At 73.8% G+C, this 57,314-nt stretch carries 55 protein-coding genes (1 of these 55 running past the window's edge); 16 read left to right on the top strand and 39 right to left on the bottom strand.

Annotated elements, in window-relative coordinates; genetic code table 11:
* The 8 genes from trpB to AB0881_RS22830 all read right to left on the bottom strand — a co-directional run.
* Positions 1–689 carry the 5' portion of a tryptophan synthase subunit beta gene (gene trpB / locus AB0881_RS22865; RefSeq protein WP_366619620.1) on the bottom strand. It extends 592 nt beyond the left edge of the window, so only the first 689 of its 1,281 coding nucleotides appear in the window; the start codon lies at positions 687–689; its stop codon lies off the left edge, out of view.
* Positions 690–876: 187 nt separating this feature from the next.
* Positions 877–1,698 carry an indole-3-glycerol phosphate synthase TrpC gene (trpC, locus tag AB0881_RS22860; protein ID WP_366619618.1) on the bottom strand — a complete coding sequence of 274 codons (822 nt, stop codon included), beginning with the start codon at positions 1,696–1,698 and terminating at the stop codon, positions 877–879.
* Positions 1,699–1,788: 90 nt separating this feature from the next.
* Positions 1,789–2,220, bottom strand: coding sequence for a DUF2752 domain-containing protein (locus AB0881_RS22855; RefSeq protein WP_366619616.1), 432 nt, complete (start codon positions 2,218–2,220; stop codon positions 1,789–1,791).
* 30 nt (positions 2,221–2,250) lie between these two features.
* Entirely contained in the window at positions 2,251–2,907 is a 657-nt protein-coding gene (locus AB0881_RS22850; RefSeq protein WP_366619614.1) for a response regulator transcription factor, read from the bottom strand.
* Positions 2,904–3,566, bottom strand: a complete 663-nt coding sequence (locus AB0881_RS22845; protein WP_366619612.1) for a Trp biosynthesis-associated membrane protein — start codon at positions 3,564–3,566, stop codon at positions 2,904–2,906. The genes AB0881_RS22850 and AB0881_RS22845 overlap by 4 nt, the downstream gene beginning before the upstream one ends.
* The gene (hisI, locus tag AB0881_RS22840; RefSeq protein WP_366619610.1) at positions 3,563–3,952 is read right to left on the bottom strand and encodes a phosphoribosyl-AMP cyclohydrolase; all 390 of its coding nucleotides are present in this window, start codon (positions 3,950–3,952) and stop codon (positions 3,563–3,565) included. Before hisI ends, AB0881_RS22845 begins: the two co-directional genes overlap by 4 nt.
* A 108-nt stretch (positions 3,953–4,060) precedes the next feature.
* Entirely contained in the window at positions 4,061–4,267 is a 207-nt protein-coding gene (locus AB0881_RS22835; protein WP_026405868.1) for a cold-shock protein, read from the bottom strand.
* A 255-nt stretch (positions 4,268–4,522) separates the two neighbouring features.
* Positions 4,523–5,266, bottom strand: coding sequence for a TIGR03085 family metal-binding protein (locus tag AB0881_RS22830; RefSeq protein ID WP_366619607.1), 744 nt, complete (start codon positions 5,264–5,266; stop codon positions 4,523–4,525).
* 198 nt (positions 5,267–5,464) lie between these two features.
* Between AB0881_RS22830 and AB0881_RS22825 the strand changes: the two genes are divergently transcribed.
* The 8 genes from AB0881_RS22825 (at position 5,465) to AB0881_RS22790 (ending at position 15,300) form a co-directional block, all read left to right on the top strand.
* Positions 5,465–7,384: an ABC transporter ATP-binding protein gene (locus tag AB0881_RS22825; protein ID WP_366619605.1), complete on the top strand. Its 1,920-nt coding sequence runs from the start codon at positions 5,465–5,467 to the stop codon at positions 7,382–7,384.
* Entirely contained in the window at positions 7,381–9,162 is a 1,782-nt protein-coding gene (locus AB0881_RS22820; RefSeq protein WP_366619603.1) for an ABC transporter ATP-binding protein, read from the top strand. The genes AB0881_RS22825 and AB0881_RS22820 overlap by 4 nt, the downstream gene beginning before the upstream one ends.
* Positions 9,163–9,232: 70 nt before the next feature.
* The gene (locus tag AB0881_RS22815; RefSeq protein WP_366619602.1) at positions 9,233–10,504 is read left to right on the top strand and encodes a hypothetical protein; all 1,272 of its coding nucleotides are present in this window, start codon (positions 9,233–9,235) and stop codon (positions 10,502–10,504) included.
* Positions 10,505–10,601: 97 nt separating this feature from the next.
* A complete protein-coding gene (locus tag AB0881_RS22810) occupies positions 10,602–11,054 on the top strand; it encodes a hypothetical protein (protein WP_366619600.1) in 453 nt (150 codons plus the stop codon).
* Positions 11,055–11,146: 92 nt separating this feature from the next.
* A complete protein-coding gene (locus AB0881_RS22805) occupies positions 11,147–11,491 on the top strand; it encodes a hypothetical protein (RefSeq protein ID WP_366619598.1) in 345 nt (114 codons plus the stop codon).
* 99 nt (positions 11,492–11,590) lie between these two features.
* Positions 11,591–13,327 (top strand): CocE/NonD family hydrolase, encoded by a 1,737-nt coding sequence (locus AB0881_RS22800; RefSeq protein WP_366619596.1) that lies wholly within the window; start codon positions 11,591–11,593, stop codon positions 13,325–13,327.
* Between the two features lie 250 nt (positions 13,328–13,577).
* Positions 13,578–14,843, top strand: coding sequence for a YeeE/YedE family protein (locus tag AB0881_RS22795; RefSeq protein WP_366619594.1), 1,266 nt, complete (start codon positions 13,578–13,580; stop codon positions 14,841–14,843).
* Positions 14,844–14,904: 61 nt separating this feature from the next.
* The gene (locus tag AB0881_RS22790) at positions 14,905–15,300 is read left to right on the top strand and encodes a PPOX class F420-dependent oxidoreductase (RefSeq protein ID WP_366619592.1); all 396 of its coding nucleotides are present in this window, start codon (positions 14,905–14,907) and stop codon (positions 15,298–15,300) included.
* A gap of 3 nt (positions 15,301–15,303) precedes the next feature.
* Here the strand turns inward: AB0881_RS22790 and hisF are convergent, their stop codons facing one another.
* From hisF to AB0881_RS22745, 9 genes are all read right to left on the bottom strand, one after another.
* Positions 15,304–16,065, bottom strand: a complete 762-nt coding sequence (gene hisF, locus AB0881_RS22785; RefSeq protein WP_366619590.1) for an imidazole glycerol phosphate synthase subunit HisF — start codon at positions 16,063–16,065, stop codon at positions 15,304–15,306.
* Complete coding sequence (locus AB0881_RS22780; protein WP_366619588.1) at positions 16,062–16,448, bottom strand: RidA family protein; 387 nt, start codon at positions 16,446–16,448, stop codon at positions 16,062–16,064. Before AB0881_RS22780 ends, hisF begins: the two co-directional genes overlap by 4 nt.
* Positions 16,445–17,170: a bifunctional 1-(5-phosphoribosyl)-5-((5-phosphoribosylamino)methylideneamino)imidazole-4-carboxamide isomerase/phosphoribosylanthranilate isomerase PriA gene (gene priA / locus AB0881_RS22775; RefSeq protein WP_366619679.1), complete on the bottom strand. Its 726-nt coding sequence runs from the start codon at positions 17,168–17,170 to the stop codon at positions 16,445–16,447. Before priA ends, AB0881_RS22780 begins: the two co-directional genes overlap by 4 nt.
* 28 nt (positions 17,171–17,198) lie before the next feature.
* Positions 17,199–17,849, bottom strand: coding sequence for an imidazole glycerol phosphate synthase subunit HisH (gene hisH / locus AB0881_RS22770; RefSeq protein WP_366619586.1), 651 nt, complete (start codon positions 17,847–17,849; stop codon positions 17,199–17,201).
* Positions 17,846–18,016 (bottom strand): hypothetical protein, encoded by a 171-nt coding sequence (locus tag AB0881_RS22765; RefSeq protein ID WP_366619584.1) that lies wholly within the window; start codon positions 18,014–18,016, stop codon positions 17,846–17,848. The genes hisH and AB0881_RS22765 overlap by 4 nt, the downstream gene beginning before the upstream one ends.
* A gap of 2 nt (positions 18,017–18,018) precedes the next feature.
* Positions 18,019–18,612 carry an imidazoleglycerol-phosphate dehydratase HisB gene (gene hisB / locus AB0881_RS22760; protein ID WP_366619583.1) on the bottom strand — a complete coding sequence of 198 codons (594 nt, stop codon included), beginning with the start codon at positions 18,610–18,612 and terminating at the stop codon, positions 18,019–18,021.
* A complete protein-coding gene (locus AB0881_RS22755; protein WP_366619581.1) occupies positions 18,609–19,706 on the bottom strand; it encodes a histidinol-phosphate transaminase in 1,098 nt (365 codons plus the stop codon). The genes hisB and AB0881_RS22755 overlap by 4 nt, the downstream gene beginning before the upstream one ends.
* On the bottom strand, positions 19,703–21,034 hold the full coding sequence (gene hisD, locus AB0881_RS22750; RefSeq protein ID WP_366619579.1) for a histidinol dehydrogenase: 1,332 nt from the start codon (positions 21,032–21,034) through the stop codon (positions 19,703–19,705). The genes AB0881_RS22755 and hisD overlap by 4 nt, the downstream gene beginning before the upstream one ends.
* 86 nt (positions 21,035–21,120) lie before the next feature.
* A complete protein-coding gene (locus AB0881_RS22745) occupies positions 21,121–21,936 on the bottom strand; it encodes a PhzF family phenazine biosynthesis protein (protein WP_366619577.1) in 816 nt (271 codons plus the stop codon).
* Between the two features lie 184 nt (positions 21,937–22,120).
* On the opposite strand from AB0881_RS22745, the gene AB0881_RS22740 reads away from it, so the two are divergent.
* The gene (locus tag AB0881_RS22740) at positions 22,121–22,783 is read left to right on the top strand and encodes an LON peptidase substrate-binding domain-containing protein (protein WP_366619575.1); all 663 of its coding nucleotides are present in this window, start codon (positions 22,121–22,123) and stop codon (positions 22,781–22,783) included.
* A 55-nt stretch (positions 22,784–22,838) separates the two neighbouring features.
* Positions 22,839–23,342: a Cys-tRNA(Pro) deacylase gene (gene ybaK / locus AB0881_RS22735; protein WP_366619573.1), complete on the top strand. Its 504-nt coding sequence runs from the start codon at positions 22,839–22,841 to the stop codon at positions 23,340–23,342.
* Here the strand turns inward: ybaK and AB0881_RS22730 are convergent.
* Positions 23,226–23,828, bottom strand: a complete 603-nt coding sequence (locus tag AB0881_RS22730) for a hypothetical protein (protein ID WP_366619571.1) — start codon at positions 23,826–23,828, stop codon at positions 23,226–23,228. The genes ybaK and AB0881_RS22730 overlap by 117 nt on opposite strands.
* Before the next feature lie 129 nt (positions 23,829–23,957).
* On the opposite strand from AB0881_RS22730, the gene AB0881_RS22725 reads away from it, so the two are divergent.
* Complete coding sequence (locus AB0881_RS22725) at positions 23,958–24,656, top strand: DUF6882 domain-containing protein (protein ID WP_366619569.1); 699 nt, start codon at positions 23,958–23,960, stop codon at positions 24,654–24,656.
* A gap of 45 nt (positions 24,657–24,701) precedes the next feature.
* Here the strand turns inward: AB0881_RS22725 and dnaE are convergent, their stop codons facing one another.
* Positions 24,702–28,232, bottom strand: coding sequence for a DNA polymerase III subunit alpha (gene dnaE / locus AB0881_RS22720; RefSeq protein ID WP_366619567.1), 3,531 nt, complete (start codon positions 28,230–28,232; stop codon positions 24,702–24,704).
* 255 nt (positions 28,233–28,487) lie between these two features.
* Positions 28,488–29,306, bottom strand: coding sequence for an AraC family transcriptional regulator (locus AB0881_RS22715; RefSeq protein ID WP_366619565.1), 819 nt, complete (start codon positions 29,304–29,306; stop codon positions 28,488–28,490).
* 311 nt (positions 29,307–29,617) lie between these two features.
* On the opposite strand from AB0881_RS22715, the gene AB0881_RS22710 reads away from it, so the two are divergent.
* From AB0881_RS22710 to AB0881_RS22700, 3 genes are all read left to right on the top strand, one after another.
* Positions 29,618–29,971 carry a chorismate mutase gene (locus AB0881_RS22710; protein ID WP_366619563.1) on the top strand — a complete coding sequence of 118 codons (354 nt, stop codon included), beginning with the start codon at positions 29,618–29,620 and terminating at the stop codon, positions 29,969–29,971.
* Between the two features lie 94 nt (positions 29,972–30,065).
* The gene (locus AB0881_RS22705) at positions 30,066–30,815 is read left to right on the top strand and encodes an AzlC family ABC transporter permease (protein WP_366619677.1); all 750 of its coding nucleotides are present in this window, start codon (positions 30,066–30,068) and stop codon (positions 30,813–30,815) included.
* Positions 30,812–31,123 (top strand): AzlD domain-containing protein, encoded by a 312-nt coding sequence (locus AB0881_RS22700; protein WP_366619561.1) that lies wholly within the window; start codon positions 30,812–30,814, stop codon positions 31,121–31,123. Before AB0881_RS22705 ends, AB0881_RS22700 begins: the two co-directional genes overlap by 4 nt.
* A gap of 16 nt (positions 31,124–31,139) precedes the next feature.
* Here AB0881_RS22700 and AB0881_RS22695 read toward each other — a convergent pair whose 3' ends face one another.
* From AB0881_RS22695 to AB0881_RS22685, 3 genes are all read right to left on the bottom strand, one after another.
* Positions 31,140–32,069 carry an RluA family pseudouridine synthase gene (locus tag AB0881_RS22695; protein ID WP_366619559.1) on the bottom strand — a complete coding sequence of 310 codons (930 nt, stop codon included), beginning with the start codon at positions 32,067–32,069 and terminating at the stop codon, positions 31,140–31,142.
* Positions 32,069–32,653, bottom strand: a complete 585-nt coding sequence (lspA, locus tag AB0881_RS22690) for a signal peptidase II (protein ID WP_366619675.1) — start codon at positions 32,651–32,653, stop codon at positions 32,069–32,071. Before lspA ends, AB0881_RS22695 begins: the two co-directional genes overlap by 1 nt.
* A gap of 80 nt (positions 32,654–32,733) precedes the next feature.
* The gene (locus AB0881_RS22685) at positions 32,734–33,114 is read right to left on the bottom strand and encodes a TraR/DksA C4-type zinc finger protein (RefSeq protein WP_366619673.1); all 381 of its coding nucleotides are present in this window, start codon (positions 33,112–33,114) and stop codon (positions 32,734–32,736) included.
* 882 nt (positions 33,115–33,996) lie between these two features.
* Between AB0881_RS22685 and ileS the strand changes: the two genes are divergently transcribed.
* Together ileS and AB0881_RS22675 are read left to right on the top strand one after the other, a co-directional pair.
* Positions 33,997–37,200 (top strand): isoleucine--tRNA ligase, encoded by a 3,204-nt coding sequence (gene ileS / locus AB0881_RS22680; RefSeq protein ID WP_366619557.1) that lies wholly within the window; start codon positions 33,997–33,999, stop codon positions 37,198–37,200.
* A gap of 114 nt (positions 37,201–37,314) precedes the next feature.
* Complete coding sequence (locus AB0881_RS22675; protein WP_366619555.1) at positions 37,315–38,190, top strand: DUF1707 domain-containing protein; 876 nt, start codon at positions 37,315–37,317, stop codon at positions 38,188–38,190.
* A 35-nt stretch (positions 38,191–38,225) separates the two neighbouring features.
* On the opposite strand, the gene AB0881_RS22670 is transcribed toward AB0881_RS22675, so the two are convergent.
* The 16 genes from AB0881_RS22670 to AB0881_RS22595 all read right to left on the bottom strand — a co-directional run.
* Positions 38,226–39,491, bottom strand: a complete 1,266-nt coding sequence (locus AB0881_RS22670; RefSeq protein ID WP_366619554.1) for a hypothetical protein — start codon at positions 39,489–39,491, stop codon at positions 38,226–38,228.
* Between the two features lie 145 nt (positions 39,492–39,636).
* Complete coding sequence (locus AB0881_RS22665; protein WP_366619552.1) at positions 39,637–40,566, bottom strand: DivIVA domain-containing protein; 930 nt, start codon at positions 40,564–40,566, stop codon at positions 39,637–39,639.
* Between the two features lie 49 nt (positions 40,567–40,615).
* The gene (locus tag AB0881_RS22660) at positions 40,616–40,900 is read right to left on the bottom strand and encodes a YggT family protein (protein ID WP_366619550.1); all 285 of its coding nucleotides are present in this window, start codon (positions 40,898–40,900) and stop codon (positions 40,616–40,618) included.
* Positions 40,901–40,923: 23 nt separating this feature from the next.
* Positions 40,924–41,466 (bottom strand): cell division protein SepF, encoded by a 543-nt coding sequence (gene sepF, locus AB0881_RS22655; protein ID WP_366619548.1) that lies wholly within the window; start codon positions 41,464–41,466, stop codon positions 40,924–40,926.
* A gap of 105 nt (positions 41,467–41,571) precedes the next feature.
* Positions 41,572–42,276, bottom strand: coding sequence for a YggS family pyridoxal phosphate-dependent enzyme (locus AB0881_RS22650; protein WP_366619546.1), 705 nt, complete (start codon positions 42,274–42,276; stop codon positions 41,572–41,574).
* Entirely contained in the window at positions 42,273–43,028 is a 756-nt protein-coding gene (gene pgeF / locus AB0881_RS22645) for a peptidoglycan editing factor PgeF (protein WP_366619671.1), read from the bottom strand. Before pgeF ends, AB0881_RS22650 begins: the two co-directional genes overlap by 4 nt.
* 46 nt (positions 43,029–43,074) lie before the next feature.
* A complete protein-coding gene (gene ftsZ / locus AB0881_RS22640; RefSeq protein WP_366619544.1) occupies positions 43,075–44,556 on the bottom strand; it encodes a cell division protein FtsZ in 1,482 nt (493 codons plus the stop codon).
* A 439-nt stretch (positions 44,557–44,995) separates the two neighbouring features.
* Entirely contained in the window at positions 44,996–45,649 is a 654-nt protein-coding gene (locus tag AB0881_RS22635; protein WP_366619543.1) for an FtsQ-type POTRA domain-containing protein, read from the bottom strand.
* A gap of 266 nt (positions 45,650–45,915) precedes the next feature.
* Positions 45,916–47,346: a UDP-N-acetylmuramate--L-alanine ligase gene (gene murC, locus AB0881_RS22630; RefSeq protein WP_366619541.1), complete on the bottom strand. Its 1,431-nt coding sequence runs from the start codon at positions 47,344–47,346 to the stop codon at positions 45,916–45,918.
* A gap of 57 nt (positions 47,347–47,403) precedes the next feature.
* Positions 47,404–48,495: an undecaprenyldiphospho-muramoylpentapeptide beta-N-acetylglucosaminyltransferase gene (gene murG, locus AB0881_RS22625; protein WP_366619539.1), complete on the bottom strand. Its 1,092-nt coding sequence runs from the start codon at positions 48,493–48,495 to the stop codon at positions 47,404–47,406.
* A gap of 118 nt (positions 48,496–48,613) precedes the next feature.
* Positions 48,614–49,873 (bottom strand): putative lipid II flippase FtsW, encoded by a 1,260-nt coding sequence (gene ftsW, locus AB0881_RS22620; protein WP_366619537.1) that lies wholly within the window; start codon positions 49,871–49,873, stop codon positions 48,614–48,616.
* Positions 49,874–49,877: 4 nt separating this feature from the next.
* Complete coding sequence (murD, locus tag AB0881_RS22615; protein ID WP_366619535.1) at positions 49,878–51,305, bottom strand: UDP-N-acetylmuramoyl-L-alanine--D-glutamate ligase; 1,428 nt, start codon at positions 51,303–51,305, stop codon at positions 49,878–49,880.
* Positions 51,302–52,363 carry a phospho-N-acetylmuramoyl-pentapeptide-transferase gene (gene mraY, locus AB0881_RS22610; RefSeq protein ID WP_366619533.1) on the bottom strand — a complete coding sequence of 354 codons (1,062 nt, stop codon included), beginning with the start codon at positions 52,361–52,363 and terminating at the stop codon, positions 51,302–51,304. The genes murD and mraY overlap by 4 nt, the downstream gene beginning before the upstream one ends.
* The gene (gene murF, locus AB0881_RS22605; RefSeq protein ID WP_366619531.1) at positions 52,360–53,802 is read right to left on the bottom strand and encodes a UDP-N-acetylmuramoyl-tripeptide--D-alanyl-D-alanine ligase; all 1,443 of its coding nucleotides are present in this window, start codon (positions 53,800–53,802) and stop codon (positions 52,360–52,362) included. The genes mraY and murF overlap by 4 nt, the downstream gene beginning before the upstream one ends.
* A complete protein-coding gene (locus AB0881_RS22600; RefSeq protein WP_366619529.1) occupies positions 53,799–55,346 on the bottom strand; it encodes a UDP-N-acetylmuramoyl-L-alanyl-D-glutamate--2,6-diaminopimelate ligase in 1,548 nt (515 codons plus the stop codon). Before AB0881_RS22600 ends, murF begins: the two co-directional genes overlap by 4 nt.
* A gap of 90 nt (positions 55,347–55,436) precedes the next feature.
* Positions 55,437–57,314, bottom strand: a 1,878-nt coding sequence (locus AB0881_RS22595) for a penicillin-binding protein 2 (protein WP_366619527.1), incomplete at its 5' end; no start/stop codon positions are given.

Here is a 57,314-nt window from a genome sequence, read left to right as displayed (position 1 = left end):
TGGGCGCGGGCCTCCACGCCGATGATCCGCTGCAGCTCCCGGACGATCATCGGGAACGGGTGCGGGCCCATCGTGGAGCCGACGCAGTAGTGGGTGTCCTCGACGGTGGCGACCCAGTCGCGGAACGCCTCGTTGCAGGCGTCCTTGAGGGTGCGGCTGCCGTTCCTGACCGGGACGACCTCGGCGCCGAGCATCCGCATCCGGGCGACGTTGAGGGCCTGCCGCTCGGTGTCGACCTCGCCCATGAAGACGGTGCACTCCAGGCCGAGCAGCGCGGCGGCGGTGGCCGTGGCCACGCCGTGCTGGCCGGCCCCGGTCTCGGCGATCATGCGCTTCTTGCCCATCCGGCGGGTGAGCAGCGCCTGGCCCAGCACGTTGTTGATCTTGTGCGAGCCGGTGTGGTTGAGGTCCTCGCGCTTGAGGAGGATCCGCGCGCCGCCGGCGTGCTCGGCGAACCGCTTCGCCTCGGTGAGCAGGCTGGGCCGCCCGGCGTAGTCCTTCAGGAGCCCGTCCAGCTCGGCGACGAACGCGGGGTCCTCGCGGGCCTCGCCGAACGCGCGCTCCAGCTCGTCCAGCGCGGCCATCAGGGCCTCGGGGGCGAACCGCCCGCCGAAGAGGCCGAAGTGGCCGGTCGCGTCGGGCACGGCGGCCGGGGCCCCGGGGGTGCCGGGACCGGTGTCGGTGGTCATCAGAGAATGTCCTGTCGCAGGTATGGGGGCCGATCCGGTTCAGCGTTCACATCTCAGTGAGATGCCGGATGGACCCGCCATCGTTCGCGCAGTGACACCGCCGGTCCCCGGGAGGGGGCCGCCCCCTCCAATGACTCGTTCCGCATGCCCGTACCCTACTCGGTCCCGCCGCCCGGCCAGGCGCCGGTCAGCCGCTCTGCCGCAGCGCCGGGTGGGCGCCGGCGGCGACCAGGTCGGCGACGGCGGCGCGCGGGTCGCGGCCGGTGACCAGGCTCTCGCCGACCAGCACGGCGTCGGCGCCGCGCGAGGCGTAGGCGAGCAGGTCGTGCGGGCCGCGCACGCCGGACTCGGCGATCCGGACGATGTTCTTGGGGACGAGCGGCGCGAGCCGGGCGAACACGTCGCGGTCGACCTTGAGGGTCTTCAGGTCGCGGGCGTTGATCCCGATGACCTTGGCGCCCGCGTCGACGGCGCGCGCCACCTCCTCCTCGGTGTGCGCCTCGACCAGCGGCAGCAGGCCGATCGACTCGGCCCGCTCGACCAGCGAGACCAGCGCGTCCTGCTCCAAGGCGGCGACGATCAGCAGCGCCACGTCGGCGCCGTGCGCGCGCGCCTCCCACAGCTGGTACGAGGTGACGATGAAGTCCTTGCGCAGCACCGCGATGTCGACGTTGGCCCGCACGTCGGCGAGGTCCTGGAGGCTGCCGCCGAAGCGGCGGCGCTCGGTCAGGACGCTGATCACCTTGGCGCCGCCGGCCTCGTAGTCGCGGGCCAGCGCCGCCGGGTCGGCGATCGCGGCCAGCGCGCCCTTGGACGGGCTGCTGCGCTTCACCTCGGCGATGACGGAGACGCCGGCGCCGCGGAGGGCGCCCAGGGCGTCGCGCGGGGCCGGGGCGGCCTCCGCCTTGCGCTTGAGGTCGTCGAGCGAAACCTCACGCTGCCGGTCGGCGAGATCGGCCCTGACGCCTTCGATGATCTCGTCGAGCACGCTGCCGGTCTGCCCGCTCACGCTGTAGGCCCCCTCGCTCCGGTCGTTCCGTGGACCGATCGTAGCCGCACCCCCGGACACTCTCCGCACCCGCCCCTGAGCCCCGGGACGCTACGGCGCGAGCACCTGGGCAAATGGCATATTTCGCACAATCCCGTACAAAACAAGCACCCCGAGGAGCGCGTACAGCACCGGTGGCCGGATGAGGACGGACCGCATCGGGACGCCCCGCGCGGCGCTCACCGTCCACCGGGCCCACAGGTACGCCGCGACCGGCAGCAGCAGCATGACCAGCGGGTTCATGCCGAACGCCGCCGGGACGTCGCCGTGCAGCAGCGAGTGGGCCATCCGCAGGCCGCCGCAGCCGGGGCAGTAGAAGCCCGTCAGCGCCAGCGACGGGCACGTGGGGTAGTGCCCCGGCTCGTGCGGGTCCAGGAGCGCGACCACGGCCGCCGCCGCCGACACCGCGGCCAGCACGCCGAGCGGCGCGGCCAGCGCGCGCCGCGAGGGGGCCGGGGGACGTCGCACGGGAGCCTCTGTCACGCCTCCAGCGTAAGACGTGCGGGACGCGCGTCAGGCGTCCAGGACGTACCCGACGCCCCGGACGGTGCGGATGGGGCTGCCCTCGCCGAGCTTGGCGCGCAGCTGCGCGATGTGGACGTCGACGGTGCGGCTGCCGGCGCCCGCCCCCGGCCCCCAGGCGGCGTCCAGGAGCTGCTCGCGCGTGAACACGCGGCCCGCGTTCCCCATCAGGAACTCCAGCAGGTCGAACTCGGTGGCGGTGAGGGCGACGCCGCGCTCGCCCACGAGCACGGTGCGGGCGCGCGGATCCAGGACGACGGGACCGGCCCGCAGCTCCCCCGGCGGCGCCCCGGGCGCGCCGCGGCGCAGCGCCTCGGCCACCGTCGCCACCAGGACGCGCGGGCTGAACGGGCGCGCCACCCGGTGCTCGCCCAGTCCGCGCGCGCCGGGCTCGGCCGTGACGGCCACGACGGGGGCGGCGCCCGCGGCCTCGGCCACCCGCCGGTACAGATCGGCGGGCAGCGCGGCGGCCGACAGGTCCAGGACGACCACATCCGGCCGCAGCCGCGCCGCCTCGGCGGCGGCCCGGGCCGGGTCGGCCTCGATCCGCACGTCGTAGCCGGCGCGGGCGAGGTAGCGGCGCTGGAGCTCGGCCACGGCCTCCTCGTGCTCGACCACCAGGACGAGCCCGCCGCCGTCGGCGGTCATGCGCGGCGTTCTTCGGCCGCCGTGGGGTCCTCGCCCCGGTCAAGGGACTTCCAGAGTCCGGCCGGGTCGTCGTCCTTGGGCGCGGCGGGGCGCTTCTCCTTGGAACCCGTGGAGTTGGAGCCCGCGGAGTTGGAACCCGGGGAAGCGGCCTTGCCCGCCCCCTCGGGGGCGCGCGTGCGCTCGTACCGGGCGGACATCCCCGGCCAGCGCGAACCCCGCACCAGCGTGTAGAGGCCCGCGGCCACCAGCAGGACGCCTCCCGCCAGGGAGGCGATCCACCAGGGCGCGACATCGACCGAGAGGCTCCCGGCCAGCCGCAGCATGGCGCTCTTCTCCCCCGCGGCGGCGGCCACGTCCGCCCGCTGGACGGACGTCACGGCGGCATACCCGATGCCGGCGCCGAACAGCGCCAGCAGCGCGCCCACGCCCGCGCGCACCCGGCCGCGCGTCGCGAACAGCGCCGCGAGCCCGGCCAGTGCGGCCCAGCCCAGGGCGCCCGGGACGGTGCTCAGGTCGCGCCCGGCCAGCTCCTGCGCGAACGGCGTGATGGCGTCGCGCGCGCGGACCGAGGCCCAGGGCCGGCCGGCGGCCAGCAGCGTGAGCCCGGCACCGGCGGCGCACAGCAGCGCGGCCAGGCCGCGCTCACGGCTCGGCGTCACCGCGCGTCAGACTCCTTGGGACGCTCCCCCACCACGGCGTCGAGCCGGTCGGCGTCCCAGCAGGTGCGGTCGCCGGTGTGGCAGGCGGCGCCCACCTGGTCGACCTTCACCAGCACCGCGTCGCCGTCGCAGTCGAGGGCGACCGACTTGACCCACTGCTGGTGGCCCGAGCTCTCGCCCTTCACCCAGTACTCCTGGCGGCTGCGCGACCAGTACGTGCAGCGGCCCGTGGTCAGGGTGCGGTGCAGGGCCTCGTCGTTCATCCAGGCCAGCATGAGCACCTCGCCGGTGTCGTACTGCTGCGCGATGGCCGGGAAGAGGCCGTTCTCGTCGCGCTTGAGACGGTCGGCGATCTTGGGGTCCAGATTGGACGCGGGTACGGACATGGGATCCATTGTGCCCGCTCCCGCCCCGTGGCCCGCACCCGCACACGACAAGGCCCGCATCCCTGGAGCGGGATGCGGGCCCTGCGCACGGCTAGGGTGTAACTGTTGTTACAGGGGGACGACCTGGTCGGCCTGCGGACCCCGGTTACCCTGCGTCACTTCGAACTGGACGCGCTGGTTCTCGTCCAGCGTGCGGTACCCGGAGGTCTGGATCGCCGAGTAGTGCACGAACACGTCCGGGCCACCACCGTCGACGGCGATGAAACCGAAGCCCTTCTCGGCGTTGAACCACTTCACGGTGCCCTGCTGGGGCATGTCTTTCTCCTTGCGGCAAAACATGGGCCACACACCTCGCGGGCCCAGCGCGGTCGCTGCGGAACGCTCTCGCCCTCCCGGTACGGTCCCGGAAAAGCCAAAACGCCCGCTGCCATCAGTCCGCGGGCGTCTGGACAAACGATCGAGAACCACGACTGCAACCGACGGCCCCACCGTATCACCGGTTCCCCGTAAAGCGGAGGAGCTACAAGCCGCGCGATTCACCTCTCGGCGAACCTCGTCGTTACCGAGCCGTTAAAGGCCCCAACCCGACTCGGTGAGAGTCTTGACAGACTCTTGGGAACCGGTGAGGCGGACCTGTGCGACATCGGTGCGGCCGAGCGCCCACAGCATCAGTTCCCCCACGGGTCCGTGCACCCGCACGGCGCCGCGCCCGGGGGCCGAACGGGGTCCGGAACGGGGATTACGGACAGTCCCTCTGGGGCGTCCCGCCGAGATCCGCACGCTTCTTCCATCGGGCCGGATCAAGGTCACGTCAACGGGCACTTTTCTGAGGGCAAAGCGGGCAATTCTTATGCGCCGCCACAGAAGTTCCTCCAGCGCCGGGCTCAGCGACCTGGGCCCCGAGTCCGGTTGCGCGCGCCGTACATCCTCATGGTGAACAAAGAACTCCACACCGTTGGCGATTTTGTCCACGCCCGGAACCGCGTACGGCGACCACTTCGGCGGTCCCTGCCGAATCCGGTCGACGAGCCGCTCGAACGGGACCTTCCGGACGGCGCGCCGGCGCACCCGCTCCGTGTGGAAGGCCAGCGGCCGCAGCGCTATTCCCGGCAGGGTGTCCGGCCGGCCCTCCCTGACCACGAGGTGGGCGGCCAGGTCGGCGGCGGTCCAGCCCGCGCACTCCGTGGGCGCCTCGGGCCCGGCGGCCAGGAGGGCGTCACAGAGCAGCGCGCGCTCCCGCCGGACGGGGTCCGCCGCGGCCCGCGGGGACTCCGGGGGCGGCGGAGGGTCGTCCGGGCCGGATGTCGGATTCATCCGCCGATGGTAAATCGCGAGCCGCGCGCCGGGAATAAGCGCCTCGGGCGGATGGTAGGCATGTGCAGGCCCGCGACTCTCCCCACCGGCGCCCGGCGCCGGGGGAAACCCTGGGCGTCGAGCTTTTGAGGTCTATGAGGAGGAGTGGCCGTGCCAGCTGGGTCACCGCGCGTCGACCCGCGCATACTCAGAGAGGGAATGCGGGTACTGGGGGTGGCGATTCGCGCCGAGCCCCGGGTGTTCGCGCTCTCGGTCATCGCCAGCGGGGTGTACGCGGCGATGACGGTGGGGACGGCGCAGGTCCTCGGGTGGGCGACCGAGGAGGTGATGCTGCCCGCCTTCCGGTCCGGTGACACCACCGCGGGCGCGCTTGCCGCCGCCGCCGTGGCGATCATGGGTGTGGCGCTGTTCAAGGCGCTGGGCGTGGCGGGCCGCCGGTTCTTCGCGGGGCTCATGCAGTACCGGATGCAGGCGCGCTACCGGCGCGCTGTCACCCGGCAGTACCTGCGGCTCCCGCTCGCCTGGCACCACCGCCACCCGACCGGGCAGCTGCTGTCGAACGCCAACGCCGACGTGGAGGCGGCCTGGGCGCCGATCGCGCCGCTCCCGATGGCCGTCGGCGTGGTGTTCATGCTGGTGATCGCGGCGGTGTCCATCGTGCTGACCGACGTGACGGTCGCGGTCGTCGGGTTCCTGGTGTTCCCGGCCATCGCCCTGCTCAACGTCCTCTACCAGCGCAGGCTCGCGCCGGTGGCCACCCGCGCCCAGCAGCTGCGCGCCGAGGTCAGCGAGGTCGCGCACGAGAGCTTCGAGGGCGGCCTGGTGGTCAAGACCCTCGGCCGCGAGCGGTCCGAGACCGAGCGGTTCGCCGCCGCCGCGGACGCGCTGCGCGACGCGAACATCTCGGTGGGGCGGGTGCGCGGGCTGTTCGACCCGGTCCTGGAGGCGCTGCCGAACCTGGGCGTGCTGGCCGTGCTGCTGGTCGGTTCCGTCCGGCTGGAGGCCGGCGCGATGACGGCCGGCGACCTGGTCCACGTGGCGTACCTGTTCACCCTGCTGGCCTGGCCGATCCGGGCGCTCGGCTGGGTGCTGGCCGAGGTGCCGCGCAGCGTGGTGGGCTGGCGGCGGGTCCGCGGCGTCCTGGACGCGGGCGGCTCCCTGCCGTACGGCGAGGACGGCCTGGACGGCGAGGGCGTCGGCAAGGCGGCCGCCCTGGAGGTCCGCGAGGTCCGCTTCGCCTACGAGACGGCGGGCGAGCGCGACGAGGCGGACGAGGGCGCCGGGGACCGCGAGGACGCGGCCGGCGGGCGGTCCGCCACGACCACGGTCCTGCACGACATCAGCTTCGCGACCGAGCCCGGCCGCACCGTCGCGGTCGTCGGCCCGACCGGTTCCGGGAAGTCCACGCTGACGTCCCTGCTGGTCCGGCTCGTCGACCCGGCCGACGGGTCGGTCCTGCTGGACGGGGTGGACGCGCGCGACGTCCGGCGGGGCGGGATCGCCGCGACCGCCGCGCTGGTGCCGCAGCAGACGTTCCTGTTCGACGACGACGTCCGGGGCAACGTGACCCTCGGGCTGGACGTGCCGGACGAGCGGGTCTGGGCGGCGCTGCGGCTGGCCCAGGCGGACGGGTTCGTCGCGGCCCTCCCCGGCGGCCTGGACACCAGGGTCGGGGAGCGCGGCGCGACGCTGTCGGGCGGCCAGCGGCAGCGGCTCGCGCTGGCCCGCGCGCTGGTGCGGCGGCCGCGCCTGCTGGTCCTGGACGACGCGACGTCCAGCGTCGACCCGCAGGTGGAGGCCCGGATCCTGCAGGGCATCCGGGACGCGCAGGACAGCGGTGAGGGCGGCGCGACGGTGGTCGTGGTCGCCTACCGCAAGGCCACGATCGCCCTGGCGGACGAGGTCGTCTACATGGAGCACGGCCGCGTGATCGACCGCGGCCCCCACGCGGAGCTGCTGGACCGCTCCGAGGGCTACCGCAACCTCGTCAACGCCTACGAGCGCGCCGAGGCCGAGCAGGAGGCCCTGGACGCCGACGCGGAGGACGCGCAGGACGCCGCCGGGCCCGGCGGGCGCCCCGGCGGCGAGGAGGGCGAGGAAGTGGAGGCGCTGCGATGACGACGCTGAACGAGGTCGCCGCCGGCGAGGGCGCGCTCAGCACGCTCGGCCGGGGGCTGCGGCTGAGCCCGGAGTTCAAGGCGGGGCTGGCCGGGACGCTGCTGCTGGCCCTGGTCGCGACCGCGGGCCGGGTGGTGGTGCCGATCGCCGTCCAGCAGACCCTCGACAGGGGCCTGGGCGCCGCGGGCGGGCCCGACGTGGACTTCATCCGGACCGCCGTGCTGCTGTGCGCGGTGGCCGTGGGGATCACGGCGCTGAGCGCGTACCTGATGAACGTGCGGCTCTACAAGACCACCGAGACCGGCCTGGCCACGCTGCGGGTCAAGGCGTTCCGGCACGTGCACGACCTGTCGATGCTCACCCAGAGCGGGGAGCGGCGCGGCGCGCTGGTGTCGCGGGTGACCGGCGACGTCGACCAGATCAGCCAGTTCATGCAGTGGGGCGGTCTGATGATCGTCGTCTCGCTGGGGCAGCTGGTGGTGGCCAGCGTGCTGATGGCGGTCTACTCCTGGCAGCTGACGCTGCTGGTGTGGCTGACGTTCCTGCCGCTGGCGCTGGCGCTGCGCTGGTTCCAGCGGCTGGTGTCGGCCGCGTACACGCAGGTCCGGGAGCGGACGGGCGACCTGCTGGCGGCGGTCAGCGAGTCGGTCGTGGGCGCCCCGGTGATCCGCGCGTACGGGTCGGAGGAGCGCACCGCCGAGCGGGTCGACCGGACGGTGAACGCCACCCGCAAGGCGCAGACGAAGGCGCAGGGGCTGGTGGCGCTGACGTTCCCGTCCAGCGAGCTGGTCGCGGCGGCGGCCACCGCGGGCGTGGTGGTGGCCGGGACGCTGCTGGGCGTGGGCGGGCACCTGACGGCCGGGAAGCTGGTGGCGTTCCTGTTCCTGGTCACGCTGTTCGTCAGCCCCATGCAGACCGCCACGGAGGTCCTGAACGAGGCGCAGAACGCGATCGCCGGCTGGCGGCGCGTCCTGGGCGTCCTGGACACCGAGCCGGACGTGGCCGATCCCGGCGAGGACGGCGAGGTGCTGCCGCGCGGACCGATCGAGGTCCGGTTCGAGGGCGTGGGGTTCGCCTACCCGGGTGGGCCGCCCGTCCTGCACGACGTGAACGCGGCGATCGCGCCGCGCAGCAGGGTCGCGATCGTGGGCGAGACCGGATCGGGCAAGACCACGTTCGCCAAGCTGCTGACCCGGCTCATGGACCCGGTGTCCGGTCGGGTGCTCGTCGACGGCGTGCCCCTGGAGCGCGTCCGGTTCTCCTCGCTGCGGGAGCGGATCGTGATGGTGCCGCAGGACGGGTTCCTGTTCGACGCCTCGCTCGCCGACAACATCCGGTACGGCCGGCCGGACGCCTCCGACGAGGACCTCGTGCTGGCCATGACCGAGCTGGGCCTGGCCGACTGGCTGGACGGGCTGCCGCGCGGCCTGGAGACGCCGGTGGGGCAGCGCGGCGAGTCCCTGTCGGCCGGCGAGCGGCAGCTGGTCGCGCTGGCCCGGGCGTACATCGCCGACCCGGACCTGCTCGTCCTGGACGAGGCCACCTCGGCGGTCGATCCGGCCACCGAGGTCCGGATCCAGCGGGCGCTGGACGGGGTGACCCGGGGCCGTACGGCGATCTCGATCGCGCACCGGCTGTCGACGGCGGAGGCGGCCGACGAGGTGATCGTGTTCGACGCGGGCCGGATCGTCCAGCGCGGCCCGCACGCCGAACTGGTCGCCGAGCCCGGCGTCTACGCCGATCTGCACGCCTCGTGGATCGCCCAGCGGGCGATCTGATCCGGTCAACGGACAACGATCAGGGCTAAAGCACTTGCCCGTTATCTGGTCAGGTGCGCATTCTGCTGTCGTGAACAACGAGGTCGTGATGCAAACAGCGGGCACGCTGCACGGTCAGCTGCAGCGAGGTCTGGGCCGGGCGGCGCGGCGCGCCGCCGACACTCCGGGCGCGGGCGAGTACGTCTACGACTGCATACGCAGGGATCCGCGCTGGGACCGGCAGTGCGAGGAGCGCGGCCTCTACTACGCCCGGCTGATGGTCGACCTGGAGCTGCCGGCGGGGCCGGTGGCCGAGCACCTCTTCGACCCCGCCGACCAGGACGACGGCGACGAGTGGCGCGTCCAGCTGGCGCTGGACGTGCTGGCGGAGCTGGTGCGGCTGAGCCGGCGGGAGGCCGCGGTGCCGCTGCGGCGGTACGCCGAGGAGGGCACGCACTGGTTCGACGCCCTGGACGCGCTGGCGGACCTGGGCGATCCGGCGCTGGCCGGCGGCCTGGACGCGCTGGCCGCGGACCGCTGCGACGAGTTCCTGCTCGACTGCCTGGTGGCGGGCGCGGCGGGCGCGCGCGGCGCGGTGATCGAGAGTTGGGCGGCGCGGCAGCCGCGGATCGCCGACGCGCTGGCCAAACGCCGGGCGGCCGGGCGGCCGCGGCGGCCCGCGGGCGGCGGCGCCACGGTACGCGGTGGGCGGGCGGAACGTACCGATGCGGAATTGCTGGACCTGGCCAGGCGGCGCGACGACGGCGCCGTGGCCGCGATCTTCGAGCTGGGCCGGCGGCGCGCGCCGGGGCTGCTCGACCTGGCCGAGGAGCTGCTGCCGCAGCGTCCCGGCAGATGGGGCGGCGCGGTGTGCCGGGCGCTGCGCGAGTACGGGCCGGAGGTGCTGCCTCGTGCGCGCGCGTGGGCGGCGACGCACGGCGGCTGCGCCGGCATCGGCCTGCGGATCCTCGCCAGGCACGGCACCCGCCAGGACATCCCCCTGCTGATGAACGAGCTGCACGGCGCCCTCGAACGCCGCGACTGGGGTGATGCCGCCGGACCCATCGAGGGCCTGGGGAGACTGCGGGCGGGCGAGGCCGTCCCGCTGCTGAAGGACGCCTGGACCGAGTCGGCCTACTCCTACCTGCGGCCTCGGGTGCTGACCGCGCTGACCCGCACCGCCCCCCACACCGCCGAGTCGTTCACCGTCGAGGGCCTGTGGGACTGCGAGGAGGGCGTCCGGGAGGTCGCCGTCCGGACCGCGCCCGTCACCGCCGAGACGCGCATCCGCATGCAGCGCCTGCACCATGACGCCGCCGAGGACCCCGGCGTGCGCGCGACCGCCGCGAGCCGCCTGATGTGAGCGGCCGATGTGATCCGCGGCCGCGGCGCTGAACCCGGCCCGCCGCCGCTGCGTACCTTCCGTCGAATCGCGCATCTGCATCGCGGAAGGACGGCCCATGGGCTCCTTGTTCCACACCCCGGTCAGGACCGTGCTGCTGTGCGGTGCCGCCCTCGCGCCGCCGGCGGCCGCCGGCTGCTCGGGCGGGCACGGCGGGCACGGCACGGACGGGGCTCCGGCCGCCAAGGAGGCCACGATCGAGCAGCTGGCCCAGCGGACCGGCTGCACGCTCACCGGCACGCGCAAGGCGGCGGAGCTGAGACAGGGCCAGTGCAAGACCGGCAAGGGCCGGTACGTGCTGGTCAGCTTCACCTCCGACAAGACCCGGGACTCATGGCTCACCGAGGCCAAGCCGTGGGGCGGCACGTACCTGGTCGGCCCGAAGTGGGTCGCCGTCGCCACCCCGCAGATCCTGGAGACGCTGCGCAAGGACGTCGGCGGCAAGATCGTCAAGGGTGACGACCACGGCGGCGGAGGCGGCGGGCAGCACGGCGCCGGGCATGGCGGCTGATCCGCCATCCCCGCGGAGTACTACTTTCCGCCCCCCGATGTTCCCTCCCGGGGAGGGGGGCGGAGCGGGGGCCGCCGTCTAGACTCGCAGCCATGATCTCCCCTCTGCGACGGACCCTGGCCGTACTGCCCCTGGTCCTGCTACCGCTCGGTGCGGCCGCCGCCTGCGGTGGCGAGGGCACACAGACCGACTGCAACCTCAACTCCTGCACGGTGACCTTCGACCGCGGCGTCGAGGCGAGCGCGTCCATCCTCGGCGTCAAGGCCGAGCTGGTGAGCGTGCAGGGGCAGAACGTCACCATGAAGATCGCCGGCCAGCAGGTCACCGTCCCGGTGGGCGAGGGCGAGCAGGCCGACGGGTTCAACGTCACGGTCGAGTCGGTCACGAAGGAGAACGTCGTCGTCAAGATCTCCAACGGGGCCGGCGGCGGCGGCTGATCCCGGCCGCCGATCCCGGGCGGCCCGCCCAGGGCAGGTGTCGCGGCGCGCGGAAACGGTTACGTTACTAGGCGGTAGCCCCCGTTCTGGAGACCGGACATGGCCCTGAGGGATCCTTCCGCCGCCCCCTCGCGGCGCGCCTCCCGCGCCCGCGAACGCGCCCGCCGGCTCCGGCCGTACCACGTGGAGCGGGACCTGCCGGTCACCATGCCGGACGGGGCGACGCTGCTCGCCGACCGGTACGTCCCGCTCGGGGCGCGCCGCCCGCCGCCGACCATCCTGGTGCGGACCCCGTACGGGCGGCGCGGGCCGGCGGCCGTGCTCAACGGGCTGCCGTTCGTCCCGTTCGGGTTCCAGCTGGTCGTGCAGAGCGCGCGCGGGACGTTCGGGTCCGAGGGCGAGTTCGACCCGCTCGGCAGCGAGCACGACGACGGGCTCGCCACCGTGGCGTGGCTGCGGGAGCGGCCGTGGTTCGGCGGGACGTTCGCCATGTACGGGGCCAGCTACCTGGGGTACGCGGCGTGGGCCCTGGCCGCCGAGGCCGGGCCCGAGCTGAAGGCGATGGCGGTTCAGGTCACCGCCTCCTCGTTCCGGGACGCGGCGTACGTCGGCGGCTCGTTCGCGCTGGAGTCCACGCTGACCTGGACCGACCTGACCCACCGGCAGCAGCGGCGGTTCGGGATGCTCACCGCTCCCCTGCTGTCGCGGCGCCGCGCGATCCGCGCCGCCCGCACCGGGCGGCCCCTCTCCGAACTGGACGTGCTGACCGGCGGCACCCCGATGCGCTTCTACCAGGACCTCCTCGCCGCCCACCGCGACCCGGGCTCGGCGTACTGGCTCAAGCGGGACTTCAGCGGCACGGTCGGCGAGGTCGCGGCGCCGGTGTCGATGGTCGGCGGCTGGTACGACGTGTTCCTGCCCTGGGAGCTCAGGGACTACCTGGCGCTGCGGGCGGCCGGGCACCGCCCGTACCTGACGATCGGCCCGTGGTGGCACGCCGACGCGCGGCACGGCCTGGTGGCGTTCCGCGAGTCCCTGGCCTGGTTCCGCGCCCACCTGCGCGGCGACCCCTCGGGGCTGCGCGCCGACCCCGTCCGGGTGTACGTGACCGGGGCGCGCGAGTGGCGCGACTACCGCGACTGGCCGCCGCCCGGGATGCGGCAGGAGCGCTGGCACCTGCACGCGGGAGGCGGCCTCGGCGAGGACGGGCCGCGGCAGGCGCCGCCCAGCCGGTACCGGTTCCAGCCCGCCCGGCCCACGCCCGCGCTCGGCGGCCCGACGCTGCTGGGAAGCTCCAGGCCCGTGGACAACCGGCCCCTGGAGCGGCGCCCGGACGTGCTGGTCTTCTCCTCGCCCGTGCTGGACGAGGACCTGGACGTCGTCGGGCCGGTCGGCGCCGACCTGTTCGTCCGGTCGGACCGGGAGCACACCGACTTCATCGTCCGGCTCTGCGACGTGGCGCCGGACGGCACGTCCCGGAACGTCTGCGAGGGCGGCCTGCGCCTGGACCCCGCCCGCCCGGCCGCCGACAAGCCGGTGGGGACGGCGGGCGTGCGGCGGCTGGCGATCGACCTGTGGCCGGCCGGGCACCGGTTCCGCCGCGGGCACCGCGTCCGCGTCCACGTGACCAGCGGCGCGTACCCGAAGGTGGCGGCCAACCCCGGCACCGGCGAGCCGATCGCGACCGCGCGCGCGTCGGTCCCCGCCGACCAGGAGGTCTTCCACGACCCGGACCACCCGTCGGCGATCCTGCTCCCGGTCGCGGAGCGGCCGCCGGAGTCGGCGTCCCCCGCCCCGGACGAGGAGGCCGGGCTGGGCCTTCCCGGTGAACCCTAGGTAGAATGTCGGGATTATGATCGGTTCCGGAACCACGGCGAGCCTGCGCATGGTGCTGTTCACCATGGCGCTGGCCTGCGTCGACGACGGCCTGTGTCGTCCGCGGCGCCACCGTCGGCCCTGACGGCTCTAACGGCTCTGACGGCTCTGACGTCCGTCCCGCCGCCCCGCCGCCCCTCCCCCGCCTCCCCGATCAGACCGCGCGGCCCCTCGCGCGCCGCCGGTCCCGTTCGCTCCCTGGAGATCCACGTTGTCCGCGACGCTGCCCGCGCGCCTGCGCCTCCCGTCCCCGCCGCCCACCTCCGCCCCGCCCCCGCCCGCGGACGCCCTGAAGCCCGTCAACCGCCTCCCGCTGCTGGTCGCCGGGCTCGGCTCGGCCGCCCTCGCCGCGTACGTGTGGTGGCAGCACGGCGCCAAGCAGGGCGTGCTCCTGCTGCTGGGGCTCGGCCTCGGGCTGGCGCTGTTCCACTCCCGGTTCGGCTTCACCTCCGCCTGGCGGCAGCTCGTCGCCGTCGGGAACGGCACCGGGCTGCGCGCCCACGCGCTCCTGCTCGGCACCACCGCCACCCTCTTCGCGCTGATCATCGGCACCGGCACGGGCCTGTTCGGCTCCACCCCGGCGCCCTCGGACGGCGATCTCGGCGTCGCGCTGCTGGCCGGGGCCTTCCTGTTCGGGATCGGCATGCAGCTGGGCGGCGCCTGCGCGTCCGGCACGCTGTTCGCGATCGGCTCCGGCCAGTCGGCGATCGTGCTCACGCTCGGCGGCTTCATCGCCGGCTCGATCCTCTACACCTGGCAGTTCGACCTGGTGAAGGACCTGCCGGCCGTCCCCGGCGTGGTCATGTCCGAGCACATCGGCTGGTTCGGATCCTGGGCGGTCACCATCGCCGCGCTGGCAGCCGTGGCCGCGCTCACCCGCGTGATCCAGAAGCGCCGCAACCCGCCGCCGGTGGGCACCGTCCCCACCGCCCGCGGGCCGCTCCGGATCGTCCGCGGCTCCTGGCCGCTGCTCGCCGGCGCCCTGGTGCTGGCGGCGCTCGGCGGCGCCGTCCTGCTGGTGTCCGGCGGCGCCTGGGGAATCACCAGCGCGTTCGCGCTGTGGGGCGCCAAGTTCCTGCAGCTGATCGGGCTCCAGCCGGAGACCTGGACGTACTGGGAGGCGCCCCGCCAGGCCGCGCAGCTGGCCGGGCCGGTACTGGCCGACAAGACCAGCCTCACCGACATCGGGATCATGCTCGGCGCCGCCGTCGCCGCCGCCGCGAGCGGCGCCTGGACGCTGCACCGCGACATCCCGGCGCGTACGGCCGCGGCCGCCGTCCTCGGCGGGATCCTCATGGGCATCGGCGCCCGGCTGGCCGGCGGCTGCAACATCGGCGCCTACCTGGCCGGGATCGCCTCCGGCAGCCTGCACGGCTGGCTGTGGGGCCTGGTGGCGCTCGGCGGCACCTTCGTGGGGCTGCGCGCCCGCTCCCTGTTCGGCCTGGCCAACCCCGCCCCGCGCGACAGCGTGTGCTGACGATCACGTCTCCGGCCTCCGGGCTTGACCTCGACCTCGGTTGATGTTCGAGCCTGGAGGCATGGAGTTCACGGAGATCGAACGCGAGTACCTGTCCACCCAGCGCCTCGGCCGGCTGGCCACGGTCGGCCCGCACGGCGACCCGCAGAACAACCCCGTCGGGTTCCGGATCAACGACGAGCTCGGGACCGTCGACATCCACGGCCTCAACCTGGCCGCCACCCGCAAGTTCCGCAACGTCCAGGGCAACGACCAGGTCTCCCTGGTGATCGACGACCTGATGTCGGTCCGGCCGTGGCGGGTGCGCGGCATCGAGATCCGCGGCCGCGCCGAGGCCCTCACTGGCCAGGACACCCCGGCCGGCGTCAGCCCCGAGGTGATCCGCATCCATCCGCGGGCGGTGTTCGCCTGGGGCCTGGACGGCGCCGCGGCCGGCATGGTCAAGCGGACCGCGTGACCGTCAGCGGACGGGGCTGCCCGCCGCCCGCAGCGCGTCCTTGACCTCGGAGATCTTCAGTTCGCCGAAGTGGAACACGCTGGCGGCCAGCACCGCGTCCGCGCCCGCCGCGACCGCCGGCGGGAAGTGCTCCAGCGCCCCGGCGCCGCCGCTGGCGATCACCGGGACGGTCACCGCCGCCCGCACCCGCCGCAGCATCTCCAGATCGAACCCGGCCTTGGTGCCGTCCGCGTCCATGGAGTTGAGCAGGATCTCCCCCACGCCCAGCTCCTCGCCGCGCCGCGCCCACTCGACCGCGTCGATCCCGGTACCCTTGCGGCCGCCGTGCGTGGTGACCTCGAAACCGCTCCCGGTGCCCTCGGCGCGCCGGGCGTCCACCGACAGCACGACGCACTGCGAGCCGTACCGGTGCGCCGCCTCCCGCAGGAACTCGGGCCGGGCGATCGCCGCGGTGTTGATCGACACCTTGTCGGCGCCCGCCCGCAGCAGCCGGTCGACGTCCTCGACGGTGCGCACGCCGCCGCCGACGGTCAGCGGGATGAACACCTGCTCGGCCGTCCGCCGCACCACCTCGTAGGTGGTGGAGCGGTCGCCGCTGGACGCCGTGATGTCCAGGAACGTCAGCTCGTCGGCGCCCTCCGCGTCGTACCGGCGGGCCAGCTCGACCGGGTCCCCGGCGTCCCGCAGGTTCTGGAAGTTGACGCCCTTGACCACGCGCCCGGCGTCCACGTCCAGGCACGGGATCACCCGCACGGCCACGCTCACTGATCCCCCCGGTACGCCTCGACCTCGACCTCGACCAGCATGCGCGGGTCGATCAGCCCCGCCACGACGAGCATGGTCGCCGCCGGGCGGACGTGCTTGAACAGGCTGCCGTGCGCCCGGCCGACGTCGGCGGAGTCGCCGGCCCGGGTGATGAACATCCGGGTGCGGACGACGTCGTTGCGGGTCAGCCCGAGCCGCTCCAGCGACCACAGCGCGATCTGGAACGCGGTCCGGGTCTGCTCGTACGGGTCGCCGACGTGCACGACCTTGCCGTCCACGGTGGCGGTGCAGCCGGCGACGAGCGCCAGGTTCCCGGCCATGACGGCGCGGGAGTAGCCGAACTCGTCCTCCCACGGCCCGCCGGAGGAGATCCGCTCGATCACTTCACGGCCTCGAGCGCCTCTTCGAGGGTGAACGCCCGCGCGTACAGCGCCTTGCCGACGATCGCCCCCTCGACCCCATCGGGCACGAGGCCGGCGAGGGCGCGCAGGTCGTCCAGGGACGAGACGCCGCCGGACGCGATCACGGGCTTGGCGGTACGGGAGCAGACCTCGCGCAGCAGCCCGGTGTTGGGGCCGCGCAGCGTGCCGTCCTTGGTGACGTCGGTGACCACGTACCGCGGGCAGCCGTCGTCCTCCAGCCGGTCCAGGACCTCCCACAGGTCGCCGCCCTCGCGGGTCCAGCCGCGCGCGGCGAGCGTGGTGCCGCGCACGTCCAGCCCGACCGCGATCTTGTCGCCATGGGAAGCGATGATCTTGCGGCACCACTCCGGGTCCTCCAGCGCGGCGGTGCCGATGTTGACGCGGGCGCAGCCGGTCGCGAGCGCGGCCTCCAGGGAGGCGTCGTCGCGGATGCCGCCCGACAGCTCCACCTTCACGTCCAGCCGGCCGGTGACCTCGGCGAGCAGCTCCCGGTTGGAGCCGCGGCCGAACGCGGCGTCCAGGTCGACCAGATGGATCCACTCCGCCCCCGCGCTCTGCCAGGCCAGCGCGGCCTCCAGCGGCGCGCCGTACGAGGTCTCGGTGCCGGCCTCGCCCTGGACCAGGCGCACGGCCTGGCCGTCGGCGACGTCGACTGCGGGAAGGAGCGTGAGTGTCATGAGGATAGACCTTATCGACGGTGGGAGACGGGGCTCAGGAGACGGTGGCGAGCCAGTTCTTCAGCAGCTCGGCGCCGGCGTCGCCGGACTTCTCCGGGTGGAACTGGGTGGCGCACAGCGGCCCGTTCTCGACGGCCGCGACGAAGCGGTCGCCGTGCTCGGCCCAGGTGACCAGCGGCGGCCGGATCAGGCCGGACGGGTCGGGCTCCAGCTCCCAGCGGCGGGCCGCGTAGGAGTGGACGAAGTAGAACCGGGTGCCGGCGTCCAGGCCGCGGAACAGCGCGCTGCCCTCGGGCGCGTCGACGGTGTTCCAGCCCATGTGCGGCACCACCGGCGCCTCCAGGCGGTCGACGGTGCCGGGCCACTCGGCGCAGCCCTCGGTGGTGACGCCGTGCTCGATGCCCTTGGCGAACAGGATCTGCATGCCGACGCAGATGCCCAGCACCGGCCGGCCGCCGGCCAGCCGGCGGCCGATGATCTGGTCGCCGCGGACGGCGCGCAGGCCCTCCATGCAGGCCGAGAACGCGCCCACGCCCGGGACGATCAGCCCGTCGGCGGCCAGCGCCGCGTCCCAGTCGGGCGTGACGGTGACGTCGACGCCGTGCCGGGCGACGGCGCGCTCGGCGGAGCGCAGGTTGCCGGAGCCGTAGTCGAGGATGACGATGCTCTTGCCGCTCCCGCTCACAGGTTCATCACCCCCGCCGCGAAGGCCAGCGCCATCAGCACGAAGACCACCACCGCGGCGATCTTGAGGCCCTGCTTGATGAAGCTGATCACGCCCATCAGCAGGAACACGGCCAGGCCGAAGAGCAGGACGTTGCCGTAGGTGAACTCGAGGCCGCCGATGGTCACGGCTACAGCGCCCCCTTGGTGGACGGGATGCCGTGCACCTTCGGGTCGAACGCGACGGCGTCGCGCAGCGCCCGGGCCAGCGCCTTGAACTGGGCCTCGACGATGTGGTGGGCGTTGCGGCCGTACGGGACGTGGACGTGCAGCGCGACCTGGGCGTTGGACACGAACGACTCGAAGATGTGCCGGGTCATGGTGGTGTCGTACTCCGGGCCGATCATCGGGGCCATGCCCTCGGGCTCGACGTGCACCAGGTAGGGGCGGCCGGACACGTCCACCGTCACCTGGGCGAGCGCCTCGTCCAGCGGGATCGACGCGTCGGCGAACCGCCGGATGCCCGACTTGTCGCCGAGGGCCTGGCGGAACGCCTGGCCCAGCGCGATCGCGGTGTCCTCGATCGTGTGGTGGCTGTCGATGTACAGGTCGCCGGAGGTCTTGACGGTCAGGTCGAACGACCCGTGCTTGCCCAGCTGGGCCAGCATGTGGTCGAAGAACCCGACACCGGTGGCCACGTCGACGGCGCCGGTCCCGTCCAGATCGATCTCGACCAGGACCTGCGTCTCCTTGGTGCCCCGCTCGATGCGGCCGGTGCGACTCACGAAATCTCCTTCACTGCGGTCAGGGCGGTCCGGAAGGCGGCCATCTCCTCGGGGGTGCCGACGCTGACGCGCAGCCACTCCGGCGGGCCGACCTCCCGGATCAACACCCCGCGTTCGAGCATCTGTTCCCAGGTCCGGCGGCGGTCGGGGAAGCGCCCGAACAGCACGAAGTTGGCGTCGGAGTCGGCGACCGTGCAGCCCTCGGAACGGAGCCACGCCACGAGGGCGTCGCGCTCGGCGCGCAGCCGCTCGACCGAGCCGAGCAGCTCGCCGCCGTACGCGAGGGCGGTGCGGGCGACGGCCTGGGTGACCGCCGACAGGTGGTACGGCAGCCGGACCAGCAGCAGCGCCTCCAGGACGGCCGGGTCGGCGGCCAGGTAGCCGAGGCGGGTGCCGGCCATCGCGAACGCCTTGGACATCGTCCGGGTGACGATCAGCCGCGGGTTGCCCGGCAGCAGCGTCAGCGCGGACGGGGTGCCGGCGCGGCGGAACTCGGCGTACGCCTCGTCCACCACGACCATGCCGGGCGCCGCCGCCAGCACCGCCTCGATCGACTCCAGCGGCAGGGCGGTGCCGGTCGGGTTGTTCGGCGAGGTCAGGAAGACGATGTCGGGCCGGTGCTCCTCGATCGCCGCGACGGCCCGCTCGGGCTCCAGGCCGAAGTCCTCGTCGCGGTGCGCGTCGATCCAGCGGGTGCCCGAGACCCGGGTGATGATCGGGTGCATCGAGTACGACGGCTCGAAGCCGACCGCGCTGCGGCCGGGGCCGCCGAACGCCTGCAGGATCTGCTGGATGATCTCGTTGGAGCCGTTGGCCGCCCACACCTGCCCGGCCGTGAGCCCGGCGCCGGGCGTGTCGGCGTTCAGGAACGCCGCCAGGTCCTCGCGCAGCGCCACGGCGTCGCGGTCGGGGTAGCGGTTGAGCCGCCCGGCCGCGTCCGCGACCGCCTCGCCGAGGGCCTTCACCAGGCGCTCGGACGGAGGGTACGGGTTCTCGTTGGTGTTGAGCGCGTACGGGACGTCCAGCTGGGGCGCCCCGTACGGGCTGAGCCCGCGCAGGTCGTCGCGCAGCGGCAGGTCGTTCAGGGACGTCACGAGGCGTCCCCTCCCCGCGGGGCCGCCGGGATGTCCCAGCCGAAGCGGGCCTTGAGGGCGGCGCCGTGGGCGGGCAGGTCCTCGGCCTCGGCCAGCGTCACGACGCGCGCGGTGGCCTCGGCGAGGGCGGCCTCGTCGTACTCCACGACGTGGATCCCGCGCAGGAACGACTGCACCGACAGCCCCGAGGAGTGGCAGGCGCAGCCGCCGGTCGGCAGCACGTGGTTGGACCCGGCCAGGTAGTCGCCCAGCGACACCGGCGCGTGCGGGCCGATGAAGATCGCGCCGGCGTTGCGGACCCGGGCGGCCAGCGCGCGGGCGTCCGCGGTCTGGATCTCCAGGTGCTCGGCGGCGTAGGCGTCGACGACCTTCAGTCCGTCCTCCAGGTCGTCGACCAGCACGATGCCGGACTGCCGGCCGGCCAGCGCGGCGGTGATCCGCTCGACGTGCCTGGTCCGCTCGACCTGGGCCTTCAGCTCGGTCTCGACCGCGTCGGCCAGCCCGGGCGCGTCGGTCACCAGGACGGCGGCGGCGAGCGTGTCGTGCTCGGCCTGGCTGATCAGGTCGGCGGCCACGTGCGCCGGGTCGGCGGTCGCGTCGGCCAGCACCGCGATCTCGGTCGGGCCGGCCTCGGAGTCGATCCCGATCACGCCCTTGAGCAGCCGCTTGGCGGCGGCCACGTAGACGTTGCCGGGCCCGGTGACCAGGTCCGCGCGCGGGCACTCCTCCGTGCCGTACGCGAACATCGCGACCGCCTGGGCGCCGCCCGCCGCGTACACCTCCTCGACGCCGAGCAGCGCGCACGCCGCCAGGATGGAGGGGTGCGGCAGCCCGCCGAACTCCTTCTGGGCCGGGGACGTCACGGCCAGGGACTCGACCCCGGCCTCCTGCGCCGGCACCACGTTCATGATCACGCTGGACGGGTAGACGGCCTGGCCGCCCGGCACGTACAGGCCGACCCGGCGTACCGGCACCCACCGCTCGGTGACCGTGCCGCCCGGCACCACCTGGGTGGTGGTGTCGGTGCGCCGCTGGTCGGCGTGGACCAGCCGGGTGCGGCGGATCGCCTCCTCCAGCGCGTCGCGCAGCGCCGGGTCGAGCGCCGCCAGCGCCCGGTGGATCTCCTGGACGGGGACGCGGGCGCTCTCCAGCTCGACGCCGTCGAAGTTCCGCGTGTGCTCCAGTACCGCCGCGGCGCCCCGATGGCGCACGTCCTCGCAGATCGGCCGCACCTTCTCGAGGGCGGCCTCGACGTCGAGTTCGGCGCGGGGCAGCACGGAGCGCAGGTCGCCGGGGAGCGAGCCGCGCAGGTCGATACGGGAAATCACCCGTCCAGTCTACGAACGACCACCGCACTCCCGCGCATCGTCTCACGTGCCGAGACGCCCCGTGCGACCAGTCTCACACCGGGCGTTCAGCGGCCGGGCGCCGCCCATTCGCCGTCCAGGACGGTCACCGCCGTGCCGGACAGGACGACGCGGCCGCCGCTCAGGCGGGTGCCGACGAGCCCGCCGCGTTCGGACGCCTGGTAGCCGGTCAGCGTGTCGCGGCCGAGCTTCCCCGTCCAGTACGGGGCGAGCGCGCAGTGCGCGGACCCGGTCACCGGGTCCTCGCCGACGCCGACCGCGGCGCCGAAGGCCCGCGAGACGAAGTCGTACGGGCTCCCGGGCGCGGCGGGGGCGGTGACGATCACGACGCGGGCGCCGAAGCGGCCGAGCGCGTCGAGGTCGGGGGCCAGCCCGCGCACGGTGTTCTCGTCGGCGACCTCGGCCAGCAGGTCGGGCTGGCCGTTGCGGCCGCACCAGACGATCTCCGTGCCGAGCGCCCCGGCCAATCCGGCGGGGGCCGGGACGGGCTCGGGCGGGTCGGCGGGGAAGTCCATCTCCAGGCCGCCCTCCCCCTGGCGCACGGTCAGCACCCCGCTGTGCAGCGTCCGGAACCGGATCGGCAGGCCGGCGGGGACCAGGCCGGTCGAGTAGAGCGCGTGGCCGCTCGCCAGGGTGGCGTGGCCGCAGAGGGCGACCTCGACCGACGGCGTGAACCAGCGCAGCTCGTGGCCGGCCTCCGCGTCGCCCTCCAGGGGGCGGACGAAGGCGGTCTCCGAGTGCCGCATCTCCGCGGCGACCCGCTGCATCCACGCGGGGTCGGCCGGGGCGTCCAGCAGGCACACGCCGGCGGGGTTGCCGGCGAAGGGGCGGTCGGTGAAGGCGTCGACGACGAGCATTCGCATGTCCGCGACGCTAGCCGGGGCCGAGCGGCGTGAGGAACGGCCAATCCGCGATCAGTGGCCCGCCGGAGACTCTTCAGTATCTGAGAATTTCACCGTTTCATGATCATCGAACCCGGCGTACGCTGACACCGAGGCGCTCTTTCGATGAACGCACGCCAGAGGCGAGCGTGTGGGGGGTTGTGCGGTGACTGAGCGGCTTCCGCTGTTCCCGCTGGGCACGGTCCTGTTCCCGGGGCTGGTGCTCCCGCTGCACCTGTTCGAGGAGCGCTACCGGCTGCTGGTCCGCGACCTGCTGGAGCGGCCCGAGCCGCGGCGGCTCGGGATCGTGGGCATCGAGCTGGGCCACGAGGTCGGCGACACCGCCGGGATGCGGCTGGCCGAGGTCGGCTGCGCCGCCGAGGTGCACGGCGTCAACGGCCGTCCGGACGGCCGGTACGACATCGTCACCGTCGGGGCGTCCCGGTTCCGGATCAAGGAGCTGGACCGGTCGCGGCCGTACCTGCGCGGCGAGGTCGAGTTCCTCCCCGAGGAGGCCGGCGCCGATCCCGGCCCGTGCGCGGACCGCGTCCGGATGCTGTTCCGGCTCTACCGGCACCGGCTCGCGGCGGCGGGCGCCGAGATCGCCGAGCCGGCCGCCCTCCCCGACGACCCGGTGCGGCTGTCGTACCTGGTCGCCGCGGCCGCCGTCCTGGACGGCCACGACAAGCAGCGGCTGCTGGAGGCCGAGGACGCCGCCATCCGGCTGGGCGCCCTCCAGGAGCTGCTGGCCCGCGAGACCCGGCTGCTGAGGTCGCTGCGGACCGTCCCCGCCGGGCAGTTCCTGGACACCTCGTTCCACCCCAACTGAGGCGCCGCCCGGAAACCCGCGGGCGCCCGGCGATCATCGGCGGCACACTGGTCCCATGAGCTCAGGCAAGTCCAGGAACGGCAAGGGCAAGGGGACTCCCGCGACGGTGGCCGCGGCCAAGGCGGGCATCGACTACGACCTCCACCCCTACGAGGTCGATCCGGCCGCGGAGTCGTACGGGCAGGCGGCGGCGGACGCGCTGGGCGTCCCGCACGAGCGGCTGTTCAAGACGCTGCTCGCCGAGGTGGACGGCGCCCTCACCGTGGCGGTCGTGCCGGTCTCGGCCACGCTCGACCTCAAGGCCCTGGCCGCGGCCGCCGGCGGCAAGAAGGCGAGGATGGCCGACCCCAAGGACGCCGAGCGCGCCACCGGGTACGTGGTGGGCGGGATCAGCCCGCTCGGCCAGCGCCGCCGGCTGCCGGCCGTGGTGGACGAGTCCGCCTCAGCCTTTCCGACCGTCTACGTCTCGGCCGGCCGGCGCGGACTGCAGATCGAGCTCGCCCCCGCCGACCTCATCCGGCTCACCGGCGCCGGAACCGCGGGAATCGCCCGCGGGTAGCCGCTTCACCAGCCCCTCCAGCACCGCGTACAGGCCCACCGCGACCATCGGCCAGAGCACCAGCAGGCCGGTCGCGCGCAGCTCCGCCGCCCCGGTGAGGGTGCGGCCGTCGGGGGCCCGCCGGACGGCGCGCTGGAAGGCGTCCAGGCCGATGTGCTGGCCGAGCCGCCACGCCACCAGGGCGGCCGCCAGCCCGCCCGCCGCCAGCCCGAACAGCAGCGCGATGTCGTTCCCGCGGCCGCCGGCGAGGTAGGCCGCCGCGCCGCACGCCAGGCCCGCGACGAGGGCGATCAGCGCGAACCGGCCGTCCACCCCGATGGGCCCCTGACCTTCGGGATCGGCCAGCAGCGCGCGGCCCTGGACGACCACGTAGGTCACCTTCGGGGAGATCTCCGCCCAGAGCAGCCCGGCGGGCACGCCGAGAAGTGCGATGATCAGGGTGGTGACCGCCCAGGTCCGCAAGGTCCGCACGGTCGGTCGCCGCACCTCGTACGCTCCTTTTGACGGTTGGCCGGAACAGCGAAAGCCTAGCCTGGCCCGACCGGCCGATCGACAACCGGATGCTGCCCCGTTCACGCCGCCGAGCGGCCCGACTACTGAGATAATGTGCCCGACATGTCCGGATTCAGCCCTGCGTTCGAACGCCTCGGCGCCGCGCTCGCGGCGGTGGTCCTCCAGCAGCAGGAGACGCTGGCGGAGTTCCTGCCGCGCGAGGACTGGAGCGCCGACCTCACCGCGCGCACCTACACCAGCGGCGGGGTCACGGTCCAGGTGGCGCTGCTGGGCAGCTACGCCGCCCGCGAGCGCACCTGGCTGTGGGGCTGGGCCAACCCCCAGTTCGGCGAATCCCATCCGGCGGTCGAGCCCACCCTGGCCATCCGCGGCCTCGGCGCCCGGCTCGGCATCCCCGAGTTCACCACCCCCGAAGTGGACCTGAGCTGGTACGACGGCCCGGCCGGGCACGGCGGCGAACTGCTCGCCATGGCCGCCGGCGGCGTCCTCGGCGGCGGCGGCTACATCGGCGCCGGTTACGACGGCGGCTCAGCCTACCTCCACGTGGACGACCCGCAGGCGCCGCCCGCGGTCTGGGACCCCGTCCCGATCCCCCGCCTCCTGATGAACGCCGTCAGCCTCTTCCCGCGCGACCCCCGGCTCACCCTCGCCCGCCTCCTCAGCCGCCACCGCGTCGGCTACCGCGAGACCGAGGGCCGCACCGAGATCGACCTCCCCGGCGGCGGCACCGCCCACGCCCACTTCGACGGCCTGGGCCGCTTCATCGAGTGGCGGTCGGAACTGACCCCGGCGAGCCTCTGAACCGGGACGCCCCGGCCGGAGGGTCGGCCGGGGCGCGACGCGGGGTCAGCTCAGGCAGGAGGGGCCTAGGAGCTGCTTCAGGTCGCCCATCAGGGCCGGGGACGGGGCCACGCGCAGCCTGTCGTCCAGGCGGACGACCGTCGTCCTGGGGCCGTTCTGGAGGTGCAGGTGCACCTCGGCGGTGCCGGGATGGGTCACCAGGACCTCCTTGAGGCGCGACACCAGGGGTGGGGAGACGCGGCCGATCTGGAGGGTGACCGAGAGCGGGCCGGTCGCGTCGGTGACGGTGAGGTCCGGCTGGGTCACCTCCATCGCGATGATCTTGGCGACGTCCTCGCGGCGGTCCAGCCGGCCCTTGACGACCAGGATCGCGTCCTCGGCGAGGAGGGTGGAGCACAGCTGGTACGACGAGGGGAAGCACATCACCTCGATCGAGCCGGCCAGGTCCTCCAGCTGGAACATGGCCCACGAGTTGCCCTGCTTGGTGACCTTGCGCTGCAGGCCGCTCAGCAGGCCGGCGACGATCACGACCTGGCCGTCGGGGCGGCCGCCCTCGTTCAGGGCGGCGACGGTGCAGTCGGCCTCGCGCTCCAGGATGTGCTCCACGCCCAGCAGCGGGTGGTCGGACACGTACAGGCCGAGCATCTCCCGCTCGAAGGCCAGCAGCGTGGTCTTGTCCCACTCCTCGCCCTCGGGGATCGCCACCGCGAACGCGTCCTCGCCGCCGTCGTCCTCCAGCGCGCCGAACAGCGAGTCCTGGCCGATGGCCTCCTTGCGCTTGATGTCGATGACCGAGTCGATGGCCTGCTCGTGCACCATGAGGAGGGCCTTGCGCTGGTGCCCCAGCTCGTCGAACCCGCCGGCCTTGATCAGCGACTCCACCACCCGCTTGTTGCACACGATCGGCGGGACCTTGTTGAGGAAGTCGTTGAAGTCGGTGTAGGCGCCCTTCTCCTTGCGCGCCGCCACGATGCCCTCGACCACGTTGGTGCCGACGTTGCGGACCGCCGACAGGCCGAACCGGATCTCGGTGTCGCCGATCGGGGTGAAGTCGGCCTCGGACGTGTTGACGTCCGGGGGCAGCACCGTCAGCTTCATCCGGCGGCACTCGTTCAGGTAGAGCGCGCTCTTGTCCTTGTCGTCGCCGACCGAGGTGAGCAGCGCCGCCATGTACTCGGCCGGGTAGTTCGCCTTGAGGTAGGCCGTCCAGTACGAGACCAGCCCGTACGCGGCGGAGTGCGCCTTGTTGAACGCGTAGTCGGAGAACGGGACGAGGATGTCCCACAGCGTCTTGACGGCCTCCTTGGAGTAGCCGTTGGCGACCATGCCCGCCTCGAAGCCCTCGAACTGGGCGTCCAGCTCGGCCTTCTTCTTCTTGCCCATGACGCGGCGGAGCAGGTCCGCCTTGCCGAGCGTGTAGCCCGCCACCTTCTGCGCGATCGCCATGACCTGCTCCTGATAGACGATCAGGCCGTAGGTGGTGCCGAGGATCTCCTTGAGCGGCTCCTCCAGCTCCGGGTGGATCGGGGTGATCTCCTGCTGGCCGTTCTTGCGGAGCGCGTAGTTGGTGTGCGAGTTGGCGCCCATCGGGCCGGGCCGGTAGAGCGCGCCGACCGCGGAGATGTCCTCGAAGTTGTCCGGCTTCATCAGCCGCAGCAGCGAGCGCATCGGGCCGCCGTCGAACTGGAACACCCCGAGGGTGTCGCCGCGCGCCAGCAGGTCGTAGGTCGGCTGGTCGTTCAGCTCCAGGGCGAGCAGGTCGACGTCGATGCCCTTGTTCTTCTTGATGCCCTTGAGCGCGTCGTCGATGATCGTCAGGTTGCGCAGGCCCAGGAAGTCCATCTTGAGCAGGCCGAGCGTCTCGCAGGTCGGATAGTCGAACTGCGTGATGATCGCGCCGTCGGCGTCCCGGCGCATGATCGGCACATGGTCGGTGATCGTCTCACCGGACATGATGATCCCGGCCGCGTGCACGCCGGTCTGCCGGATCAGGCCCTCCAGGCCCTGCGCCAGGTCCATGATCTGCTTGACGTCGGGCTCTTCCTCGTAGAGCTTGCGCAGCTCGCCCGCCTCGCTGTGGCGCGGGTGCTTCTCGTCGAAGATCCCCGACAGCGGGATGTCCTTGCCCATCACGGCGGGCGGGAACGCCTTGGAGATCCGGTCGCCGAGCGCGTACGGGAAGCCCAGGACGCGGCCGGCGTCCTTGATGGCGGCCTTCGCCTTGATGGTGCCGAACGTGGCGATGAACGAGACCTTGTCCGCCCCCCACTTCTCGGTGGTGTAGCGGATCACCTCCGCCCGCCGGTCTTCAGGGAAGTCGATGTCGATGTCGGGCATCGACGCGCGCTCGGGGTTGAGGAACCGCTCGAAGATCAGGCCGTGCGGGATCGGGTCCAGGTCGGTGATCCCCATCGCGTACGCGATCAGCGAGCCGGCGGCGCTGCCTCGGCCGGGGCCGACCAGGATGCCGTTCTCCTTGGCCCACATGATGAAGTCCGCCACGACGAGGAAGTACGACGGGTACCCCTTGCCGAGGATGACGTCCATCTCGTACTCGGCCTGCTCCTTGTAGCCGTCGGGCAGGCCGTCGGGGAAGCGCCGCTCCAGGCCCTTCCAGACCTCCTTGCGGAACCAGCTCTCCTCGGTCTCGCCCTCAGGGACGGGGAAGCGGGGGCTGAGGTCCCGGTACTCGAACATGCCCTCCGGGTCGACCTTCTCCGCGATCAGGAGGGTGTTGCGGCAGCCCTCCTGCCAGATGTCGGAGGTGTCGATCGACCGCATCTCGTCGGCGGTCTTGAGGTAGTAGCCGCTGCCGTCGAACCGGAACCGGTCGGGGTCGGCCAGCTGCTTGCCCACCTGGACGCACAGCAGCGCGTCGTGCGCGGTGGCCTCGCTCTCGTGGGTGTAGTGCGAGTCGTTGGTGACCACCGGCGGGATGTTCAGCTTCTTGCCGATGTCGATCAGGCCCTGCCGGACGCGCTTCTCGATGTCCAGGCCGTGGTCCATCAGCTCCAGAAAGTAGTTCTCCTTGCCGAGGATGTCCTGGAACGTGGCCGCGGCCTTCAGCGCCTCGTCGAACTGGCCCAGCCGCAGCCGGGTCTGCACCTTGCCGGACGGGCAGCCGGTGGTGGCCATCAGGCCGTCGGCGTGCTCGGCCAGCAGCTCCTCGTCCATCCGCGCGTACTTGAACACGAAGCCCTCGGTGAACGCGCGGCTGGAGAGCTTGAAGAGGTTGTGCAGGCCCGTCTTGTTGCGGGCCCACAGCGTCTTGTGGTTGATCAGGCCGCCGCCGGAGACGTCGTCGCGCTTCTGGCTCGGCTCCCCCCACTGGACCTTCTTCTTGTGGTAGCGGGACTCGGGCGCCATGTACGCCTCGATGCCGATGATCGGGGTGACCCCGGCGGCCGTCGCCTGCTTGTGGAAGTCGTAGGCGCCGTGCATGTTGCCGTGGTCGGTCATCGCGATGGCCGGCATCTTCTGCCGGCCGACCTCTTCGAACATCTGCTTCAGCCGGGCGGCGCCGTCCAGCATCGAGTACTCGGTATGGACGTGCAGATGTACGAACGAGTCGGCCATGCCTCGTGCGCCTCCTGATCTCAACAGCTGACTCGGCAGCCTGTCATCGCATGCGACCGCCCACGTGCGGGTGGCACGTGTCGCGAAGGTCGGTCTCCGGGGGAAGATCGCCGACCCGGATCGGGGTCCGGGTCGACGCGGTCCTGAGAGCCTAACCCTCCTCGGGGCGGCCTCGTACCCCGACACTCCGGCACGCGCCCGGCCCGCACCGGACCGTTACGCACCGGTTCGTTCCGGGCACCGCGCGTGACCCGGTCAGGCGGTCGCGCGGCCCTCGCGGTACGCGCCGGGCGGCACCCCGACGGTCCGCTTGAAGTGCCGGGTCAGGTGCGCCTGGTCGGCGAACCCGGTCCGGGCGGCGACCTCCGCCGGGCGCATCCCCGCGTCCAGCAGGCCGCGGGCGCGGCGCACCCGGACCTGGTTCAGGTACGCGTGCGGCGGCAGGCCCGTGACCGCCCGGAACGCCCTGGCCAGCTGGAACGTCCCGACGCCCACGGCCTCGGCCAGCTCGTCCAGGCGGGGCGGGTCCAGCAGGCTCTCGTGCAGGATCTCCCGCGCCCGGCGGACGGCCGCGGGCATCCGCGCCTCCGCCGGCCCGTCCGGGAGGTGCCCGGCGTGCCGCAGCAGGCTCGCCGCGGCCGCGCGGAACAGCGAGGAGGTCGCCAGCGCGTCGCCGTGCTCGCCGGCGCGGTGGACGGCGCGCAGCAGCCCGGCCGCCTCGGGGTCCACGACCAGCGTCTCGGGGAAGTGCGGGGTGCCGGGCGGCGCGCCGAGGTCGGCGGCGACCGCGCTCATCACCTCGATGGTGGGATAGAGCACGCGGTACGCCCAGCCCTCGGGGACGCCGGCCTGCCCGGTGTGCACCACGCCGGGGTTGACCAGCGCGATCGAGCCCGGCCCGGCGCGCAGCGTGCGGCCCGCGTACTCGAACTCCTCGACGCCGTCCTCGATCAGGGCGATGGCGTACTCGTCGTGGGTGTGCCGGTCGTAGCGGTGGGTCACGTAGCGGGCGCGCAGCAGGTCGACCCCGGGCAGGCCGGGATGGCTCCAGTAATGTGCGACCTCGCCTGTCATGCCTGGAATGCTAGCTCTCTGCGCGACCGCTCCCGTCTCACGAGCTGAGACCTCAGGTCCACGGGTTGGCGCCGCCGCCCGCCGGTCGCCTACCATTGCGGCCATGGAACGTCGCTATTTCGGGTTTACGCAGCCGGCTCCGGGCGAGCCGGTCGCCGCGACCTGAGCGACGACCCCGGAGCCGGCCGAAGGCAGAGTCCCGCGGACTCTGCCTTTTCTCTTGCGAGCGCGGCCCCGGGCAGGCACCCCCTCCGGCGCGCCGGCCGCGGCGCCGCACCCGTCACGCCGTACACGCCTGAGAGGGACGACCGATGAGCGAACCCACCACCGCCGCCACCGAGGAACTGACGGTGGCGCTGCCCCGCACCGACCGCCTGGCCACGCTGGCCGACGCCCGCGCCGCCATCGACGGCATCGACGCCGCCCTGGCCGCGCTGCTGGAGCGGCGCGCCGCGGTCGCCGGGGTCGTCCAGCGGCTCAAGCCGGTCGGCGGCTTCGCCGGCCGCGACCCCGAGCGCGAGCGGCTGATCGTCGCCGCGATGGCCGAGCGCGCCCCCTCGCTCGCCGCCGGCCATCTCGCCAAGATCATGAACGCGGTGATCGAGGCGGGGCTGGACGCCGCCGAGCGCAAGAACGTTCAAGACGCCCCCGCGGGCGCTGACTAGCGTCCCCGCCATGAGTGCGACGGAATCGGCGGCACCGGCGGTGGACGATCCGCCCGGGGCCGCGCCCGCGGACGGCGCGGCCCGTTCCGCGGCGATACGGAACGGGTTGGGCGTGGGCCTGGCGGTCGGGCTGTCCGGATTCGCGTTCGGCGCGGCGGCCTCCACGGCCGGGCTGACGGCGGCGCAGGCGTGCGTCCTCAGCCTGCTGGCCTTCACCGGGGCCTCGCAGTTCGCGCTGACCGGCGTGATCGGCGCGGGCGGCGGCCTGGCGGCGGGCGTGCTGGGGGCGGTGCTCCTCGGCGGCCGCAACGCGCTGTACGGGCTGCGGCTGGCCGACCTGCTGCGGGTGCGCGGCGCGCGGCGGCTCCTCACCGCGCACGGGGTCATCGACGAGACGACCGCGGTCGCGAACGCCCAGCCCGACCGCGCCTCCGCCCGGACCGGCTTCTACGTGACCGCCGCCACCATCTACGTGACGTGGAACCTCACCACGCTGCTCGGCGCGCTCGGCGCCGCCCGCCTCGGCGACCCGGAGACCTACGGGCTGGACGTCCTCGGCCCCGCCGCCTTCCTGGCGCTGCTGTGGCCGCGGCTCACCGCCGGGCGGACCGAGGCGCGGGTCGCGGTGGGCGCCGGGGTGATCGCCATCGCCACCACGCCGCTGCTGCCCCCGGGAGTGCCCGTGATGCTCGCGGCACTGGCCGCGCTGGTCGCGCTCCTCCCGTACCGGCCGGGCCGCGCCGCCCGCGGCCGCCCGGCGGGCACAGAAGGCCCAGAGGGCACTGGGGGCACTGAAGGCACTGGGGGCGCAGAGGGCGCGCATGGCACGGAGGAGGCGCGATGAGCGTGTGGATCGCGGTGATCGCCACCGGCATCGGCTGCTACCTGCTGAAGCTGGGCGGCCTGGTCACCCCGCAGCGCGTGCTGGACGACCCGCGCGTGCGCCGGTTCACCGACCTGGTGCCGGTGGCGCTGCTGACCGCGCTGATCGCCGTCCAGGTGCTGGCCCCGGAGGGCCGGACGCTGGAGTTCGACGGGCCCCGGACGGCCGGGCTGGCGGCCGCCGTGGCGGCGCTGCTGCTGCGCGCGCCGTTCCTGGTGGTGCTGGCCGTGGCCGCCGGGGTCGCGGCGGGCCTGCGCCTGATCGGCTAGCCCGCCGCGGCCGGCACTACGACTCCGACTCGACGATCTCCAGGGCGCGCGCCAGATCGTCGGGGTACGGGCTGGTGAACTCCACCGGCTCCCCCGTCGTCGGGTGCTCGAACCCCAGCCGCGCCGCGTGCAGCCACTGCCGCCGCAGCCCCAGCCGCGCCGCCAGCGTCGGATCGGCGCCGTAGGCCATGTCCCCCACGCAGGGGTGGCGGATGGCCGACATGTGCACCCGGATCTGGTGCGTGCGGCCCGTCTCCAGGTCGATGTCCAGCAGGGTGGCGGCCCGGTAGGCCTCCACGGTGTCGTAGTGCGTCACCGACGGCTTGCCGCCCGCCACCACCGCGAACCGGCCGTCCCCCGAGGGATGCCGGTCGATGGGCGCGTCGACCGTCCCGCGGAACGGGTCGGGATGCCCCTGGACGAGCGCCTGGTAGCGCTTGTCGACGGTGCGCTCCTTGAACGCCCGCTTGAGGCGCGAGTAGGCGATCTCGCTCTTGGCGACGACCATCGCGCCCGTGGTGTTGGCGTCCAGCCGGTGGACGATGCCCTGCCGCTCGGCCGCGCCGCTGGTCGCGACGGTGTGCCCGGCGCCCAGCAGGCCGCCCAGCACCGTCGGGCCCGTCCACCCGGTGGTCGGGTGGGCGGCGACGCCGGTCGGCTTGTCGACCACGACGATGTCGTCGTCCTCGTACAGGATCCCCATGCCCGGTACCGGCTCGGCGACCGGCGCCGGCGCGGCGGGCGGCGGCGGGAGCGTGACCTCCAGCCACGCGCCGCCGTACACCCGGTCGGACTTGGCGACCTCGTTGCCGTCCAGGAGGACGTCGCCCGCGGCGATGATGTCGGCGGCCCGGCTGCGGGACAGCCCGAACAGCCGGGCGAGGGCGGCGTCGATCCGCTCGCCCTCCAGGCCGTCGGGGACCGGGAGGCTGCGCACGTCCGCCATCAGGCCTTCTCCTCCGGAGCCTTCTCGCCCTCACCGGCGTCGCCCGCGTCCTCGGCGACCCCGGTGTCCCTGGCCTCTGTGCTGTTTGTGCTCTTTGTGCCCTCTGTGCTCGCCGGGCTCGCCTTGCCGTCGGAGATCCGGGTGCCGTCGAGCTGCAGGCCCCGGGCCGCCAGCACGACGGCCAGGACGCCGCCGCAGACGATCGCCGAGTCGGCCAGGTTGAAGACCGGCCAGTTGGGGACCTCGATCCAGTCGACCACGTGGCCCTTCAGCGGCGCGGGCGCGCGCAGCATCCGGTCGGCGAGGTTGCCGACCGCGCCGCCCAGCATCAGTCCCAGGCACACCGCCCAGGGGGTGCTGCGCAGGTCGCGGGCGGTGCGCAGGATGGCTATCACCACGCCGATGGCGATGCAGGTGAACACGATCGTGTAGCCGGTGCCGATCGAGAACGCGGCACCGCTGTTGCGGGTCTCGCGCAGCGTCAGCAGCCCGCCCAGCAGGCGGACGGGCTCGCGGTCCTGGAGCGTGGCCACCACCACGATCTTGGTGACCACGTCCAGGGCCAGCGCGGTCAGCGCGATCATGATCAGCACGCCGATACGGCGCGGCCGGGGGGATCCGCCCGGTCCCCCCTCGGCGGCGCGCTCGGGGTTGGTTTCGTCGTTCAGCGACGTTCCTCGCGTTGTTTGCATGACACGCATAGCGTCGCACGCGGGAAGGCCTGCAGGCGCGCCTTCCCTACCGGCCTGGCACAGGATTCGCAGATCCCGTACGTGCCGGCGTCGATCCGCTGTACGGCCCGCTCCGTCTGGGCGAGCAGGTCACGCGAATTGTAGGTCAGGGAGAGCTCGTGCTCGCGCTCGTAGGTCTTGGCCCCGGTGTCGGCCTGGTCGTCGCCCGCCCCGTCGGCGGCGTCGCCCTCGGCGATCTGGGTGGTGGAGGCGGCGATCTCGGCCTCCAGCGCGGTGATCTGCGCGGCCAGCGCCGCCCGCACCTCGGCCAGCTCCGTCCCGGTCCAGCGGTCCTCGCCCTCGCGCACCGGCAGCGCCGCGGCGGCGGACGCGGCGGACTCGGTGGACGCGGCGGACTTGGTGGACGCGGCGGACTTGGTGGAACGGGACGCGGCGGCGCGCTTGGCCGTGCCCGTGCTCCGCTTCGCCGCGCCCTTCTTCGCGGCGGGCTTGGCCGCGGTCTTCGCGGCCGGCTTGGCGGCCGGGCGGGCGGACTTGGCCGAGGACTTGGCCGCGGCCTTGCCGCGGGTCCCCGGGCTCTTCTTGCCGGACCCCTTCTGGTCGGGGATCTTCGTCCCGGCGGCCTCCGCGGTCGTCTCCCCCCTCCCCTTGGCGGCCGTGCCGGCCCCCTTCGCGCTGATCTTCTCGACGGGCAGTGCGGGCAGCATGGGTCCCCTTTCGGTGAGTCGGCGCACGACCTGGCTTCATTACCGTCCGCATATGCCCGATCGCGGTCCGGCGAGAACCCGAGGTTCCCCAACAATCTGCGAAGAGAGTTGCGCCACACCCGCCCCGGACGCCCCGTACGCGGGGGAAATGGAAAGAGTTTTGCCCGGCCGTGCGTTACCCTCACTGCGAGCAGTCAGATCGGCAGGCCGTGATGGGGACACCTGCCGCCGAAGGCCGGCCATGAGCGACCCGGGGACGGTGCGAGCCCGGGGGCGGGGCACGGCGGTCTGATCACCCCGGAGCCGCCGGAGGAACCGCCGCACCCGTACTCCCGAGGCGGGCGCGGCGCAGTAGAACCGGCCGCCGAGACTCGAACGAAGCGGATCGCGCCGTACCGCCACCGGTACGGACCGCGGTCAAGGAGGGTGGTACCGCGGGACCCGGCCCGGCAGCGGCGGGCGGGCGTCTCGTCCCTCCGGTCCACGTGCAGTCACACCAGAAACACGTCGATCCGGAGGTTCGCCCACGTGACCCGCAGTTTCCGGCCCCTGCCGACGCAGGTCGACCTGCCCGCCCTGGAGCGGGAGATGATGGGCCGCTGGCAGGAGCGCAAGGTTTTCGAGCGCTCCCTGGAGCGCACCGCCTCCGGCCCGCGCTGGCTGTTCTACGAAGGCCCGCCCACCGCCAACGGCATGCCCGGCGTGCACCACGTCGAGGCCCGCGTCTTCAAGGACGTCTTCCCGCGCTACCGCACGATGAAGGGCTACCACGTCCCCCGCAAGGCCGGCTGGGACTGCCACGGGCTGCCCGTCGAGGTGGCGGTGGAGAAGGAGCTCGGCCTCACCGGCAAGAAGGACATCGAGGACTACGGCATCGCCGAGTTCAACGACCGCTGCCGCGAGTCGGTGCTGCGGCACGTGGACGCCTTCGAGGAGATGTCCGACCGGATGGGCTTCTGGATCGACAGCGCCCAGGCGTACCGGACGATGGACCCCGAGTACGTCGAGGCCGTCTGGTGGTCGCTGAAGGTCGTCTTCGACAAGGGCCTGCTGTTCCGCGACTTCCGCATCACCCCGTACTGCCCGCGCTGCGGCACCGGCCTGTCCGACCACGAGCTGGGGCAGCCCGGCGGGTACGAGACGATCAGCAGCCCGTCGGTGTACGTGCGGATGCCCGCCACCTCCGGCCCGCTGGCCGAGCTGGGCGCGTCCCTGCTGATCTGGACGACCACGCCCTGGACGCTGGTGTCCAACACGGCGGTCGCCGTCCACCCCGAGGTCACCTACGTCGCCGCCCGCCCGGCCGGGTCGGACCCGGAGACGGGCGAGGTGCTCGTGGTGGCCGAGCCGCTGGTGGACCAGGTCCTCGGCGAGGGCGCCGAGCGGCTGGCCACGTTCCGGGGCACCGAGCTGGAGCGGACCGCGTACAGGCGCCCGTTCGACCTGGTCGACATCCCCGACGCCCACTACGTGGTGCTGGGCGACTACGTCACCGTCGAGGACGGCACCGGCCTGGTCCACCAGGCGCCCGCGTTCGGCGGCGACGACATGGCCGTCTGCAAGGCGTACGGCATGCCGGTCGTCAACCCGATCGGCCCCGACGGCCGCTTCCTCGCGGACGTCCCGCTCGTCGGCGGGAGGTTCTTCAAGGACGCCGACGAGGCGCTGACCGACGACCTGCGCGCCCGCGGCCTCCTCTACCGGGGCGGCCACTTCGAGCACAGCTACCCGCACTGCTGGCGCTGCCACACGCCGCTGCTGTACTACGCGCTCCCCGCCTGGTACATCCGCACCACGGCCGTCAAGGACCGGCTGCTGGAGGAGAACGAGAAGACCAACTGGTTCCCCGAGACGGTCAAACACGGCCGCTACGGCGAGTGGCTGCGCAACAACGTCGACTGGTCGCTGTCGCGCAGCCGCTACTGGGGCACGCCGCTGCCGCTGTGGGTCTGCGGCGAGGACGAGGACCACGTCACCTGCGTCGGCTCCCTGGCGGAGCTGGGCGAGCTCGCCGGGCGGGACCTGTCCAAACTCGACCCGCACCGCCCGTACGTGGACGACGTGACGATCCCCTGCAGGGAGTGCGGCGCGGAGGCGCGGCGCGTGCCGGACGTCATCGACGCCTGGTACGACTCCGGCTCCATGCCGTTCGCGCAGTGGGGCGCGCCGCACCGCAACAAGGAGGTCTTCGAGTCCTCCTACCCGGCGCAGTACATCTGCGAGGCGCAGGACCAGACGCGCGGCTGGTTCTACTCCCTGATGGCCGTGGGCACGCTGGTGTTCGACCGGTCGTCGTACGAGAACGTCCTGTGCCTCGGCCTGATCCTGGCCGAGGACGGCCGCAAGATGAGCAAGCACCTGGGCAACGTGCTGCGGCCCATCCCGCTGATGGACGAGCACGGCGCCGACGCGCTGCGCTGGTACATGCTGGCCAGCGGCATGCCGTGGGCGTCCCGCCGGGTCGGGCACGGCGCGCTCGAGGAGATCGTCCGCAAGGTGCTCCTCACGTACTGGAACACCGCCTCCTTCCTGGTCCTCTACGCCAACGCGGCGGGCGCCCAGGGCGAGGCGTGGACGCCGGACCGGCTCGCCGAGGCGCCCGCGCCGGCCGACCGGCCGCTGCTGGACCGCTGGGCGCTGGCCGAGCTGCACCGCACGGTCGGCGAGGTGGACGCGGCCCTGGACGGCTTCGACACCGCCGCGGCCGGGCGGCGGCTGGCCGAGTTCGTCGACGACCTGTCCAACTGGTACGTGCGGCGCTCGCGGCGGCGCTTCTGGGAGGGCCCGGACACGCCCGGCGGCGCCGCGGCGTTCGCCACCCTCTACGAGTGCCTGGAGACCCTGACGCGGCTGATGGCGCCGATGGTCCCGTTCCTCACCGACTACGTGTGGGACGTGATCCGGCCGGCCGGCGCGCCGGAGTCGGTCCACCTGGCCGACTTCCCGGCCGTCCGGGAGGACCTCCTCGACGCGGAGCTCTCGTCCCAGATGGCCCTGGTTCGCCGTCTGGTGGAGCTGGGGCGGGCGGCCCGGGCCACAAGTGGGGTCCGCACCCGCCAGCCGCTCGGGCGCGCTCTGGTGGGCGCGCGGGGCTGGGCGGAGCTGCCGGCGGAGCTGCGCGGCCAGATCTCCGAGGAGCTGAACGTCCTGGCGTTCGAGGAGCTGGCGTCGATCGGCGGCGACCTCGTCGAGTACGAGGTGAAGCCGAACTTCCGCGAGCTGGGCAAGCGGTTCGGCAAGGACACTCCGAAGGTCGCCAAGGCCGTGACCGGCGCCGACCCGGCCGCCCTGGTCGGCGCGCTGCGCGCCGGCGGGACGGTCACGGTCGAGGCCGCGGACCTGGGCCGGGTGGAGCTGTCGCCCGCCGAGGTGATCGTCACCGAGCGGCCGCGCAGCGGCTGGGCGGTGGAGAGCGCCGGCGGCGAGAGCGTCGCGCTGGACCTGGACGTGACGCCCGAGCTGCGGCGCGCGGGCCTGTACCGGGAGGCGGTGCGGCTCGTCCAGGACGCCCGCAAGTTTACCGGCCTGGAGGTCACCGACCGGATCGAGCTGTGGTGGCGGGCCGCCGGCGACGAGCTGGCCGAGGCGCTGCGCGCGCACGAGGCCGAGCTCGCCGGCGAGGTGCTGGCCGCGGCCGTCCGCGAGGGCCGTCCCGAGGGCGGGCCGGAGCGCGACCTGCCCGCGCAGCAGGACGACGAGCTGGGCCTGACCTTCTGGCTCCGCAAGGCCTGACGCGCGCGAACGGGGCGGGCCGTCCGGTATCGGACGGCCCGCCCCGGGCCGATAACGCGCGGAAAGCGCCGAAGGGCTTTGTCGCGACACATCGCGTTTGCGATGATGAGTCGCGTGAACCCGTCTGAACCCTCCGACCCGAGCCCGGCCCCCGCGCCCGCACCCGCGCCGGCCTCCACCCCGGCCTCCGCGCCGGCCTCCGCGATGCGCGCGTCCGACGCCGACCGCGACCGGGTCGCCGACCGTCTCCGCGAGGCCCTCGCCGAAGGGCGCATCACGCCGGAGGAGCACGCCGAGCGCATCGACGTCGTCTACGCGGCCAAGACCTACGCCGAGCTCGAACCGGTGCTCAGCGACCTGCCCGGCGGCCACGCCCCGCCGGCGCCGCGCGTGCGGCTGGACAAGGACCTGGACGGTGATCTGGACCGGGACCCGGCCGGGGACCCCGGGCTCCGGCTGCCCGCGCCCGAGAAGCACGCCGCCTCGATCGTGGCGGTGTTCTCCGGCGCCGACCGCCGGGGCCGCTGGCTCGTCGAGCCGTCCACCACGGTGTCCTGCCTGTTCGGCGGCGCCGAGCTGGACTTCCGGCAGGCCGTGCTGTCGCAGCGCGAGGTCACGCTGAACGTGACGTGCGTCTTCGGCGGCGTGGACATCACCGTCCCGCCCGGCGTCCGGCTGGTCAACTCGGTCTCGGCCGTGTTCGGCGGGGTCGACCTGCCCGACGACGACACCACCGACCCGGACGCGCCGGTCATCCGGATCACCGGGATGGTGCTGTTCGGCGGGGTCTCCGCGTCCCGGCGCGAGGCCGGGTCCTCATCGCGCGCCGACCGGCGGCGGGAGCGCCACGACCGCCATCGGGCCCTGCGCGATCTGCAGCGCGAGGTGCACGAGCGGCACCGCGAGGACATGACGGACATGCGGGAGCTGCACGACGAGCGGCGGGAGCATCTGCGCAGGCTGCGCGAGTCCCGCCGCCGCCACTGCTGACGGCCCGGACCGTACGGTCCGGGCCGGGCGCCGGGTCAGGCGTCGTCGGGCCGGCAGACCAGGCAGGGCGTGCAGCCCCGGGTCCGGGCCTCGGCGCGGGAGATCGTCTCCAGGTCCTCGGCCTCGTCGCCGATGTCCTCGATCAGCGAGCAGTCGGCGCGGTGGTAGCGCTTGGTCCCGCTGAGGATCCGCACCGTCGCCTCGTCCGGCGCCGCGTCGCCCTCGCCCGCGGGCTCGGACGGCGGGGCGTCCTCCGAGGCCGCGGTGGCGGGCTCGACCGGGCCGGCCGGCGCGTCCGCGGCGCCGCCAGGGGCGGGCCAGGCGGACGGGACGGGGTCGGCCGCGGGCGCCGGTGCGGGAACGGAGCCGGCCGCCTTCTCCGGGCGGTCCGCCTCCGGGTGCGCCTGCGGGTCGCCCGCGCCGGGCACCGGCGCGGAGGACGGCGGCTCGGTCACGGGGATCTCGGTGGTCGCGGCCGCGGCGTCGCCCGCGGCAGGACCGCTCGCGGCGGGCTCGCGCCCGGCGAACTCACTCTTGGCCGGCTCGCTCTTGGCGGCCTCGCTCTTGGCGGCCTCGCTGCGCAGGGCCTCGGCCGGAAGCGGCGTGGTGGCCCCCGCCGGCGGGGGGCTCTTGCTCAGCCCCACCGGGCCGGGCCCGCCGGACTCGCCCTTGCCGCCCGCCGTACCCTCGGCCGGTCCGCTCCCGGCGGCCTTGCCGCCGGCCGGGACGCCCGCGGGGACCGACACCGCGGCGCGCGCCGCCAGTGCGGTGTCGGGCATGCAGGCGGTGCAGGAGCTGAAGCCCTCTTCCCTCGCCTCGGCGTAGGTCAGCTCTTCCTTGTCACGGCCGGCCAGCTGCCGGCACGTGTCGAGGTGGTAGCGCTTGCGGCCGCGGACCACGAAGACCACCGCGTGGTCGGGCACGTCGGCCGGCGGCGGCGGGATCTCGGTGTCGTCGTCGGCGGGGCCGGCGGTCGGGCCGACCGGCGCGGCGGGCTTGCCCCGTCCCGCGGCGGGAACGGGAGCCGCGGCCGGCTTCTTGCCCTTGGACTTGGCCTTGTCCTTACGGGCGCTCTTGCGGGCGGGAGCGACGGCCGCTCCCGTGCCGAAGAGCTCCTTGCGGCGCAGGAACACCCCGATGGCCAGGCACAGCGCGGACACCACGCTGACGCCGATCGAAATATAGATCACCACCAGCGCGTCCAGGCCGAGGACCTGCGCACTCTCTCCGTTTCCGGCGACGATGCCGGCGACGAGCAGGGCGATCGCCACAATGACGAGAACGCCACTCAGGATGATCACAGGGTCTCTCCCCCTTCACGGGCCGCAATCCCCGGTCCGTGGCCGGCCGGAGGCCGCCGACCGGGCTCCGAAACGCCGCCGGGATGGCCCCGCTGCCATCCGCGGCGCGGCGAATGGGAAGACACTATCGCCTGCGGCGCGCCCGTCAGCGCCTCTCGTGCGGCGGGTTGTCGCCACCCGAGTGGAACGCGCCGGTCGCCGAGTGCTGGACCTGCTGTGCGTGCTGCGCCGGCTCGGCCGGCGGCGGGAACGAGGCAGGGCCGGTCGGGGCGGAGCCGCCGCCGGAGGCGCCATTGCGGTTGTCGTGCTGGATCGCCGCCTGCGGGCCGGTCTGCGCGGCGCCCTGCTGGCCGCCGGGCACGGCCGGGAAGCCGCCGGTCTCGGTGCTGCCGGCCTCCAGGTCGCGCAGCTGGCCTTCGAGGTACACCTTCAGCCGGCTGCGGTACTCGCGCTCGAACGCGCGCAGGTTGTCGACCTCGCGCTCCAGCTCCTCGCGCTGCTGCACGAGCGAGCCCATGACCTGGCGGTGGCGCTCCTGGGCGTCCCGGTCGAGGGCCTCGGCGCGGGAGCGGGCCTCGCTGACGATCTGGTCGGCCTGCCGGCGGGCCTTGCCGAGGATCTCCTCGGCCTCGCGGCGGGCGCGGCCCAGCGTCTCGTCGGCCTCCCGGCGGGCGTCGGCGATCGCCTGGTCGGCGGTCTGCTGCGCCAGCGCCAGCACGCGCGCCGCGGTGTCCATGTTGTCCTCGCCGGACGGCGCGGGCGCCATGCCGAGGCCGCCGCCGAGGCCCACGGGCTCGGGCTCGGGCTGCTGCACCTGGGGCTCGGGCGGCCGGGGCGGCTCGGGCATCTTGGCCACGTCGGGCTTGGGCTCGACGATCGGGGCGGCCATGGCGGGAACCTTGCCGCGCAGGCACTCGGCCAGCTTGGCGCGCAGCTCCTCGTTCTCCTGGATGAGGCGGTCGAGTTCGGCCTCGACCTCGTCGAGGAAGGCGTCCACCTCCTCCTCGTCGTACCCCGGCCTCAGCCTGGTGGTACTGAACTGCTTGTTCCGCACGTCGGCGGGTGTCAGCGGCATGTTCGTCTCCTTGGCGCGCTTGGAGTCTGTCCCAAAGGACGGTATCCGATCAGAGCCTCTGCACGAAGATGATCATGACCCAGACCACAAGGATGAGGACAGTGAAGCTGAGGTCCAAGGCCACGTTACCCAGACGCATGGGGGGGATGAAACGCCTCAGGAGTTTCAGTGGCGGATCGGTGATGGTGTAGGTGATCTCGGCGATCACCAGCAGCGGCCCCGAGGGCTTCCACGACCGTGCGAACGACTGCACCATCTCCAGGACCAGCCTCCCGATCAGGAACAGGAGGAAGAGGTAGAGGATGATCGTCAGCACGGATCCAACGTTGGTCACTGAGACACTCTCACATGTGGCGGTCAGCTTTGGTTGAAGAACCCTCGTTCTGCCATCCGGGCCTTGTCCTCCGCCGTCACCTCCACGTTGGCGGGTGAGAGGAGGAACACCTTGTTCGTAACACGCTCGATGCTCCCGTGCAGGCCGAATACGAGACCTGCCGCGAAGTCGACCAGACGTTTGGCGTCGCTGTCGACCATCTCGGTCAGATTCATGATCACCGGCGTTCCCTCACGGAAGTGCTCCCCGATGGTCCGGGCCTCGTTGTAGGTCCTCGGGTGCAGCGTAGTGATACGCGCGAGGTCGGTGGTACCGGACTCGTAGAGCGCCACGGAACGGCGCTCCGCGGCCGACGCCGAGTGATGATCGCGATCCCGGTCCGCGGTCTCGTCCGCTCGGGTAAGCTGACCGCCGGACTCCTCGTCGCGAAGACGGCCCGCCCGGCCCTGGCCGGGGTCGGCCTCGTCGTCGTAGACCTCGTACTCGTCGTAGTCGTACTTGTCGTCGTAGCGATCGTCCTCCACGAGGCCGAGGTAGACCGCCATCTTGCGCATCGCGCTGGCCATATGCCCCTCCGTCGTCCTGTGGCCGCGGCGCCCGGCGCCCGGCGCCGCCTTCGGACCGCTCCGTCTGTGTGGCCTGCCGTTTCGGCAGGTACCACTGGGGGGACATTACCTGACGATTGCCCGTCGGCCGCCGAGCAACGCCGTACCGACACGCACGTGTGTCGCGCCACACGCGATCGCCACCTCCAGATCCCCGCTCATACCGGCCGAGATCGCACCGGCGTCCGGATGCTCCGACCGCAGCGAGGCCGCGATCCCGGCGAGCCGCTCGAACGCCGGGGCCGGGTCGGCTCCCAGCGGCGCGACCGCCATCACCCCGCCCGGCTCCAGGCCCTCGGCGTCCGCGATCGCCGCCGCCAGTCCCGGCACGTCCGCCGGGGCCGCGCCGCCGCGTCCCTCCGCCTCGTCCAGCGAGACCTGCACGAGGCAGCGCAGCGTCCGCCCCGCCTTCACCGCCGCTGTAGAAAGCGCGGTGACCAGCCTGGGCCGGTCCACCGACTCCACGACGTCGGCATAGGCCGCCACGGAACGGGTCTTGTTGGTCTGCAACTGGCCCACGAAGTGCCGGGTCAGCGGCAGGTCCGCGGTCTCCGCCGCCTTCGGCGCGGCCTCCTGGTCGCGGTTCTCCGCGACGTCGGTCACGCCGAGCCCGGCGAGCAGCCGCACGTCGGAGGCCGGGAAGGTCTTGGTCACCGCGACCAGCGTCACCTCCGCCGGGTCCCGCCCGGCGGCGGCGCAGGCGGCCGCGATGCGCGCGCGGACGTCGGCGAGGTTGGCCGCCAGCTCGTCCCGCCGTTCCGGGGACGTCACGGGCGGCCGCCCTCCAGCCAGACGTAGCCGGCGAACCGGCCGGTGCGGCCGTCGCGCCGGTAGGAGAACAGCTCGGGCGTCTCGATCGTGCACCGCGGGTCGATCCGCACGTCCGGCACGCCGGCGGCGGCCAGCTGCGCGGCGATGCCCGCGCGGATGTCCAGCCCGGCCGTGCCGTCGCGGGTGACGGAGTACGCCTCCGGCACCACCGCGCACACCTCGGCGCGCATCGCCTCGGGCACCTCGTAGCAGGCGCCGCACGCGGCGGGCCCGATCGCGGCGGCGATCCGGGACGCCTCGGCGCCGTGCTCCAGCATCCGCTCGACCAGCGCGGGAACGACACCGGCCAGCGTCCCGGGCCGTCCCGAATGCGCGGCCCCCGCCACCCCGGCCACGGGGTCGGCCAGCAGGACCGGGGCGCAGTCGGCGACCAGCACGGCCAGCGCGAGCCCGGGCACCGTGGTCACCATCGCGTCCGCCTCGGGCGGTTCCGCGTCCGGGACGCGGGGCGCGGTGACGACCTCGACGTCGGCGCCGTGGACCTGGCGCATCCAGGCGACGCGGCCGGGGTCGAGGCCCAGGGCCGCGGCCGTCCGGGCGCGGTTGGCGCGGACGGCGGCGGGGTCGTCGCCGACCGCGCCGCCGAGGTTGAGCGAGTCGTAGGGCGCCCGGCTGGAGCCGCCGGCCCGCGCGGTGAACGCGGCGCCGGCACCTCCGGCGAGGGCGACGCGGGTGAGGCCCGCGCCGGGCACGGGGATCGGGTCCGCCACGGGGGCGGCGTCGCCGGTCACGCGCGCGTCACTTGAGGAAGTCGGGGACGTCGAGGTCGTCGTCCTCGTCGAACACCACCGGGCGGCGGCGCGGGCCGGTCGCGGCGGCACCGCCGTCGGCGGCCTCGCCGGCGTGCACGCGGGTCGCGGGCGTCTCGCCCGGGCGGGGCGCCGGCGGGCGGGCGGGCTCGGGCTCGGCCTCGCGCTCGGGCGCGGCCGATCCGGCGGCCGGGCGGGCGGGCGCCGGCTCGGCGGGGCGCGCGGCCGGCTCGTCGCCGGCGCCCGCCGCGGCGGACCCGGCGTCGGCGGAGGAGCGCTCCTCGGCGGACTCGGACCGCGGCCGCTCCGGCTCGGCCGGCCGCTGCGGCGGCGCGGGCTGCGGCGCCTGCGCCGGGGCCGCGGCGGCCTGCGCCACCGACTGCTGCGGGCCGGTCTGCGCCGATCCGAACGCGTCGGACCGGCCGACCCGGCTCGGGATCGGGTTGGCGGGCGACGCCGGCGGGGCCGGGCGGGGCGGCGGCGGGAGCCGCTTGGTCTCCGGTTCGGGCGCCGGCTTGGCCGGCCGCCCCTCGTCAAAACCCGCGGCGATCACGGTCACCCTGACCTCGTCGCCCAGCGCGTCGTCGATGACCGCGCCGAAGATGATGTTGGCGTCCGGGGCGGCGGCGTTCGACACCAGCTGGGCCGCCTCGTTGATCTCGAACAGCCCCAGGTCGGAACCGCCGGAGATGGACAGCAGCACGCCGTGCGCGCCCTCGATGCTGGCCTCCAGCAGCGGGCTGGAGATCGCCATCTCGGCCGCCGCGACCGAGCGGTCGTCGCCGCGCGCCGAGCCGATCCCCATGAGCGCCGAGCCGGCACCGGACATGACCGACTTGACGTCGGCGAAGTCGAGGTTGATCAGGCCGGGGGTGGTGATCAGGTCGGTGATGCCCTGCACACCGGACAGCAGCACCTGGTCGGCGGCCTTGAACGCGTCCAGCACGCTGACCTGGCGGTCGGAGATCGACAGCAGCCGGTCGTTGGGGATCACGATGAGGGTGTCGACCTCGTCGCGCAGGGTCTCTATCCCGGCCTCGGCCTGCATCGCGCGGCGCTTGCCCTCGAAGCTGAACGGGCGGGTGACCACGCCGATCGTCAGGGCGCCCAGCGAGCGGGCGATGTTGGCCACGACGGGCGCCCCGCCGGTGCCCGTGCCACCGCCCTCGCCCGCGGTGACGAAGACCATGTCGGCGCCCTTGAGGACCTCCTCGATCTCCTCCCGGTGGTCCTCGGCGGCCTTGCGGCCCACGTCCGGGTTGGCCCCGGCCCCCAGTCCCCGGGTGAGCTCGCGGCCCACGTCGAGCTTCACATCGGCGTCACTCATCAGCAGCGCCTGGGCGTCCGTGTTGATCGCGATGAATTCGACGCCCTTGAGACCCTCTTCGATCATCCGGTTGACGGCGTTGACGCCGCCGCCGCCGATTCCGACGACCTTGATGACCGCGAGGTAATTCTGCGGTGCTGCCACGACGAGGGGCCTTTCCGCTCGCTCTATCCAACCCGCCGGGCCGGCCTTCCGGTCGGCCCCGCCGCGGTGTTCCTGACCATGTCTTGTTTAGGAGACGGGCCCGGGCGTTTCCGCCGCCCTGAACCCTCACCCTCAACTTGAGGCTTACAGTTATGTCAACCTGAGGACTGATACGGACAGTAGGGCGGCCCAACCGCCAGGGTCAACTAACCTCCCCCCGAGTGAACCGGCGTGTCGCGGGAAGCGCCGGATGCCCTGGTCGGCGAAGAACGTCACCGAAACTCCTCCCATCACTCCCCTTCCACCGCCGCGTGCACCGTCACCGCTCAAGCGTGCCCCATCGCACGTCCGGAATCGCCGCGACACACGCACCGGATCCGAGTCCCTCCCAGGTACCCGTGCCCGAGGCGCCGCACACGTCCGGCCTGTATCGGTTTGATCACCTGGTGGTGACCACGTCGGGCGAGCTGACATCGACCGTGCGCGCCCCGCGGCCCGCCGCCGACCCCCGCAACGCCTCGATCAGCCGCGCCTTCTCCGCCGCCCGCCCGGGCGACCCCCACACCACCGTGAGACCGTCCGACAACCGCAGCGTCACCGTCTCCGGCGTCGGCGCCTCCACCTTCACCAGCCGCGCCGCCAGCTCCCTCGGCAACTCCCCCGTCACCCGCAGCGCCGCCAGCGTCGCCGCGTCCGTCGGACCGGGCGAAGCCACCGACAGCACGGGCAGCCCCGGCGGCCGCGACGCGCCGTCCGCCACCGTGACCCCATGCCGGTCCAGCCGGTAGAACCGCCCCGCCCGCTCCACCGCGACCACGGGCACCCGCTCCCGCACCGCGATCCGCACCGTGGCCGGCCACCGCCGCTCCACCGTGACCGACTCCACCTCCCGCATCCGCTCCAGCCTGGCCTCCACCGAGCCCGTCCCCAGCCGGACCATCGGCAGCCCCAGCCGGATCCCCGCCGTCGCCACGATCCGATCCCGCGGCACCAGATCCGTGCCCGTCACCTCGACCGTCCGCACGACCAGCAGCCGCGAACCGAGCAGCACCCAGGCCAGCACCCCCAGCACCCCGAGCACGAGAAGCGCCACGCACACTCTCTTCCATGTGGAGGGGCGACCCTCCACGCCACCCGGGCCCGAGGTGGGCGTCCCTGCGCTCGTTCCTCGCTCCGGGGCGCCCGCCCTGGGGCCGGGGGCTCCGCCCCCCGCGCCCCCCGCTGGGGACTTCGTCCCCTCGTCCCCCTTTTTCGGGCTTCGCCCTCGCCCCCGTACCTCGCTTCGCTCGGTCATGGGGGCAGCCTCGCAGCGATCGGAGGGTCGGATGGGGAGCCCACGCCTGTGACGGGCCGATCGGGTCAGCCGGCCGCGGGCGCCAGGCGGGCCAGGATCTCGGGGCCCAGGAGGGTCACGTCGCCGGCGCCCAGGGTGATCACCACGTCGCCGGGGCGGGCCAGGCGGACCGCCGCGGCGGGGACCTCGGACCGGTCGGCCACGTACTCCCACTCGGTGCCCGCGGGGATCCGCTCGGCGACCAGCCGGCCGGTCACGCCGGGCTCGGGGTCCTCGCGGGCGCCGTACACGTCCAGGACCACGGCCGCGTCGGCCAGGCCGAGGGCCTCGCCGAACTCGGCGGCGAAGAAGCGGGTGCGGCTGTACAGGTGCGGCTGGAAGACGGCCACGATCCGGCCCGGCGCGGCGCCCGCGGCGGCCGCCTTCTCCGCCACGTAGTCGCGGGTGGCCGACAGGTCGGCGATCAGCTCGGTCGGGTGGTGGGCGTAGCTGTCGAACACCTCCACGCCCGCCGCCTCGCCCTTGGGCTCCAGCCGGCGCATCGCCCCGCGGAACTCGGCCAGCCCGTCCCGTACGGCGGCGAGGTCGAGCCCCAGCGCGCGGCCGACCGCGAGGACCGCGGCGGCGTTGAGGGCGTTGTGCCGGCCGGGGACGGCCAGCCGCACCTCGCCGGCGCCGGACACCTCGAACCGGGAGCCCAGGCCGCGCGGGGTGAAGCCGGAGACCCGCAGGTCGGCGCCCGCGGCCTCGCCGTACGTGAGGACGCCCAGGCCGCGCTCGCGGGCCAGCTCCGCCATCTCCATGGCCACCGGGTCGTCGGCGCCGGCGATCAGGGTCCCGCCGGGCTCGACGCGGTCCACGAACTTCGCGAAGTTCTCCTTGACCTTCTCGAAGCCGCCGTAGTTGTCGAGGTGGTCGGCCTCCACGTTGGTGATCACAGCGATCCGCGGGGTGTACATCAGGAACGAGCCGTCGCTCTCGTCGGCCTCGGCGACGAAGACGTCGCCGGTCCCCTCGTCGGCGCCCAGGCCGGTGGTGACCAGCTGGCCGCCGATGCAGTACGACGGGTCGGCCCCGGCGTGCTGGAGCGCCACCGTCAGCATCGACGTCGTGGTGGTCTTGCCGTGCGTGCCGGCCACCGCGACCGCGCGGCGGCCGGCCATCAGCGCGGCCAGCGCCGCCGACCGGTGCAGCACCCGCAGGCCCCGCTCGCGGGCCGCGGCCAGCTCGGGGTTGGCCTCCCGGATCGCGGTGGAGACCACCACGGTGTCGGCGTCGCCGAGGTAGGCCGCGTCGTGCCCGACGAAGACCTTGGCGCCCAGGTCGCCGAGCTGCCCGAGCAGCTCGGAGTCGCGGGCGTCGCTGCCGGACACGGCGATGCCGCGCTTCAGCATGATCCGCGCGATGCCGGACATGCCGGCCCCGCCGATCGCGATGAAGTGGACCCGGCCCAGCTCCTCGGCGGGCACGACCTCGCCCGGACTGATCAGACTCATCGGGTGGTACTCGTCCCCTCGTTCACGGTCCAGCGTCCGCTCCGGGACGGCCCGGGCTCACGCCCGCGCCGCCCCCCGGACCACCTCGTACACCATCTGCGCGAGCGCCACGTCGGCGTCCCGGCGGCCCATCCGCCCGGCCGCCTCGGACATGTGCGCCACCCTCGCCGGGTCCCCCAGCACCGGCAGCAGGTTGGCCGCGATCCACTCGGGGGTCAGCTCGGCGTCGTCGACCAGCAGCCCGCCGCCGGCCGCCACGATCGGCTCCGCGTTGAGGCGCTGCTCGCCGTTGCCGATCGGAAGCGGGACGTACGCCGCGGGCAGCGCCACCGCCGCCAGCTCGGCGCAGGTCATCGCCCCGGCCCGGCACATGGCCATGTCGGCGGCGGCGTAGGCCAGGTCCATCCGGTCGCAGTACGGGATCGTGACGTACTGCGGGCCGCCCGAGACCGGCTCGGGCTCCTCGGTGTTCTTGGGGCCGACGATGTGCAGCACCTGGATGCCGGCCTGCCGGAACCACGGGGCGGCCGCCACCGAGGCCCGGTTGAGCGACCGGGCGCCCTGGGAGCCACCGAAGATCAGCAGCGTGGGCAGGTCGGGCAGCAGCCCGAAGTACGAGCGCGCCTTGTCCCCCATCGCCAGCCGGTCCAGGGTGGCGATCTCGCGGCGCAGCGGGATGCCGACGAACCGGGCCCCGGGCAGCGGCGAGTCGTGGTGCGAGACCGCGACGTGCTCGGTGAACCGGGCGCCGAGCTTGTTGGCCAGCCCCGGCTTGGGGTTGGCCTCGTGCACGATGATCGGCACCTTGCGCTTGCGCGCGGCCAGGTAGCCGGGGGTCGCGACGTAGCCGCCGAAACCGACCAGGATGTCGGCCTGCGCCTGGTCGAGCACGGACGCCGCGGTGTTGATGGCCCCGCGCAGCCGGCCGGGGACCGTCAGCAGCTGGGGGGTCAGCGTACGGGGCAGCGGCACGGGCGGGATCAGGGCGAGCTGGTAGCCCCGCTGCGGGACCAGCCGGGTCTCCAGGCCCCGCTCGGTGCCGAGGCAGGTGATCCCCGTGTTGGGGTCGTTGCGCCGCAGCGCGTCGGCCAGTGCAAGGGCGGGCTCGATGTGTCCGGCGGTGCCGCCGCCGGCCAGGACAACCCTCATGCTCGTTGACAACTCCTCAGCATGTTCGTCGGAGCGGTGCCGCGGCCCCGCCTCCCGCGCCGCGTGTCCGCGGTCGACGGTCGCCGGGCCGGTGCGGCACCCCCCGTGGTGGGGGATTTCAGCGCCGTGCCAGGCCCAGCCAGCTTAGGGCCCGCAGGACCGGTCCGGGACCCCGCGCGGCCAGAGCCTGCCGCGCCCCGGGCTCCCGCTTGGCGAAGGCCAGCAGCATCCCGAGCGCGATCAGGGTCGGGATCAGCGCCGACCCCCCGTAGGAGACCAGCGGCAGCGGGATCCCCGTGATGGGGAGCACGCCGATCACGGCCCCGATGTTCACGATCGCCTGGACCACCAGCCAGGCGGTGGCGCCGGCCGCGGCCAGCCGCGTGAACGGGTCCTTGACGCGCCGGGCGATGCGCAGGCCCGCGTAGGCGAGCAGCCCGAACAGGCTGAGCACCACGAGCGTACCGACCAGCCCGAACTCCTCCCCGACGATCGCGAAGATGAAGTCCGTTTCGGCATGGGGCAGGAAGTCCCACTTCGCCCGGCCCTCGCCGAGCCCGGTGCCGAACCAGCCGCCGGACGCGAGCGCGTACAGGCCCTGCGTCCCCTGGTAGCGCGCGCCGGAGATGTCGCCGGAGGTGTCCAGGAATCCGGTGAGGCGCTGCATCCGGTACGGCTCGACCACGATGAGGATGCTGACCAGCAGCACCACCAGCCCCGCCATGCCGACGAACAGCCGGCCGGGCGCGCCGACCACCCACAGCAGCGCCAGGAAGATCGTCAGCAGGATCAGCGTGGTGCCGAGGTCGCTGCCCAGCATCACCAGCAGCACCAGCACGCCGGCGCCCGGCATCAGCGGGACCAGCAGCGGGCGCCACTCGGTGAGCTGCCCCAGCCGCTCCTTGCGGGCCAGCAGGTCGGCGCCCCACAGCACCAGGGCGAGCTTGGCTGGTTCGGACGGCTGGAGCCGGAGCTCGCCGAAGCCGATCCACCGGGTCGCGCCGTTCGCCGAATGGCCCAGGCCCGGGACCAGCACCATCATCAGCGCCACCGCCGACAGCAGCAGCAGCGGGTACGCCAGCGCGCGGAAGGTCTTCACCGGCAGCCGGGACGCCAGCCACATGGCGGGCAGGCCGAGCGCGACCCACATCAGCTGCTTCTGCAGCAGCGTGTAGGCCGACCCGGTCTTCTGGATCTGCTGGACCGAGGACGCCGACAGCACCATGACCAGGCCCAGCGCCAGCAGCATGATCGTGCAGCCGAGCACCAGGTAGTACGAGGTCAGCGGGCGGTCGAGCAGCCCCAGTACGGCCGCGGCCTGCTCGCGCGGCGAGGAGCGCCGCGGCGTCCGCTCCTCGGCCGGAAGCGCGGTGCCCATGCCGTCAGCCGGGCTCGCCGCTGCCGCCGTGGCCGTTCTCGTCCCTGGCCAGCCGCTCGACGGCGGCGATGAACGCCTCGCCGCGCGCCGGGTAGTTGGCGAACATGTCGAAGGACGCCCCGACCGGGGCGAGCAGCACGGTGTCGCCCGGGCGGGCCAGGGCGGCGGCTTCGTTCACGACGCGGTCCATCGCCCCAGTGTCGGTCTCCGGTACGTCCACGACCGGGACATCGGGCGCGTGTCGCGCGAGTGCCTCCGCGATCCGCGCCCGGTCGCGGCCCAGCAGCACCGCGCCGCGCAGCCGGCCGGCGCAGGAGCGGACGAGGTCGTCGACGTCCAGGCCCTTCAGCAGCCCGCCCGCGATCCACACGATCGGCTCGTAGGCGGCCAGCGACGCCGCGGCGGCGTGCGGCTGGGTGGCCTTGGAGTCGTTGACGTAGGTGACGCCGCCGACCTCGGCGACGTGCTGGATGCGGTGCGGGTCGGGGACGAACGCGCGCAGGCCGTCCCGGACGGCCTCGGCGGGGACCCCGAACGCGCGGGCGAGCGCGGCCGCCGCGAGCGCGTTCGCGACGTTGTGCGGCGCGAACGGCCGCACGTCGGCGAGCGCGGCCAGCTCGGCCGCCTCCCGCCGCGGGTCGCCGGTGAACGCGCGGTCCACCAGCAGTTCCTCGACCACGCCGAGCTGCCCGGGCCGGGGCACCTCCAGGGTGAACCCGACCCGCTCGGCGGCGCCGCCGGCCAGCGCCGCGGCGCCCGGGTCGTCGTCGTTGCACACGGCGACGGTCCCGGGAGCGAAGATCTTGGCCTTGGCCGCGGCGTACTCCTCCATGGAGCCGTGCCAGTCGAGGTGGTCGGGCGCCAGGTTGAGCACGGTCGCGGCCGCCGGCGCGAGCGTGCTCGACCAGTGCAGCTGGTAGCTGGACAGCTCGACGGCGAGGACGTCGTGCTTCTCCAGGACGGCCTCGACGATCGGCGTGCCGACGTTGCCGACGGCCAGCGCGTCGTGCCCGGCCGCCTCCAGCATCCGCGCCAGCATCCGCACGACGGTCGTCTTGCCGTCGGTGCCGGTGATCGCCAGCCAGGGCGCGGCGCCCTCGGGACGCAGCCGCCACGCCAGCTCGACCTCGCCGTAGATCTCGATCCCGGCGGCGGCCGCGGCGGCCGGCAGCGGCGCGTCGGGCCGCCAGCCCGGCGAGATCACCACCAGCTCGGTGCCCTCGGGGAGGGTGTCGCCGTCCCCGAGCCTGACCTCGATCCCCAGCGCCGCCAGCTCGGCCGCGTACGCGCGCTGCTCGTCGCCGTCGCGGCCCTCGACGACCGTGACCGCCGCGCCGCGCTCGGCCAGGACGCGGGCCGCGGCCCGTCCCGACACCCCGGCGCCGGCCACGCACACCCGCCGGCCCCGCCACTCCCCCGAGTTCGGACTCAATTCTTCGGCATCCATTCCAGGTAGAACAGGCCGAGGCCGATCGCCGTGAACAGCGCCGACATCAGCCAGAAGCGGACGACGATCGTGGTCTCGGCCCAGCCGGACAGCTCGAAGTGGTGCTGCAGCGGCGCCATCTTGAACACCCGCTTCTTGGTCAGCTTGAAGCCGCCGACCTGGATCATCACCGACAGCGTGATCATGACGATCAGGCCGCACAGGATGGCCAGCAGGAACTGGGTGCGGGTGAGGATGGCCAGGCCGACCAGCACGCCGCCCAGGGCGAGCGAGCCGGTGTCCCCCATGAAGATCTTGGCGGGCGGGGCGTTCCACCACAGGAAGCCGAACACGCCGCCGAGCACGGCCGCCGCGACGACCGCCAGGTCGAGCGGGTCGCGCACGCTGTAGCAGTTGGGCGCCAGCGCGAAGTCGTAGCAGCTGTTCCGCAGCTGCCAGTTGCCGATGATCACGTACGCCGCCAGCACCATGCCGGCCGGGCCGGCGGCCAGGCCGTCCAGCCCGTCGGTCAGGTTGACGCCGTTGGACATCGCCGCGATCAGCAGCAGCGCCCACACCACGAACAGGTACGGGCCGATCGAGGGGCCGAAGTCGCGCAGGAACGACAGGTGCGGGGAGGCGGGGGTGATGTCGTACCCGTTGGGGAAGTTCAGGGAGGCGATCGCGAACACGACGCCGACCAGGATGATGCCGATCATCTTGGCGCCGCTGCGCAGGCCGAGGCTGCGCTGCTTGAACACCTTGATGTAGTCGTCCACGAAGCCGACCAGGCCGAGCCCGGTCATGAGGAAGAGCACCAGCAGCCCGGACACGGTCGGCGCGGTCCCGGTGACCAGGTGCGCGACCGCGTACCCGACCAGCGACCCGACGATGAACACCGTGCCGCCCATGGTGGGGGTGCCGCGCTTGCCGTGGTGCCCCGAGGGGCCCTCCTCGCGGATCATCTGGCCGTAGCCCAGCCGGTTGACGATCCGGATCCACACCGGGGTGCCGACCATGCCGATGATCAGCGCGATCCCGGCCGCGATGATGATGTTGGTCACGAGCGGTCCCCTCCGGCGGTCCCGCCCGTGCAGCCGGGCCCGTGGTCGCCGTTCAGCAGCCGCTCGGCGACCCGTTCCATCCCGGCGACGCGAGAGCCCTTCACCAGTACGACGTCCCGCGGCCTCAGCCGCTCTCTGAGCGCGGTCACCGCCGCGCCGACGTCATCCACCTGTACGCACTCTCCCGTCCATGACGCCACCTGGTCGGCCCCATCGGCCATCGGCGCGGCGTTCGCGCCGACGACGACGAGGCCGGCGATGCCGCTGCGCGCGACATGCTGCCCGATCTTGGCATGTTCCGCCACAGAACCGGAGCCGAGTTCGGCCATCTCGCCGAGGACCGCGAACGCGCGGCGCCCCTTGGCCATGTGCGCCAGCACGTCGACGGCGGCCCGGGTCGACTCCGGGTTGGCGTTGTAGGCGTCGTTGACGATCGTGACGCCGTCGGCCCGCTCGGTGACCTCCATCCGCCACCGGCTGGCCGGCCGCGCCCGCGACAGCGCGCCCGCGACCGCCTCGGGCGGCAGGCCCGCCGCGCGGCCCGCGGCGGCGGCGGCGAGCGCGTTCGCGACGGCGTGGGAGCCGTGCAGGCACAGCTCGACCGGGGCCGTCCCCTCTGGCGTGACCAGCGAGAACCGCGGCCGGCCCGCCTCGTCCAGCCACTCGTCCGCGGCGCGCACGGTCGCGTCCGCGGCGCGGCCGAACGTGACGACCTCGGCCTCCGTACGGGCCGCCATCGCCGCCACGAGCGGGTCGTCGGCGTTCAGGATCGCGGTGCCGCCGGCGGGCACGGCCTCGACGAGCTCGCCCTTGGCGAGGGCGATCCGCTCCTTGCCGCCGAACTCGCCGATGTGCGCGCTGCCGACGTTCAGCACCACGCCGACGGCCGGCGGGGCGATGCCGGCGAGGTAGGAGATGTGACCGACTCCACGCGCCCCCATCTCCAGCACGAGGTACCGGGTCCCCGCGTCGGCGCGCAGCACGGTCAGCGGCATCCCGATCTCGTTGTTGAACGACCCGGGCGGCGCGATCGTCGGCCCCGCCTCCGCCACGATCTGGGCGATGAGGTCCTTGGTGGAGGTCTTGCCGGCCGAGCCGGTGACGCCGATGACGGTGGCGTCCGGCAGCCGTTCCAGGACGCCCCGGGCCAGCAGCCCCAGCGCCCGCTGGACGTCGTCCACGATGACGGTCGGCCCGTCGCCGCAGGGGCGCTCGGCCAGCACGGCCGCCGCGCCGGCGGCGAACGCGGCCGGCGCGAAGTCGTGCCCGTCGGCGTTCTCGCCGCGGAACGCCGCGAACAGCGCCCCCGGGACGGCCTGCCGGGAGTCGATGACGACCGGGCCGTCCACCACGGGGTCCGGCGGGCGCGGGCCGTCCGCGGCGCCCGCGAGGGCGCCCCCGGTCAGCTCCGCGATCGTCGACAGCGGAAGTGGGATCACGCCTGCGTCCCGTCCCCTCTCACGTCCTGCCCGGAGGCACGGCGGCGCAGCGCGTCCCGGACGACCTCGCGGTCGTCGAACGGGAACACCTCGCCCGCCACGTACTGCCCCTGCTCGTGTCCCTTGCCCGCGACGACGATCACGTCGCCGCGGCGGGCCCGGCCGATCGCCAGCCCGATGGCCGCGGCCCGGTCGGGCTCCATCACGATGCGCGCGCGCTCGGCCTGCGGCACCTTGAGCCCGCCCTCGACCATAGCGGCGAGGATCGCCAGCGGATCCTCCGACCTGGGGTTGTCGTCGGTGAAGTACGCCAGGTCGGCCAGCCGCGCCGCGGCCTCGCCCATCAGCGGCCGCTTGCCGCGGTCGCGGTCGCCGCCGCAGCCGAGCACGATCGCCAGCCGGCCCTCGGTGACCGGCCGCAGCGCGTTCAGGACGGCCTCGACCGCGCCCGGTTTGTGCGAGTAGTCGACCAGGGTCACGAAGTCCTGGCCCTCGTCCACCCGCTCCAGCCGCCCCGGCACGCCGCCCGCCGCGGCGACGCCGTGCACCGCCGCCTGGAGCGTGATGCCCGCCTCCACCAGCGCCACGATCGCCGCCAGCGCGTTCGACACGTTGAACGGCCCGGCCAGCTGGACGGCGGCGTCCGCCTCGATCCCGCCGGGGCCGACCACCCGGAACACGCTGCCGTCGGCGCCCACCCGCACGTCCTCGGCCCGCCAGTCGGCGCCCGGGTCGCCCTCGGCCGAGAACGTCGTCAGCGGCACGGTCGCGGTGCGCACCAGCTCGCGCCCCCACTGGTCGTCGAGGTTGACGACGCCGACGCGGGAGTACTCCGGCGTGAACAGCTTCGCCTTGGCCGCGAAGTAGTCCTGCATGGTCGGGTGGAAGTCGAGATGGTCCTGGGACAGGTTCGTGAAGACCGCGACCTCGTACTTCGCGCCGCCCACCCGGCCCTGCGCCAGCGCGTGGCTGGAGACCTCCATGGCGGCGGCGCCGACCCCGCGCTCCCGCATCATCGCGAAGATCGCGTGCAGGTCGGTCGCCTCCGGCGTGGTCAGCGAGCTGGGCAGCCGGGCGTCCTGGATCCGCATCTCCACCGTGCCGACCACGGCGGTCTCGATCCCGGCCGCGCGCAGCCCCGACTCCAGCAGGTACACGGTCGTGGTCTTGCCGCTGGTCCCGGTCACCCCGATCAGCGTCAGGTCGCCGGCCGGCTCCCCGTACACCCAGGCGGCCGCCCGGCCCAGCAGCGCCCGCGGGTCGTCCACCACCAGCACCGGCAGCCCGGTCGCGGCGGCGCGGTCGCGGCCGGCCGGATCGGTCAGGATCGCCGCCGCGCCCGCCTCGGCCGCCTGCGCGGCGAACTGCGCGCCGTGCGCCCGGGCGCCCGGCAGCGCGGCGTACAGGTCGCCGGCCAGGACCGCGCGGGAGTCGTGCGTGACGCCGGTGACCTCGGCCCCGGCGAGGTCGCCGCCGGCGCGCTCGGCGCCGAGCAGCTCCGCGAGCCCGGAGAGCGGGCGGGCCGGGTTGGTCGTCGGGCGCATGGCGTTTCTTTCGGTACGGGTCGAGGCGGCCGGCGGCGCCGGCCTGGACACAGGTGCTGGGCTCACGGCGAGAGAGAGTACTCGCTGCGCTCAGCGGTCGGCGTGGATCTTGACGATCGGCGGTTCGCTCCCCGTCGGCGGGATCTTGCGGGTCTGCAGGGCGAAGCTCATCACGTCCTTGAAGACGGGGGCCGCCGCGTCGCCACCATAATGGCTGCCCTTCTCCGGGTCCTGCAGCACGACCTGGACGACCAGCTGCGGGTCGTCGGCCGGCGCAAACCCGGCGAACGAGGCGGTGTAGCCGCTGCCGTCGTAGCAGCCGCAGCGCGGGTTGAGGATGTCGGCGGTGCCGGTCTTGCCCGCCACCCGGTAGCCCTTGATGCGCGCCTTCGGGGCGGTGCCCTCCTTGGAGGTGACGCCCTCCAGCATGTCGCGGATCTGCTTGGCGGTGCCCGCGCTGATGACCTGCCGGCTCTCCGGCTTGGGCGCCGGGGTGAACGCGTCGTCCTCGCCGGTGGTGCCGGCGATCATGTTGGGCGTGACCCGGACGCCGTCGTTCGCGATCGTGGCGTACACGCTGGCCATCTGCAGCGCGTTCACCGACATCGACTGCCCGAACGCGATCGGGTAGCGGTCGGTGCCCGACCACTTGGACGGCGGCGCCAGCTGCCCGGCGGTCTCGGCGGGCAGGCCGATGCCGGTCTTCTCGCCGAAGCCGAAGTCGCGCAGCGTCTGGTAGAGCGTCTGCGGCGAGATCTTCTCGCTCGCGAGGATCGTGCCCACGTTGCTGGAGGTGGCCAGCACCCCGGCGAAGGTGAGCCGCTGCGTCGGGTGCGGGTGCGAGTCGCTGAACGTCCGGTCGTAGCGCCGGGTCCGGTCGGGCACGGTGAACGGGGTGTCCGGCCGGACGCCCCCCTTCTCCATGACCGCGGCGGCGGTGACGACCTTGCCGGTGGAGCCCGGCTCGTACGCCTCCTGGACGATCGGGCTGTCCCAGAGGTCGTTGCTGGACTTGCCGTAGTTGTTGGGGTCGAAGCCGGGCGCCGACGCCATCGCCAGCATCCGGCCGTCGCGCGGGTCCATGACGATGACGCTGCCGCTGCGCGCGCCGGTCTTCTTGACCTGCTCCTCGATGGCCCGCTGCGCCTGGAACTGGACGTCGCGCATGAGCGTGAGCCGCAGCCCCTTGCCGGGGACGGGCGCGCGCTTCTGGTCCTGGCCCATCGGGATGTGCTGGCCGTTCAGCCCGATCTCGACCCGCTGCCAGCCGGCCTTGCCGGCCAGCTGCTCGTTCATCGAGTACTCCAGCCCGGCGGCGCCCCTGCCCTCGGAGTTCACGAAGCCTATGACGCTCGCGGCGAGGGAGTCGTTCGGGTACTGCCGGCGGTATTCGGGCAGCGTGCCGATGCCGGGGAACTCGAACCCGGTCACCAGCCGCGCCCGGTCGGGCCGGACGCCGTGCGCGAGGTACTCGAAGCGCGAGTCCGGGCGGCTGATGACCTTCATCACGTGCGCCGGGTCGAGCCCGAGCACGGGCGCCAGCGAGTCCACGACCTTCTGCCGCTTGTCCGGCTTGATCATGTACGGGTCGGCGAAGATCGCGCGCGCCTCGACCGTCATCGCCAGGGGGTTGCCCTGCGCGTCGGTGATGTCGCCGCGCACCGCGGGCAGGTCGATCTCCTGGAGCCGCTGCTCCATCGCCAGCTCGCTGTAGTCGCCGGACTCGATCGTCTGCAGCTGGACCAGCCGCCCGGCGAACAGCGACAGCACGAACGCCACCACCAGCAGCCCGACGTTCAGCCGCTTGACGGGGTCGCGCCGGTGGAACGGGACGCGCGGGCGCGGCGGCCGGCTCCGGGGCGGTCCGCCGCCGGGACCGCCGGGACCGCCGGAACGCGGCCTGCGCGGGGCGGGCGGCTCCTGGCGGGCGGCCGTGCGGCGGCGCGGCTCGCCCCCCGCCGGTGCGGC

Source organism: Spirillospora sp. NPDC029432 (genome assembly GCF_040703975.1).
Lineage (GTDB): Bacteria > Actinomycetota > Actinomycetes > Streptosporangiales > Streptosporangiaceae > Spirillospora.
This window is presented reverse-complemented; position numbering and strand designations above follow the sequence as displayed.

What these genes read in the sequence shown, in the direction of transcription:
- lspA (WP_366619675.1), bottom strand. Translation starts at nt 32,653, where the DNA reads ATGATCGCGCTGACCGCGCTGGCCCTGGACGTGGTCACCAAGATCGTG.
- AB0881_RS22665 (WP_366619552.1), bottom strand. Translation starts at nt 40,566, where the DNA reads ATGCCGCTGACACCCGCCGACGTGCGGAACAAGCAGTTCAGTACCACC.
- AB0881_RS22820 (WP_366619603.1), top strand. Translation starts at nt 7,381, where the DNA reads ATGACGACGCTGAACGAGGTCGCCGCCGGCGAGGGCGCGCTCAGCACG.
- AB0881_RS22710 (WP_366619563.1), top strand. Translation starts at nt 29,618, where the DNA reads ATGAGCGAACCCACCACCGCCGCCACCGAGGAACTGACGGTGGCGCTG.
- AB0881_RS22805 (WP_366619598.1), top strand. Translation starts at nt 11,147, where the DNA reads ATGATCTCCCCTCTGCGACGGACCCTGGCCGTACTGCCCCTGGTCCTG.
- AB0881_RS22830 (WP_366619607.1), bottom strand. Translation starts at nt 5,266, where the DNA reads ATGAATCCGACATCCGGCCCGGACGACCCTCCGCCGCCCCCGGAGTCC.
- AB0881_RS22745 (WP_366619577.1), bottom strand. Translation starts at nt 21,936, where the DNA reads ATGCGAATGCTCGTCGTCGACGCCTTCACCGACCGCCCCTTCGCCGGC.
- sepF (WP_366619548.1), bottom strand. Translation starts at nt 41,466, where the DNA reads ATGGCCAGCGCGATGCGCAAGATGGCGGTCTACCTCGGCCTCGTGGAG.
- AB0881_RS22835 (WP_026405868.1), bottom strand. Translation starts at nt 4,267, where the DNA reads ATGCCCCAGCAGGGCACCGTGAAGTGGTTCAACGCCGAGAAGGGCTTC.
- AB0881_RS22715 (WP_366619565.1), bottom strand. Translation starts at nt 29,306, where the DNA reads ATGACAGGCGAGGTCGCACATTACTGGAGCCATCCCGGCCTGCCCGGG.
- AB0881_RS22800 (WP_366619596.1), top strand. Translation starts at nt 11,591, where the DNA reads ATGGCCCTGAGGGATCCTTCCGCCGCCCCCTCGCGGCGCGCCTCCCGC.
- AB0881_RS22725 (WP_366619569.1), top strand. Translation starts at nt 23,958, where the DNA reads ATGTCCGGATTCAGCCCTGCGTTCGAACGCCTCGGCGCCGCGCTCGCG.
- AB0881_RS22790 (WP_366619592.1), top strand. Translation starts at nt 14,905, where the DNA reads ATGGAGTTCACGGAGATCGAACGCGAGTACCTGTCCACCCAGCGCCTC.
- murG (WP_366619539.1), bottom strand. Translation starts at nt 48,495, where the DNA reads ATGAGGGTTGTCCTGGCCGGCGGCGGCACCGCCGGACACATCGAGCCC.
- AB0881_RS22810 (WP_366619600.1), top strand. Translation starts at nt 10,602, where the DNA reads ATGGGCTCCTTGTTCCACACCCCGGTCAGGACCGTGCTGCTGTGCGGT.
- AB0881_RS22825 (WP_366619605.1), top strand. Translation starts at nt 5,465, where the DNA reads ATGCGGGTACTGGGGGTGGCGATTCGCGCCGAGCCCCGGGTGTTCGCG.
- murC (WP_366619541.1), bottom strand. Translation starts at nt 47,346, where the DNA reads ATGAGTCTGATCAGTCCGGGCGAGGTCGTGCCCGCCGAGGAGCTGGGC.
- dnaE (WP_366619567.1), bottom strand. Translation starts at nt 28,232, where the DNA reads ATGGCCGACTCGTTCGTACATCTGCACGTCCATACCGAGTACTCGATG.
- AB0881_RS22600 (WP_366619529.1), bottom strand. Translation starts at nt 55,346, where the DNA reads ATGCGCCCGACGACCAACCCGGCCCGCCCGCTCTCCGGGCTCGCGGAG.
- AB0881_RS22700 (WP_366619561.1), top strand. Translation starts at nt 30,812, where the DNA reads ATGAGCGTGTGGATCGCGGTGATCGCCACCGGCATCGGCTGCTACCTG.
- ftsW (WP_366619537.1), bottom strand. Translation starts at nt 49,873, where the DNA reads ATGGGCACCGCGCTTCCGGCCGAGGAGCGGACGCCGCGGCGCTCCTCG.
- ybaK (WP_366619573.1), top strand. Translation starts at nt 22,839, where the DNA reads ATGAGCTCAGGCAAGTCCAGGAACGGCAAGGGCAAGGGGACTCCCGCG.
- AB0881_RS22850 (WP_366619614.1), bottom strand. Translation starts at nt 2,907, where the DNA reads ATGACCGCCGACGGCGGCGGGCTCGTCCTGGTGGTCGAGCACGAGGAG.
- hisI (WP_366619610.1), bottom strand. Translation starts at nt 3,952, where the DNA reads ATGTCCGTACCCGCGTCCAATCTGGACCCCAAGATCGCCGACCGTCTC.
- AB0881_RS22695 (WP_366619559.1), bottom strand. Translation starts at nt 32,069, where the DNA reads ATGGCGGACGTGCGCAGCCTCCCGGTCCCCGACGGCCTGGAGGGCGAG.